The organism is Photobacterium lucens, assembly GCF_009873615.1.
Taxonomy (GTDB): domain Bacteria; phylum Pseudomonadota; class Gammaproteobacteria; order Enterobacterales; family Vibrionaceae; genus Photobacterium; species Photobacterium lucens.
In genome coordinates this window covers 1-57,671 of sequence record NZ_SSMG01000002.1, presented here as the reverse complement: position 1 = coordinate 57,671, position 57,671 = coordinate 1, and the positions used below count along the sequence as shown (strand labels likewise).

Annotated in this window: 61 protein-coding genes, 5 tRNA genes and 1 other RNA gene (1 of these 67 running past the window's edge); 32 read left to right on the top strand and 35 right to left on the bottom strand. The window is 43.0% G+C overall.

The genetic code is table 11. The features are described 5' to 3' along the window. The 4 genes from E5A76_RS00700 to rlmD all read right to left on the bottom strand — a co-directional run. Positions 1-47, bottom strand: the beginning of a protein-coding gene (locus E5A76_RS00700) for a CTP synthase (protein WP_053987315.1). The gene continues 1,594 nt to the left of window position 1, outside the view; 47 of the gene's 1,641 nt are visible here — the first part of the coding sequence; its start codon is at positions 45-47; the stop codon falls past the left edge of the window. Positions 48-268: 221 nt separating this feature from the next. Then, positions 269-1,078: a nucleoside triphosphate pyrophosphohydrolase gene (mazG, locus tag E5A76_RS00695; protein ID WP_161117807.1), complete on the bottom strand. Its 810-nt coding sequence runs from the start codon at positions 1,076-1,078 to the stop codon at positions 269-271. Positions 1,079-1,149: 71 nt separating this feature from the next. Beyond that, positions 1,150-3,384, bottom strand: coding sequence for a GTP diphosphokinase (gene relA / locus E5A76_RS00690; protein ID WP_053987313.1), 2,235 nt, complete (start codon positions 3,382-3,384; stop codon positions 1,150-1,152). Between the two features lie 71 nt (positions 3,385-3,455). After that, the gene (gene rlmD / locus E5A76_RS00685) at positions 3,456-4,775 is read right to left on the bottom strand and encodes a 23S rRNA (uracil(1939)-C(5))-methyltransferase RlmD (RefSeq protein ID WP_161117806.1); all 1,320 of its coding nucleotides are present in this window, start codon (positions 4,773-4,775) and stop codon (positions 3,456-3,458) included. A gap of 120 nt (positions 4,776-4,895) precedes the next feature. Between rlmD and barA the strand changes: the two genes are divergently transcribed. Continuing rightward, positions 4,896-7,691 (top strand): two-component sensor histidine kinase BarA, encoded by a 2,796-nt coding sequence (barA, locus tag E5A76_RS00680; protein ID WP_161117805.1) that lies wholly within the window; start codon positions 4,896-4,898, stop codon positions 7,689-7,691. A gap of 87 nt (positions 7,692-7,778) precedes the next feature. Here the strand turns inward: barA and acpS are convergent, their stop codons facing one another. From acpS to rpoE, 11 genes are all read right to left on the bottom strand, one after another. Beyond that, the gene (gene acpS, locus E5A76_RS00675; RefSeq protein WP_053987310.1) at positions 7,779-8,159 is read right to left on the bottom strand and encodes a holo-ACP synthase; all 381 of its coding nucleotides are present in this window, start codon (positions 8,157-8,159) and stop codon (positions 7,779-7,781) included. Next, positions 8,159-8,890 (bottom strand): pyridoxine 5'-phosphate synthase, encoded by a 732-nt coding sequence (gene pdxJ, locus E5A76_RS00670; protein ID WP_053987309.1) that lies wholly within the window; start codon positions 8,888-8,890, stop codon positions 8,159-8,161. The genes acpS and pdxJ overlap by 1 nt, the downstream gene beginning before the upstream one ends. Then, positions 8,887-9,597 (bottom strand): DNA repair protein RecO, encoded by a 711-nt coding sequence (gene recO, locus E5A76_RS00665; protein ID WP_053987308.1) that lies wholly within the window; start codon positions 9,595-9,597, stop codon positions 8,887-8,889. The genes pdxJ and recO overlap by 4 nt, the downstream gene beginning before the upstream one ends. Positions 9,598-9,605: 8 nt before the next feature. Further along, positions 9,606-10,511, bottom strand: a complete 906-nt coding sequence (gene era, locus E5A76_RS00660) for a GTPase Era (protein ID WP_008988005.1) — start codon at positions 10,509-10,511, stop codon at positions 9,606-9,608. Then, positions 10,508-11,182, bottom strand: a complete 675-nt coding sequence (gene rnc, locus E5A76_RS00655; protein WP_053987307.1) for a ribonuclease III — start codon at positions 11,180-11,182, stop codon at positions 10,508-10,510. The genes era and rnc overlap by 4 nt, the downstream gene beginning before the upstream one ends. Before the next feature lie 10 nt (positions 11,183-11,192). Continuing rightward, a complete protein-coding gene (gene lepB, locus E5A76_RS00650) occupies positions 11,193-12,092 on the bottom strand; it encodes a signal peptidase I (protein WP_161117804.1) in 900 nt (299 codons plus the stop codon). Between the two features lie 142 nt (positions 12,093-12,234). Further along, entirely contained in the window at positions 12,235-14,031 is a 1,797-nt protein-coding gene (lepA, locus tag E5A76_RS00645) for a translation elongation factor 4 (protein WP_053987306.1), read from the bottom strand. 77 nt (positions 14,032-14,108) lie between these two features. Next, a complete protein-coding gene (locus E5A76_RS00640) occupies positions 14,109-14,606 on the bottom strand; it encodes a SoxR reducing system RseC family protein (protein ID WP_008988001.1) in 498 nt (165 codons plus the stop codon). Beyond that, positions 14,606-15,601 carry a sigma-E factor regulatory protein RseB gene (gene rseB, locus E5A76_RS00635; protein ID WP_053987305.1) on the bottom strand — a complete coding sequence of 332 codons (996 nt, stop codon included), beginning with the start codon at positions 15,599-15,601 and terminating at the stop codon, positions 14,606-14,608. The genes E5A76_RS00640 and rseB overlap by 1 nt, the downstream gene beginning before the upstream one ends. Then, positions 15,601-16,257: a sigma-E factor negative regulatory protein gene (locus tag E5A76_RS00630; RefSeq protein WP_181319900.1), complete on the bottom strand. Its 657-nt coding sequence runs from the start codon at positions 16,255-16,257 to the stop codon at positions 15,601-15,603. The genes rseB and E5A76_RS00630 overlap by 1 nt, the downstream gene beginning before the upstream one ends. 23 nt (positions 16,258-16,280) lie before the next feature. Further along, the gene (gene rpoE / locus E5A76_RS00625; protein WP_008987998.1) at positions 16,281-16,859 is read right to left on the bottom strand and encodes an RNA polymerase sigma factor RpoE; all 579 of its coding nucleotides are present in this window, start codon (positions 16,857-16,859) and stop codon (positions 16,281-16,283) included. A gap of 567 nt (positions 16,860-17,426) precedes the next feature. On the opposite strand from rpoE, the gene nadB reads away from it, so the two are divergent. After that, positions 17,427-19,043 (top strand): L-aspartate oxidase, encoded by a 1,617-nt coding sequence (gene nadB, locus E5A76_RS00620; RefSeq protein WP_161117803.1) that lies wholly within the window; start codon positions 17,427-17,429, stop codon positions 19,041-19,043. Positions 19,044-19,294: 251 nt separating this feature from the next. Here nadB and E5A76_RS00615 read toward each other — a convergent pair whose 3' ends face one another. Beyond that, positions 19,295-19,708, bottom strand: coding sequence for a protein YgfX (locus E5A76_RS00615; RefSeq protein ID WP_161117813.1), 414 nt, complete (start codon positions 19,706-19,708; stop codon positions 19,295-19,297). Further along, positions 19,680-19,940 carry an FAD assembly factor SdhE gene (locus E5A76_RS00610; RefSeq protein ID WP_023933531.1) on the bottom strand — a complete coding sequence of 87 codons (261 nt, stop codon included), beginning with the start codon at positions 19,938-19,940 and terminating at the stop codon, positions 19,680-19,682. Before E5A76_RS00610 ends, E5A76_RS00615 begins: the two co-directional genes overlap by 29 nt. A 249-nt stretch (positions 19,941-20,189) precedes the next feature. Here E5A76_RS00610 and ygfZ point away from each other — a divergent pair, with 249 nt between their 5' ends. Together ygfZ and E5A76_RS00600 are read left to right on the top strand one after the other, a co-directional pair. Further along, complete coding sequence (ygfZ, locus tag E5A76_RS00605; protein ID WP_161117802.1) at positions 20,190-21,173, top strand: tRNA-modifying protein YgfZ; 984 nt, start codon at positions 20,190-20,192, stop codon at positions 21,171-21,173. Further along, positions 21,163-21,642: an aminoacyl-tRNA deacylase gene (locus E5A76_RS00600; protein WP_181319901.1), complete on the top strand. Its 480-nt coding sequence runs from the start codon at positions 21,163-21,165 to the stop codon at positions 21,640-21,642. Before ygfZ ends, E5A76_RS00600 begins: the two co-directional genes overlap by 11 nt. A gap of 80 nt (positions 21,643-21,722) precedes the next feature. Here E5A76_RS00600 and E5A76_RS00595 read toward each other — a convergent pair whose 3' ends face one another. Continuing rightward, a complete protein-coding gene (locus tag E5A76_RS00595; protein ID WP_107167258.1) occupies positions 21,723-22,853 on the bottom strand; it encodes a patatin-like phospholipase family protein in 1,131 nt (376 codons plus the stop codon). 236 nt (positions 22,854-23,089) lie between these two features. Between E5A76_RS00595 and E5A76_RS00590 the strand changes: the two genes are divergently transcribed. Continuing rightward, positions 23,090-24,046, top strand: a complete 957-nt coding sequence (locus E5A76_RS00590) for a LysR family transcriptional regulator (protein ID WP_161117801.1) — start codon at positions 23,090-23,092, stop codon at positions 24,044-24,046. A 44-nt stretch (positions 24,047-24,090) separates the two neighbouring features. Here E5A76_RS00590 and nqrM read toward each other — a convergent pair whose 3' ends face one another. The 3 genes from nqrM to E5A76_RS00575 all read right to left on the bottom strand — a co-directional run bounded on the left by nqrM (position 24,091) and on the right by E5A76_RS00575 (position 25,129). After that, on the bottom strand, positions 24,091-24,294 hold the full coding sequence (gene nqrM / locus E5A76_RS00585) for a (Na+)-NQR maturation NqrM (protein ID WP_008987989.1): 204 nt from the start codon (positions 24,292-24,294) through the stop codon (positions 24,091-24,093). Further along, a complete protein-coding gene (locus tag E5A76_RS00580; RefSeq protein WP_161117800.1) occupies positions 24,291-24,761 on the bottom strand; it encodes a NifB/NifX family molybdenum-iron cluster-binding protein in 471 nt (156 codons plus the stop codon). The genes nqrM and E5A76_RS00580 overlap by 4 nt, the downstream gene beginning before the upstream one ends. A 77-nt stretch (positions 24,762-24,838) precedes the next feature. Next, positions 24,839-25,129, bottom strand: coding sequence for a DUF134 domain-containing protein (locus tag E5A76_RS00575; protein ID WP_045069258.1), 291 nt, complete (start codon positions 25,127-25,129; stop codon positions 24,839-24,841). A 356-nt stretch (positions 25,130-25,485) separates the two neighbouring features. Between E5A76_RS00575 and E5A76_RS00570 the strand changes: the two genes are divergently transcribed. Continuing rightward, entirely contained in the window at positions 25,486-25,695 is a 210-nt protein-coding gene (locus E5A76_RS00570) for a DUF1107 domain-containing protein (RefSeq protein ID WP_053987296.1), read from the top strand. A 51-nt stretch (positions 25,696-25,746) separates the two neighbouring features. Here the strand turns inward: E5A76_RS00570 and gcvH are convergent, their stop codons facing one another. From gcvH to E5A76_RS00550, 4 genes are all read right to left on the bottom strand, one after another. After that, entirely contained in the window at positions 25,747-26,142 is a 396-nt protein-coding gene (gcvH, locus tag E5A76_RS00565) for a glycine cleavage system protein GcvH (protein ID WP_053987295.1), read from the bottom strand. 184 nt (positions 26,143-26,326) lie between these two features. Next, entirely contained in the window at positions 26,327-27,541 is a 1,215-nt protein-coding gene (locus E5A76_RS00560; protein WP_187695515.1) for an FAD-dependent 2-octaprenylphenol hydroxylase, read from the bottom strand. Positions 27,542-27,543: 2 nt separating this feature from the next. Then, positions 27,544-28,731 carry a 2-octaprenyl-6-methoxyphenyl hydroxylase gene (ubiH, locus tag E5A76_RS00555; RefSeq protein ID WP_161117799.1) on the bottom strand — a complete coding sequence of 396 codons (1,188 nt, stop codon included), beginning with the start codon at positions 28,729-28,731 and terminating at the stop codon, positions 27,544-27,546. Between the two features lie 25 nt (positions 28,732-28,756). Continuing rightward, complete coding sequence (locus tag E5A76_RS00550) at positions 28,757-29,335, bottom strand: YecA/YgfB family protein (RefSeq protein WP_161117798.1); 579 nt, start codon at positions 29,333-29,335, stop codon at positions 28,757-28,759. Between the two features lie 390 nt (positions 29,336-29,725). Between E5A76_RS00550 and zapA the strand changes: the two genes are divergently transcribed. The 5 genes from zapA (at position 29,726) to serA (ending at position 33,280) form a co-directional block, all read left to right on the top strand. Beyond that, positions 29,726-30,028, top strand: a complete 303-nt coding sequence (gene zapA, locus E5A76_RS00545; RefSeq protein WP_161117797.1) for a cell division protein ZapA — start codon at positions 29,726-29,728, stop codon at positions 30,026-30,028. Between the two features lie 7 nt (positions 30,029-30,035). Beyond that, positions 30,036-30,217, top strand: a non-coding RNA gene (ssrS, locus tag E5A76_RS00540) — 6S RNA. Between the two features lie 75 nt (positions 30,218-30,292). Next, positions 30,293-30,886, top strand: a complete 594-nt coding sequence (locus E5A76_RS00535; RefSeq protein ID WP_161117796.1) for a 5-formyltetrahydrofolate cyclo-ligase — start codon at positions 30,293-30,295, stop codon at positions 30,884-30,886. Between the two features lie 217 nt (positions 30,887-31,103). Then, positions 31,104-31,763, top strand: coding sequence for a ribose-5-phosphate isomerase RpiA (gene rpiA / locus E5A76_RS00530; RefSeq protein WP_023933552.1), 660 nt, complete (start codon positions 31,104-31,106; stop codon positions 31,761-31,763). A 287-nt stretch (positions 31,764-32,050) separates the two neighbouring features. After that, positions 32,051-33,280: a phosphoglycerate dehydrogenase gene (serA, locus tag E5A76_RS00525; protein ID WP_161117795.1), complete on the top strand. Its 1,230-nt coding sequence runs from the start codon at positions 32,051-32,053 to the stop codon at positions 33,278-33,280. Between the two features lie 75 nt (positions 33,281-33,355). On the opposite strand, the gene E5A76_RS00520 is transcribed toward serA, so the two are convergent. From E5A76_RS00520 to epd, 5 genes are all read right to left on the bottom strand, one after another. Next, positions 33,356-34,069 (bottom strand): oxidative stress defense protein, encoded by a 714-nt coding sequence (locus E5A76_RS00520; RefSeq protein WP_161117794.1) that lies wholly within the window; start codon positions 34,067-34,069, stop codon positions 33,356-33,358. Between the two features lie 207 nt (positions 34,070-34,276). After that, positions 34,277-35,161 (bottom strand): small-conductance mechanosensitive channel MscS, encoded by an 885-nt coding sequence (gene mscS / locus E5A76_RS00515; protein ID WP_161117793.1) that lies wholly within the window; start codon positions 35,159-35,161, stop codon positions 34,277-34,279. Between the two features lie 310 nt (positions 35,162-35,471). Further along, positions 35,472-36,548, bottom strand: coding sequence for a class II fructose-bisphosphate aldolase (gene fbaA / locus E5A76_RS00510; RefSeq protein WP_053987286.1), 1,077 nt, complete (start codon positions 36,546-36,548; stop codon positions 35,472-35,474). Between the two features lie 161 nt (positions 36,549-36,709). After that, complete coding sequence (locus tag E5A76_RS00505) at positions 36,710-37,873, bottom strand: phosphoglycerate kinase (RefSeq protein ID WP_053987285.1); 1,164 nt, start codon at positions 37,871-37,873, stop codon at positions 36,710-36,712. A 96-nt stretch (positions 37,874-37,969) separates the two neighbouring features. Then, entirely contained in the window at positions 37,970-39,016 is a 1,047-nt protein-coding gene (epd, locus tag E5A76_RS00500; RefSeq protein WP_053987284.1) for an erythrose-4-phosphate dehydrogenase, read from the bottom strand. A gap of 677 nt (positions 39,017-39,693) precedes the next feature. On the opposite strand from epd, the gene metK reads away from it, so the two are divergent. The 7 genes from metK to ruvX all read left to right on the top strand — a co-directional run bounded on the left by metK (position 39,694) and on the right by ruvX (position 45,346). Then, entirely contained in the window at positions 39,694-40,848 is a 1,155-nt protein-coding gene (gene metK / locus E5A76_RS00495; protein WP_053987283.1) for a methionine adenosyltransferase, read from the top strand. Positions 40,849-41,001: 153 nt separating this feature from the next. Then, positions 41,002-41,487 (top strand): SprT family zinc-dependent metalloprotease, encoded by a 486-nt coding sequence (locus E5A76_RS00490; RefSeq protein ID WP_161117792.1) that lies wholly within the window; start codon positions 41,002-41,004, stop codon positions 41,485-41,487. A gap of 126 nt (positions 41,488-41,613) precedes the next feature. Further along, positions 41,614-42,387, top strand: a complete 774-nt coding sequence (locus E5A76_RS00485) for an endonuclease (RefSeq protein ID WP_161117791.1) — start codon at positions 41,614-41,616, stop codon at positions 42,385-42,387. A gap of 146 nt (positions 42,388-42,533) precedes the next feature. Next, on the top strand, positions 42,534-43,265 hold the full coding sequence (gene rsmE / locus E5A76_RS00480) for a 16S rRNA (uracil(1498)-N(3))-methyltransferase (protein WP_045069248.1): 732 nt from the start codon (positions 42,534-42,536) through the stop codon (positions 43,263-43,265). Positions 43,266-43,283: 18 nt separating this feature from the next. Beyond that, entirely contained in the window at positions 43,284-44,234 is a 951-nt protein-coding gene (gene gshB / locus E5A76_RS00475) for a glutathione synthase (protein ID WP_006647266.1), read from the top strand. 123 nt (positions 44,235-44,357) lie between these two features. Beyond that, the gene (locus E5A76_RS00470; RefSeq protein ID WP_161117790.1) at positions 44,358-44,921 is read left to right on the top strand and encodes a YqgE/AlgH family protein; all 564 of its coding nucleotides are present in this window, start codon (positions 44,358-44,360) and stop codon (positions 44,919-44,921) included. After that, entirely contained in the window at positions 44,918-45,346 is a 429-nt protein-coding gene (ruvX, locus tag E5A76_RS00465) for a Holliday junction resolvase RuvX (protein WP_161117789.1), read from the top strand. Before E5A76_RS00470 ends, ruvX begins: the two co-directional genes overlap by 4 nt. Positions 45,347-45,693: 347 nt before the next feature. On the opposite strand, the gene E5A76_RS00460 is transcribed toward ruvX, so the two are convergent. Beyond that, complete coding sequence (locus E5A76_RS00460) at positions 45,694-46,797, bottom strand: PilT/PilU family type 4a pilus ATPase (RefSeq protein ID WP_008987965.1); 1,104 nt, start codon at positions 46,795-46,797, stop codon at positions 45,694-45,696. Positions 46,798-46,831: 34 nt separating this feature from the next. Next, the gene (locus E5A76_RS00455; RefSeq protein ID WP_008987964.1) at positions 46,832-47,869 is read right to left on the bottom strand and encodes a type IV pilus twitching motility protein PilT; all 1,038 of its coding nucleotides are present in this window, start codon (positions 47,867-47,869) and stop codon (positions 46,832-46,834) included. 22 nt (positions 47,870-47,891) lie between these two features. Between E5A76_RS00455 and E5A76_RS00450 the strand changes: the two genes are divergently transcribed. The 7 genes from E5A76_RS00450 to hemW all read left to right on the top strand — a co-directional run bounded on the left by E5A76_RS00450 (position 47,892) and on the right by hemW (position 52,808). Then, positions 47,892-48,602, top strand: coding sequence for a YggS family pyridoxal phosphate-dependent enzyme (locus E5A76_RS00450; protein WP_053987281.1), 711 nt, complete (start codon positions 47,892-47,894; stop codon positions 48,600-48,602). Positions 48,603-48,688: 86 nt separating this feature from the next. After that, positions 48,689-49,507 (top strand): pyrroline-5-carboxylate reductase, encoded by an 819-nt coding sequence (gene proC, locus E5A76_RS00445; protein ID WP_161117788.1) that lies wholly within the window; start codon positions 48,689-48,691, stop codon positions 49,505-49,507. Positions 49,508-49,516: 9 nt separating this feature from the next. After that, positions 49,517-50,071, top strand: a complete 555-nt coding sequence (locus tag E5A76_RS00440) for a YggT family protein (RefSeq protein WP_161117787.1) — start codon at positions 49,517-49,519, stop codon at positions 50,069-50,071. Further along, positions 50,068-50,361 (top strand): DUF167 family protein YggU, encoded by a 294-nt coding sequence (yggU, locus tag E5A76_RS00435; RefSeq protein ID WP_053987278.1) that lies wholly within the window; start codon positions 50,068-50,070, stop codon positions 50,359-50,361. Before E5A76_RS00440 ends, yggU begins: the two co-directional genes overlap by 4 nt. Before the next feature lie 145 nt (positions 50,362-50,506). Further along, entirely contained in the window at positions 50,507-50,932 is a 426-nt protein-coding gene (locus tag E5A76_RS00430; RefSeq protein ID WP_161117786.1) for a DUF4426 domain-containing protein, read from the top strand. Between the two features lie 118 nt (positions 50,933-51,050). Beyond that, positions 51,051-51,644 (top strand): XTP/dITP diphosphatase, encoded by a 594-nt coding sequence (locus E5A76_RS00425; RefSeq protein WP_161117785.1) that lies wholly within the window; start codon positions 51,051-51,053, stop codon positions 51,642-51,644. Continuing rightward, complete coding sequence (gene hemW / locus E5A76_RS00420; protein WP_161117784.1) at positions 51,645-52,808, top strand: radical SAM family heme chaperone HemW; 1,164 nt, start codon at positions 51,645-51,647, stop codon at positions 52,806-52,808. A gap of 63 nt (positions 52,809-52,871) precedes the next feature. Here hemW and E5A76_RS00415 read toward each other — a convergent pair whose 3' ends face one another. The 3 genes from E5A76_RS00415 to trmB form a co-directional block, all read right to left on the bottom strand. Then, a complete protein-coding gene (locus E5A76_RS00415; RefSeq protein ID WP_161117783.1) occupies positions 52,872-53,288 on the bottom strand; it encodes a YggN family protein in 417 nt (138 codons plus the stop codon). 48 nt (positions 53,289-53,336) lie between these two features. After that, positions 53,337-54,257 carry a glutaminase B gene (glsB, locus tag E5A76_RS00410; protein WP_053987273.1) on the bottom strand — a complete coding sequence of 307 codons (921 nt, stop codon included), beginning with the start codon at positions 54,255-54,257 and terminating at the stop codon, positions 53,337-53,339. A gap of 114 nt (positions 54,258-54,371) precedes the next feature. Continuing rightward, positions 54,372-55,109: a tRNA (guanosine(46)-N7)-methyltransferase TrmB gene (gene trmB, locus E5A76_RS00405; protein ID WP_161117782.1), complete on the bottom strand. Its 738-nt coding sequence runs from the start codon at positions 55,107-55,109 to the stop codon at positions 54,372-54,374. 286 nt (positions 55,110-55,395) lie between these two features. On the opposite strand from trmB, the gene mutY reads away from it, so the two are divergent. From mutY to E5A76_RS00370, 7 genes are all read left to right on the top strand, one after another. Beyond that, entirely contained in the window at positions 55,396-56,460 is a 1,065-nt protein-coding gene (gene mutY, locus E5A76_RS00400; RefSeq protein ID WP_161117781.1) for an A/G-specific adenine glycosylase, read from the top strand. 129 nt (positions 56,461-56,589) lie between these two features. After that, positions 56,590-56,862, top strand: coding sequence for an oxidative damage protection protein (locus E5A76_RS00395; RefSeq protein ID WP_053987270.1), 273 nt, complete (start codon positions 56,590-56,592; stop codon positions 56,860-56,862). A gap of 173 nt (positions 56,863-57,035) precedes the next feature. After that, positions 57,036-57,111, top strand: a tRNA-Phe gene (locus E5A76_RS00390). Positions 57,112-57,153: 42 nt separating this feature from the next. Further along, positions 57,154-57,229, top strand: a tRNA-Asn gene (locus E5A76_RS00385). Between the two features lie 51 nt (positions 57,230-57,280). Then, positions 57,281-57,356, top strand: a tRNA-Thr gene (locus tag E5A76_RS00380). Between the two features lie 54 nt (positions 57,357-57,410). Continuing rightward, positions 57,411-57,486: transfer RNA gene (locus tag E5A76_RS00375), tRNA-Phe, on the top strand. A gap of 43 nt (positions 57,487-57,529) precedes the next feature. Then, positions 57,530-57,605, top strand: a tRNA-Asn gene (locus tag E5A76_RS00370). The last annotated feature ends 66 nt before the right edge of the window (positions 57,606-57,671 follow it).

Sequence of the window (57,671 nt, the reverse complement as noted above, 5' to 3'; positions counted from 1 at the left end):
AGAGAGGAAACAACTCCGCCCGTAACAAAAATGTAATTCGTTGTCATGTTTAACCTGGAAGATTGGTGTAGAGGATAAAAAGTATCTGGACGGGAAATTAGTATACCAGACACCATTTATCGCCACAACGTGAAAACTATCACACCACCCTTTGATTTTTTTTGTCTCAAATCAAGTTAGTGATATGGCTTTGAAAAACTTACTTTTTTAAGGCTCAACTAACACTTACAGCGATAAAACCACACAAATACATTCTTTTAAGGAATGATTATTTATATTCTTGTTTCTCTTTTACCCGATTCCATTCTGCATCAAGTTCAGATAATGAACACTGACTGATCAGCTTTCCTTGTTCTAGCACATTTTTTTCAACTTGGCGAAAACGCTTCTCAAACTTTTTATTGGCTTTCTGTAGTGCAAGCTCTGGTTTCACATTGAGATGACGGCTTAAATTTACTACCGAAAATAGCAAATCCCCCAACTCTTCTTCAATTCTCTGTTGTTCAGGCACAGCTTGAATCACTTCATCCATGACTTCATCGAGCTCTTCTTTTACCTTATCAACTACTGGTGCTAATTCATCCCAATCAAAGCCAACATTTGCGCAGCGCTTTTGGATCTTATCTGCTCGCATCAAAGCAGGTAACGCATTGGGAATATTCGCCAGCAAACTTGAATCTTGCTCTTTCTCCGCACGCTCTTTGGCTTTCTCCGCTTCCCAATTTTGTTTGACTGCGGCTTCATCTGCAAAATCAGCATCACTAAAAACATGAGGATGACGGCGAACCAGCTTTTCATTAATTCCAGCTACGACATCATCAAACTCAAACAACCCTTGCTCTTTTGCCAGCTGGCTATAGAAGATAACTTGGAATAATAAGTCTCCTAGTTCTTCTTTTACATCGTTCCAATTTTTCTGCTCAATAGCATCTGCCACTTCGTAAGCTTCTTCAAGGGTGTAGGGAACGATTGAATCAAAGTTTTGTTTCAAATCCCATGGGCAACCACGGTTAGGGTCTCGCAGCTGAGACATAATCGTTAAAAGATCATCTATCTGTGATTTTGACTGCTGAGTCATATTATCTTTCTCCGTAAAAAAATAGGTAGCCAAAGCTACCTATTTCTCAATTTGATATTATCTATCAATAATTAACCATAAAGACGTTTGGCTTCTGCTACATCTTTAACTTGCTCAATACGATTTAGGACACGGCCTAATACTTCTAAGTCCGTAAGCTCAAGCTCAAAATCCATGATCGACATTTGTTTTTTATAATCGACACGGCTCTTCATACCCGCGACTTTCACTTTTTCATTCATCAACGTATTGGTTAACTCTTTTAGCAAGCCATTACGCTCAGATGCAGTTACTCGCACCGTGATGGTGTAATTACCAACAAAACCACCGCCCCAAACAGTATCAATGATACGCTCTGGCGCATGGTGACGCAGCTCTTCTAACTGCTCACAATCCATGCGGTGGACCGAAATACCTCGACCTTGAGTAACAAAGCCTTGAATATCATCCCCCGGAATTGGCTGACAACAACGAGCAAGATGGGTCATTAGGTTATCAACGCCCTCCACCACGACGGCATCGCGTTGTGGTTTCTTATGGGTTGCCGCTTGCTTGTTGCTCGCTTCCGCCAGTTTCTCTAATAGTTGCTGATCTTCTTCTTCCGCAGTTGGCTTATTCACTAACGCATTAATATGATTAATCACCTGATTAATACGTAAATCGCCGCTACCGATCCCTGCGTATAACTCTTCAGGAGAGTTCACATTAAAGCGTTTAGCCGCATACATTTGGGCATCTTTTAATGTTGCATGGATCTTAACTAGCTCTGCTTCTAAGATCTCTTTACCAGCGATAATATTCTTATCACGATCTTGCTTACGGAACCATGCATGGACCTTGGCACGAGCACGACTGGATGTCACAAAACCTAAGTTAGGATTCAGCCAATCTCGTGACGGGTTTGGCTCTTTTTGGGTGATGATTTCAACTTGATCACCCATTTGAAGATGGTAAGTAAACGGAACAATGCGCCCTTCTACTTTCGCACCAATACAACGGTGACCCACTTCAGAGTGAATATGATAAGCAAAATCTAGCGGTGTTGCATTTGATGGTAAATCAACCACATCCCCTTTTGGGGTGAAAGCATAGACACGATCATCAAATACTTGGCTGCGTAACTCATCCAGCATTTCGCCAGAATCTGACATTTCTTCTTGCCATGCCAGTAGCTTACGTAGCCAATTGATTTTCTCATCATACGCGGATTGCGCTCCGCCTGATGCTGTACCTTCTTTGTATTTCCAGTGTGCCGCAACACCTAATTCAGATTCTTCATGCATTTGCTTGGTACGGATCTGAATTTCAATGGTTTTACCTTCAGGCCCCAATACCACGGTATGGATAGACTGGTAACCATTAGGTTTTGGATTTGCTACATAATCATCAAACTCTTTCGGCAGGTGACGGTATTTAGTGTGCACCACCCCTAATGCGGCATAACAATCTTGCAATTGATCGGCAATAATACGTACAGCACGTACATCAAACAGCTCATCAAAGGCGAGATTTTTCTTCTGCATTTTGCGCCAAATACTGTAGATGTGCTTAGGTCGCCCTTGCACTTCTGCTTTGATGTTTGACGCTTTCATGGCCTCTGATAAATCATCGACAAAATGCGTGATGTAGTCTTCACGATCGATACGACGTTCAGATAACTGTTTGGCGATTTGTTTGTAAGTATCAGGATGCTGATAACGGAAGGCGTAATCTTCAATTTCCCATTTAAGCTGACCAATACCTAATCGGTTTGCTAATGGTGCATAAATATTGGCACACTCTTGAGCTGCAGCTCGGCGCACTTCATCGGGCTCATTTTTCACTTCACGCAGATTACAAATACGCTCAGCGAGTTTGATAACGACGCAACGGAAATCATCGACCATGGAAAGCAGCATGCGACGAATATTATCGACTTGTGCCGTTTGTGCCGCTTCTTCAGCGGTTGATTTAAGCTGGCTGATCGCACACATTTGCTCTACACCTTCAACCAAATGAAGGATAGTCCCGTTATATTCCTCTTTTGTTTGCTCATGGCTGTAGCAGCCCGCTTCCACAAGAGGATATAACATAGCAGCGATCAGCGTATCGGCATCCATACTTAAGGTAACAAGAATTTCAACCATTTCACGGCCACGCCATAACAATAACGCACCGTTTTCTTGCTCAGCGACTAGCTCAGTACAACGCTGATATGTTCCTTCAATACGACTCGATACTTTCGCATCTTGACGTAAGCTCTCTACCCATGAGGCAAGCTCAAATGTAGTATTTTCCTTTAAATGCGCACCGCGAACTGCGACCATGTTTCTATCCTGTTTTCTCTCTGAATACCGATGAATGTCTTACATCACATTACTATTTTTCTTTATTGTGATTAACACTTAACAAACAACGCCATTGATTCTAAATGTCCGGTATGAGGGAACATATCCATCATGCCTAAACGTGCCAACTTATAACCTTGCTGCAACAATATTTGGCTATCACGAGCTAATGTTGCAGGATTGCATGATACGTATACCACTTTGCTTGGCGCTAAATTCACAATATGTTGCATTACGCCAGCAGCACCCGCTCGTGCTGGATCTAACAAAATTTTATCAAATTGCTCTTGAGCCCACACTAATTTCGTTACATCTTCGTCTAAATTTGCTTGATAAAATGTAGCATTATCTAGACGATTTGCGACAGCATTTGCTGTTGCGCGTGTCACCATTTCATCCACACCTTCAACACCCACCACCGCTTTAGCACGGCGTGCCAATGGTAGACTGAAGTTACCTAGACCACAGAATAGATCTAACACCCTATCTTGTGGCTGAACATCAAGCCAATTGATCGCTTGCTCTACCATTTGTAAATTCACATCACGATTAACTTGAATAAAGTCTTTTGGTGAAAACGTTAAGCGCACATCATCAATGTCATAATAAGGTTGCTCACCCATTACTTGCTCAAGTTCATCTGAAGATGGGGCTAAAAACAGCATGAGCTGATGCTCAGTCGCAAAGGCTTTAATTGCAGCAAGATCTTTGTCATTAAAAGACTGTAAGTGACGGATTAACAATACCCGACCATTATCAGCATTCACCAATTCAACATGACCCAAATGTTTGCGCCCTTTTAAGCTAGATAACAAGGTGCGTAATGCGGGTAGTAAGCTGTCTAACTCCGTTGCAAGCACAGGGCATGCGCTCACATCGACAATGTCTTTACTCTGCTTTTTACGAAAGCCAAAGACCATCTGTCCATTCGGTAACATACGGATGCTAAAACGTGCGCAACGACGATAATGCTCGCTTTGTCCAACGATAGGTGCGACTTGGCTTGTTCCTTCTCCTGTGATGGCAAACTTTTCCATCAGTTCAGTTAATGCCTGCTGTTTGGCGATAACTTGACCTTGGTGGGATAAATGCTGCAAGTTACAGCCGCCACACTGGTCATAGATCGGACAATGAGGTTTAATACGCGCAGAGCTGTCTTTTAAACGTTTGATCACGCGAGCACGGGCATAATTCTTTTTATCTTCCGTCAATTGAACAACCACAGTTTCATCCGGTAATGCGCCGTCGATAAAGACAGGTTTATTGTTCAAATGGCCGATGCCAGCGCCGAGGTGATCTAAACGGCTAATTGTTATTTCTTTATGCTTGGTATCGGTTTTACGTTTTTGAGGCTTAAAAAAGCGTGCCATAAAATTTTGCTCACTGTTCAGACATTGAGTGTTTGTCGAAGAGCGCTAGATTCTTTAACCTAGTGCCACAGATGGGAGCTAATTCTCCCATAGATTTGTCTGCTTGTAATTAAGAGAACCATGACCAGATATGGACTTCGTGCCAGAGTCTTCACTCTGACATTAGCACCTACACTTATTATCGGCTTATTATTAAGCGCATTTTTTACCATGAGCCGTTATCAGGATCTGGAACATCAGCTTATTTCGACCGGTGCAAGTATCATTGAACCCCTCGCTATTTCTGCTGAATACGGCATGACGGAAAAGAACCGAGAAGCCATTCGTCGGCTAATTGGTTACACCCATAGAAAGCATTCTGACATTATTCGCAGCATCGCTGTTTTTGATAATCACAACCATATTTTCGCAACATCTAACTTTCACCGTAACTTTGAATCCTTCATGTATCCCGAAGGAAAGCCAATCCCTCGGCTACTCGATACCCAGCTAACCGACAATACTTTAATACTCCGTGCGCCTATTTTAACTGAAGGGCAGTTTGGCTCGAATGTCGGCAGTGATATGCGTGGTAAAGCCTTGGGTTACATTGCTATTGAATTAGATCTGAGCTCACTTCGCTTACAACAGTACCAAGAAGTCTTCACTGCCTTAATGGTATTGCTGTTAGGTTTAACCTTATCATCGCTTTTTGCCTATCGCTTAATGCAGGACGTAACGCAACCTATCTCGCATATGATCAGCGTCGTTGATAGGATCCGTCGCGGTCACCTCGATATCCGAATTGAAGGTCGCCTATTAGGTGAGCTTGATACGCTGAAAAATGGTATTAACGCCATGGCTATTTCCTTATCGGAATACCACATAGAGATGCAACAAAGTATCGACCAAGCCACCTCAGATTTGCGTGAAACTCTTGAGCAGCTTGAAATTCAAAACGTTGAGTTAGACATCGCTAAAAAACGAGCTCAAGAAGCGGCACGCGTGAAGTCAGAGTTTTTGGCTAATATGTCCCACGAATTACGTACACCACTAAACGGTGTGATTGGCTTTACCCGCCAGATGCTAAAAACCAAGCTCAATACCAGCCAGAAAGATTATCTGTTAACCATTGAGAACTCAGCCAATAACCTGCTTACCATCATCAATGACATTCTTGATTTCTCGAAACTGGAAGCAGGTAAGTTGTTACTGGAAAATATTCCATTCGACTTTACTGATTCTCTCGATGAAGTGATGCGTTTGCTTGCACCTAGTGCCCATGAAAAAGGTCTTGAGCTAACGCTGAAAATCGATAACCGCATTCCACCAGGCTTGATTGGTGATCCACTGCGTATTCAGCAAGTGGTGACTAACTTAATTGGTAATGCGGTGAAATTTACTGAACACGGTAACATTGATGTGTCAGTTGAACTGAAATCAGAGATCGATAACAACATCGAGCTGCAATTTATGGTGCGTGATACTGGTATCGGTATTTCTGAACGTCAACAAGCACAGTTATTCCAAGCCTTTAGCCAAGCTGATGCGAGTATTTCTCGTCGTTATGGCGGCACGGGGTTAGGTTTGGTGATCACCCAGAAACTGGTCAGCCAAATGGGCGGTGAAGTGAGCTTAACCAGTCGCTTACACCAAGGTTCGACCTTCTGGTTCACTATCAAGATGAACAAAACAGATCTGCCTGTATCCCAACCGATTGATACCACTTCGCTTGAAGGTAAGTCATTACTTCTGGTTGAAGCCAACATGCAAGCCGCATCCGTGATCCAGCAACGTCTCATGTTAGCTGGTGTGCATGTCACTTACCGCGCTTCGATGCCAGATGATCTGGATCGCCATGACTTTGCCCTATTGTGTTTATCACCGGGTGAGCAACCACCACTACCAGTCATACTCAATGATGTATTTAAAGCCGAACAAACCGCTGAAAAAGTCTTGGTTTGCTTACCGACAACAGAGCTTGCACTCTCAGAAAAACTAACCCAAACCGGTGTTTATGCTTGTCTTGGTAAACCACTGGCGCAGCGTAAATTGTTTGAAGCCTTATGTGATAATGATGATGAGCTCATCAGTGAGTTGGAAGTTCCATTATTACCAACCACCGCAGAAACGCTGCAACCACTAACGGTGATGGCCGTTGATGATAACCCTGCGAACTTGAAGCTAATCTCCGCCCTGCTCGGTGAGCGAGTGGAAACGGTTATTACCGCAACTGGTGGTAAAAAGGCTGTTGAGTACGCCCAGAATAAAGCTTTTGATTTGATCTTTATGGACATTCAAATGCCGGAAATGGACGGCGTTACAGCATGTCAGAAAATCCATGAAACAGCGCTGAATAAAAATACCCCAGTAATTGCCGTAACAGCCCATGCCATGGCTGGCGAGCGCGAGCGTTTAATTAATGCAGGTATGGATGATTATCTGACTAAGCCTCTGGAAGAGCACATTTTGCAACAGATCTTAGCTAAATGGATTGCACCAACAGCCTCACAAGCTAATACAGCTTTAAACAGTCGAGCACCTGTCACGCTTGAAGGGAAGATAGAAAACGTACCAGCAGTACCCGTGGTTGCTAATAATAATATCAGTTTTGACTGGGATTTAGCGCTTAAACAAGCCGCAGGTAAGCCAGATTTAGCCCATGACATGCTACAAATGCTGCTCGACTTTATGCCAGAAGTGGAAATGCTGGTTAATGAAGCATTAGACGGTAAAGATGTGGATCTATGGCCACCGATCCACAAACTCCACGGTAGCTGTGCTTACAGTGGTGTTCCTCGCTTGAAAAACCTCTGTTCAGAAATCGAAACCGCACTAAAAGCCGATGCGACCATTGATGATGTTGAGCCAGAGTTACTCGAGTTGATTGATGAAATGGATAATATCGTTAAAGCATCGAAAGATTATCGACACTAACAAGTGCTCATTTTAAGATCAAAAAAGCGGTAGCCAAAACTACCGCCTTTTTATTATATCTCGCTATGACCTATCAGAGCATGAACACTAGCTTTCTAGAATCACCGTTGCCACCGCATAACGACGCTCATCAGCTATCGTTAAATGGACATGATTCACCCCCATCATCTGCGCTAGCTCTTGCGCCTTACCTGATAATGTAAGCAAGGGTTTACCACGCTCATCATTGGTGACAGTAAAATCTTGAAAAGACACACCACAGGCAATACCAGTACCTAGTGCTTTCGATGCCGCTTCTTTAACTGCAAAACGCTTGGCGAGAAAACGGCCTTTCAGCTTAAGCTCTTGATAACGTTCAAGCTCAGAGTCAGACAAGATCTTATTAGCAAACGCCTCACCTGAACGAGTCAGTACCTTCTCTACTCGTTCAATTTCAGCAATGTCTGTCCCTAAACCTAAAATAGCCATTAACGACGTGCTTCCTGCATTAAGTCACGCATATCAGCAACGGCTTTTTCTAAACCATCAAACATGGCACGTCCCATAATTGAGTGGCCAATATTTAGCTCGTAAAGCTCCGGCAACGCTGCAATCGGTTTTACATTGTGATACGTCAGACCATGACCTGCATTCACTTTGATGCCTAAATCATGAGCGTAGCTCGCGCCTGCTGAAATTTTCTTCAACTCATCCAATTGCGCTTCTTCTGTTGCTGCCTCTGCATATTGACCCGTATGCAGCTCAATAAATGGCGCACCACAAGCATGTGCCGCATCAATTTGCGCGCGATCAGCATCGATAAACAGAGACACTTTGATCCCAGCTGCAGTGAGTTTTTCTGTTGCCGCTTTTACTTTCTCAAGCTGACCTGCCACATCCAAGCCACCTTCAGTGGTGAGCTCTTCACGCTTTTCTGGCACCAAGCAAACATATTCAGGTTTCACTTCCAAGGCGATAGCAAGCATTTCATCAGTGACAGCCATTTCTAAGTTCATACGGGTTTGAATCGTCTCACGTAGAATGCGCACGTCACGATCATTAATGTGTCGACGATCTTCTCGCAAATGGATAGTAATACCATCAGCGCCTGCACGCTCTGCCACTTCTGCTGCATGAACAGGATCCGGGTAACGTGTGCCACGGGCATTACGTAATGTGGCAATATGATCAATGTTCACGCCGAGTAGTATGTTGTTCATGTTCCGATTCTCCTTCCTCGCGGGATAAACAATTCCCGGCTTTTTAATGGCTTAGAACCAAGATACGGTTTTAATGCCATCCTTGTAAATCGTTTTGCTGCACGCAATTGCTCTGGGGTTTCAAATCGCCTAGCTGCAATGGCTTTAAGCTCATTACCTCTAAACGTCATTTGCCCAATCTTCATTGAAGCAATAAACCCTTGCTGTTCACGATAGTTATAGGTCATATCATCTTCAACACCTAATCCGCTACCAGCACAATGAAGAAAATCAATGCCATAGCCAAGGTGATGAAGCAGTGAAAGCTCGAAGCGACGCAAAGCAGGCTCTGGGTTATCCGCTTGTGCCAGCTCTCGCAGCACATTCAAATAATCCAGAAACAACTGAGGATACGGGGTGTGATTGCCTAAGACTCGCACTAGGATTTCGTTCACGTACATCGCTGAATATAAAATATAGCTACGCATCGGTAAACCAATACTAATGGGCTCAGCATGAGTGAGAACAGGCATCGCGCCTTTGCCACTCCACTTCATAAACAAGGGAGTAAAAGGTTGCAGTGTGCCTTTAAGATTAGAACGCTTACGACGAGCGCCTTTAGAGAGAAGAGTAAGACGGCCATGATCCTCACTGAATACGTCAAGGATCAGGCTCGTCTCACTATAGGGACGAGAATGAAGGACAAAACAACGCTGTAGCCCTTCCATTACTACCCTTATAAGTCGTCGATGTAACCAAGGCTACGCAGTGCACGTTCGTCATCTGCCCAACCTGATTTCACTTTAACCCATAGTTCAAGGTAAACCTTACGTTCAAACAAGTCTTCCATGTCTAAACGGGCTTCACGACCGATCACTTTGATCTTATCGCCGCCTTTACCAATCACCATTTTCTTCTGGCCTTTACGCTCAACCAGAATCAAACCGTTGATATCAAAACCATCAGTTTCTGGGTTATAGTCGAATCGTTCGATTTCAACCGTTACCGAATATGGCAATTCATCACCCGTAAAACGCATTAGCTTTTCACGAATAATTTCAGACGCCATAAAACGCTGAGAGCGATCGGTTACGTATTCTTCAGGGAAGTAGTACTCACATTCAGGTAAGTGCTCACGTACGATCTTCTCTACCGCATCAATGTTAGTGCCATGCTTTGCTGACACAGGAACCACATCAACAAATTCCATCTTGCTTGCAAGCTCTTGCAAGTGTGGGAATAGTTCATGCTTATCTTTAACATTATCAACCTTGTTAACCAATAACACTGTTGGTAACTGACTTTTCGCCAGCTTGTTTAATACCATCTCATCGTCATCAGTCCACATGGTGCCATCGACAAGGAACAATACTAATTCAACATCAGTTAATGAACTGCTTGCAGCACGGTTCATTAAACGGTTAATCGTACGTTTTTCTTCGATGTGTAATCCTGGGGTATCAACGTATACAGCTTGGTAGCCATCACGTGTGTCTACACCCATGATACGGTGGCGCGTAGTTTGTGGTTTACGAGAAGTAATAGATAGCTTCTGTCCCACTAAACGGTTTAGCAAGGTTGATTTACCGACATTCGGTCGACCAACAATGGCAATAAAGCCACAATGTTGTTTATCTGTCATGATTCCAACTGATTTAGTGCAAGTTCTGCTGCTGCCTGCTCTGCCTTGCGCCGACTGCCGCCTTTGCCGATCACAGGCTTATCCAAACCTGTTACGTCACATTGTACCGTGAACTCTTGGTTATGAGCTTCACCTTGTACCTTAATTACAGTATATGCAGGTAGCGGTAAACGGCGACCTTGTAAGCACTCTTGCAAGCGAGTCTTAGGGTCTTTTTGATTGATGCCTGGCTCAATCGTTTCAAGGCGTGTTTTATACCAAGTCAGTACGATTTGGCGTACTGTTTCGATATCGCTATCTAGGTAAATTGCGCCAATGATTGCTTCAACACAGTCCGCTAGAATTGAATCACGACGGAAACCGCCACTCTTTAATTCGCCTGGGCCAAGTAGCAGGTGATCGCCTAGTTCGAATTCACGACCTAGCTCTGCCAATGTTTTGCCACGAACCAATGTTGCACGCATTCGGCTCATATCACCTTCATCCACTGAAGGAAAACGGTGATATAAGTCATCAGCAACAACAAAGCTTAAAATAGAATCGCCAAGAAATTCTAAACGCTCATTGTGATTGCCATTAGCACTGCGATGTGTCAGTGCTAATGTCATCAACTCACTTTTATTAAATTGGTAGCCCAGCTTACGCTGAAGCCTATTCGCTGGAGTTGTCATTTTCTCTCGATTATTTAATGCTACCGATACGATTGAAACGTACGCCGGTAGGGATCCAAGATGGAAGTACACTATCTGCTTTTCGATCAAATTCAAAACTGATCCAAATAGCCACCGCCTTGCCAACTAAGTTCGCTTCTGGCACAAAGCCCCAGTAACGACTGTCAGCACTATTGTCACGGTTATCACCCATAACAAAATAGTTTCCTTCTGGCACAACCCACTCACCTATGCCTGGACGAGGCTCATAAGCCATACGACGATCACGACGTAATGGGTTGATCAGAATGTGATGATTCACATCACCTAATTGTTCGTTAAATTGCACTAAACGCGCCATGCCTTGAGTAAATTCGCTATCTGTCATATCAGTCAGTTTTACTGGCTTACATACAGATGTGCCTTTAGGCTGGATACACAATTGCTTGTCTTCACTGTAACGAACAGTATCGCCAGGTAGACCAACAACACGCTTAATGTAGTCAATCTTTGGTTGTGGCGGGAATTTAAATACCACCACGTCACCGCGCTTAGGCTCGCCCGTGCTTACGATTTTATCGTGGAAAACAGGATCACGTAGGCCATAAGCAAATTTTTCTACCAGAATAAAATCACCTACGTATAGCGTTGGAAGCATTGATTCTGATGGAATTTGAAAAGGTTCATAAATGAAAGAGCGGAATACCATGATCAATGCAATCACAGGGAACATTGAACTTGCAGATTCAACCCATGCAGGTTGTGGCGCAACACTTTCTAGCGTTTTTGCATCAACTTGACCACCAGATTGCTCAGCAGCTGCTGCGATTTTTAATTTGCGCTTTGGTGCCCATACAAACTTGTCGAGTGCCCAAATGATACCCGTCACTAGCGTGGCTAGTACGAGGATCAACGAAAATGTATTTGCCATGTTATTCCTTATGTTATTTCGATCAACAACGCATTTGTTGACCTGCTCTGCCCCATTTAGAGCGTCAGAGTAAAAGAAAGTGCCATTTAATTAATAAATAAGCACTTTCTTATCGTTTCGAACTCTTGCTAGCTAAAGATGATTACTTATCTTTACCCACATGAAGAATTGCAAGGAACGCTTCTTGAGGCAGTTCAACGTTACCGATCTGCTTCATACGTTTCTTACCTTCTTTCTGTTTCTGCAACAGTTTCTTCTTACGGCTCACGTCACCACCGTAACATTTCGCGATTACGTTCTTACGTAACTGCTTCACTGTTGAACGTGCAATGATGTGGTTACCGATAGCTGCCTGAATCGCGATATCGAACATTTGGCGAGGAATGAATTCTTTCATCTTCTCAACCAAGTCACGACCACGACCTTGAGAGTTATCTTTGTGCGTGATAATCGCTAGGGCATCAACACGATCGCCGTTTAGTAGAATATCAACACGAACCATGTCTGACTCTTCGTAACGCTGGAAGTTGTAATCCAGTGATGCATAACCACGAGAAGTCGACTTTAGACGGTCGAAGAAATCCAGTACCACTTCTGACATTGGAATGTCGTAAGTCAGTGCAACTTGGTTACCGTGGTAAACCATGTCTACCTGCGAGCCACGTTTTTCCACACACAATGTGATCACGTTACCTAGGTAATCACTTGGTACTAGGATATTACAACGTGCAATCGGCTCACCGATCACTTCAATATCGTTAACTGCTGGCAGCTTAGCTGGGCTATCAACGTACAGTGTTGTACCGTCAGTTTTCTTCACTTCATACACTACAGTCGGTGCTGTGGTGATGAGATCTAGGTTGTATTCACGCTCAAGACGTTCTTGGATGATCTCCATGTGCAGCATACCCAAGAAGCCACAACGGAAACCAAAACCTAGTGCTGATGAGCTTTCTGGCTCATAGAACAATGATGCATCGTTTAGGCTCAGTTTACCTAGTGCATCACGGAAGTTTTCATAATCGTCAGACGATACAGGGAATAGACCAGCGTAAACCTGTGGTTTCACTTTTTGGAAACCAGGTAGCGGTTTTTCACAGCCATTCTTTGCAAGTGTTAATGTATCACCTACAGGTGCGCCTAGGATGTCTTTAATACCACAAACAACCCAGCCCACTTCGCCTGTGTTTAATTCGGTTTTATCCACTTGTTTTGGTGTGAAGATACCTAAACGGTCAACACCCCAAACTTGACCTGTGGTCATTACTTTGATCTTGTCATTCTTCTTCAGTTTACCGTTCTTAATACGAACCAAAGAAACAACACCTAAGTAGTTATCGAACCATGAGTCAATAATCAGTGCTTGTAGTGGCGCTTCAGGATCACCTTCCGGTGCAGGAATTGCTTCTACAATTTTTTCAAGTACGTCATCAACGCCTAGGCCGGTTTTCGCTGAACAGCGAACCGCATCAATAGCATCGATACCAACAATTTCTTCAATTTCTTCTGATACACGCTCTGGTTCAGCAGCAGGTAAGTCAATCTTGTTTAGGATTGGCACTACTTCTAAGTCCATTTCGATAGCTGTATAACAGTTAGCTAGCGTCTGAGCTTCTACACCTTGACCAGCATCAACCACCAGCAATGCGCCTTCACAAGCTGCAAGTGAACGTGATACTTCGTATGAGAAGTCAACGTGTCCCGGTGTGTCGATAAAGTTTAATTGATAAGTCTCACCATCTTTAGCCGTGTAATCGAGCGTCACGCTCTGGGCTTTGATAGTAATACCGCGTTCGCGTTCAAGATCCATGGAATCCAAAACCTGCGCAGCCATTTCTCGATCAGAAAGGCCGCCACAAACTTGAATTAGACGGTCGGATAAGGTCGACTTACCATGGTCGATATGTGCGATAATCGAAAAGTTACGAATGTGCTTCATGAATTGGCGTGACTAGCTCGTGATTAAAATGAATGGGATCTTACGATCAAGTTGTCGGATTCTACCGAATTTAAACGCTACTCGCTATCTTTCGATGCGGCATTTATCAGCTTATCTGATGAAATCGGTGCGCCGAGAACTCGAATAAGGGTTGGCTTATAGGCAGAATTACCCTCTAAACGTTTGGCGTAGTATCGTGCAATAAGTAATCCAACAGTGGTAGCTATCGCTGCAGAGCCAATAACACCTAGCTCATTACTTCCCGCTAAATCAATAAATACCCATTGCCCTAGAGCACTACCCAAAACTAAAAATAGCAGTGGTAGCATATAAACTAATAGCGCGGAGCTTAACATACTTCGCTCGGATAAACCGATTTCTACCACTTGCCCAATAGTTAACGGGGATTTGGTCATGATTTTTATATCATGAACACGACCAGGTATTGCTTTACTCACAATACCCGTACCGCAACTCTCCCGTGATGCACAATGACCACAGCTGGTTTGTTGCTGGCAACTGACTGTTACCGCCCCTTTATCCACTGCCGTCACTGTTGCTAACGTGCGCATCATTACTGATTACCTACTCCAGCCTTTGCTTGTGTACCTTTAGTGTTATCGAAAGTCACACTTTCTGCAATTTGTCGTGCAGTGGACGGTGGAATATCCCCCACTACAGTAATTTCTTTATTGTCTTTAACAATATTGCTTAATGTACGACGACCTTGACGAACTAACTGACCACTTATTGCGTAACTATCAATATCTGACACATACACAGAGAAGCTAAACAAACCATCGCTGTACATACGACTTTCAACAGGACGCTCAGTAATCAATACACGATGGCGATCCCCTGAAATCAACTTAAAACCATCTGGTAACCATGACACTTTCCAGTCAAGGTTCGCTTTTTTCTGAATAAGTAGCTTCAGCACTTCAGGTAATTTCACTGCTTTCAGTTTACTTAGCATTTCAGCGACTTTAGGATTCACCGCGTAAGAGACTGCACGGAACTGCTCTAATAAGTCACCATTACGATCCAATAAATCAGCACGCATCACTAAATGGCTTAGTTGATCAATCCACACTAAATAAGAGTAACGAGCACCGTCTTTCGGCGCAATGCGTACTACATCGCAAGTCACGCCCGCTTCACGAGCACGCCCCATGGAAATAAAATCGTAGTAATGGGCTAAGTCTTTAATGTCGACTTTCATTAATGGCATTACAGGCGCGACCATTTTATTGCTGATCACTGTAAATGGATCAAGCCCTGGCTCGAAGTAACTCACTTCGTTACCACGCTGAATAACCTCTTGAGGAGGGCCACTTAAATACAATAAATGGCTATACCCTTGTCCATCTTCAAGCGCATGACGATAACGCAGGGTATCAATACTGTTCTTTTTTACTCTGATATAAGAGATTTCGTAACTCAGCGCTTGGCTTGCCTGCTCCATTTGAAGCAACAAAGCCTCTGCCGAAGGCTTTTCAGCTTCAGCAGAGGCTTGGAGTGGCAATAGCAGGCTGACCAATGCAACGGCACCGACCAGAATTTTTTTCATTAATCCGCCACAGAATGATTTTGTTGAAGTAAAGAGTGATCCAAACTGCCATCTTGGGCGTTGAAGCGCAATCGCAGTTCGTAATCTTGCAGCATAGCGTTAATACGACGGCGCTGCTCCATTAACTGAGCTTCAGTTGGTGCACGGTTCGTATCTGCTTCCATACTGGTATTTAAACTTACCGGTTCCGCTTTACCTGTAAACGGAATGGTTTGTAATACTGGGACGTCATTACCTGTTGAGCTTGATGCATTATCGCCACCGTCATACTGTTGAACGCCAACAATCACAGCTAAAGAGACACAAGCCGCAACGGCCACTTGGCCAAATTGGGTCAGCCATGCAGGTAAAGTGCGCTTGGCTTTAAATGGTGTCGGTTGCTCTTCAATTGTTTGTTGTGTTGATACAGAAACCACTTCAACTGGTGTTTCAATTGCACCAACAGAATGGGCAGGTTCATCGTCTAGCGCTAACGCGACATTCGCTGCAATATTCCATTCCTTGCATTGCGGAGCATCACCTCGCATGACGTCACCAATTAACGAGTAATCGCGCCATGTCAGCTCATCTTCTTTGTCAACAGTCAGCGCATTAATAATGCTCTGATCTAGCTCTTCGCCATCAAATAGTGCGGAGATCTTTTCTTTATCAGCCATTTTTTCCACCGTTGGGTGCAACATCATTGCTGCATGAGAGGACGGATACGTTTTTCAACCGCCTCACGTGCACGGAATATACGAGAACGAACTGTCCCTACAGGACATCCCATCACTTCAGCAATTTCCTCATAACTTAGACCATCCAGTTCACGTAATGAGATTGCGGTTTTGAGATCGTCAGGTAGCGCTTCAATCGTGCTAAAAACAACTCGCTTCAATTCATCTGACAACATTTGGTTCTCAGGGTTCGAAATTTCTTTCATCGCGCTACCACTTTCATAGTATTCCGCTTCTTCTGCATCTACGTCAGATGCAGGCGGTCGGCGTCCCTGAGCGACTAAATAGTTTTTTGCCGTATTTACTGCAATACGGTAGAGCCAAGTATAGAAGGCACTTTCACCACGGAATGTTGGCAATGCACGGTACGCTTTGATAAACGCTTCCTGTGCCACATCTGGCACATCACCAGAATTGCTGACATAGCGCGATACAAGGTTACAAACTTTATTCTGGTATTTAATAACCAGAAGGTTGAAAGCTTGCTTATCTCCCCGCTGTACTCGCTCGATTAATACCTGATCAGTTTGCTGCTCGCTCATTCGAGCGTGTACTCCTATATCTGTCTTTACTCAATATTGCATTAGCAAAATAGAGCCACCCATACTTGTGTAAAGTGCTCTACTAAAAATGCTATATCATGATTTATTTGGTGTGGTAGCCCTAACAAGCCAAGTGTCACCTTAAATAAATCATTGAGTTATGAAATATTTATGAGCATGAGCACTATTTATGACCGGAGGATAATGGCAAAGTTCCTACGCCCACAAAATAAATTCAGCTTATTATTAACTTTTTTCTATCACTGTGACTGATGTACAAAACACCACATTAGATGCATCTTACCCTAATTAATGATACTAACGGGCTTTTCACTACGAAAAAAGCAAAATTAATGACAACTTTAGGGATTATTGCTTGATATAACTTTTTTATCCCAGCCTCTACCTTAGCCGTATCAGTGATAAGAGTCATAAGTAGAAAGAAAATGAATAAAATATAGTAGTCCAATTAACAAACTACTCGATTATTTGTCATACAATAAATGTGCGGATACGACATTTTTTTGATAGGATACAAGCAGATAACAAAAGGATATGAGATCACATATGGATCAGACTCATCAACATCATTGCGATGTACTGGTTATTGGCAGCGGCGCTGCTGGACTATCATTAGCACTCCATCTTTCCTCTTCTGCCAATGTCACTGTATTGTGTAAAGGGCCTCTCAGTGAAGGCGCTACATATTACGCACAAGGCGGTATCGCGGCAGTCTTTGATGAAGCCGATAGTATTGACTCTCATGTCGAAGATACGCTAATTGCTGGCGCACATTTATGTGAGCAAGACGTAGTACGTTTTATTGCAGAAAACGCCAAAGAATGTGTTCAATGGCTCATTGATGGTGGTGTGCCTTTTGATCGTGAAGAATCCGATAACGATGAAAACCCACGTTTTCACTTAACCCGTGAAGGCGGTCATAGTCATCGTCGAATTTTGCATGCCGCTGATGCAACAGGTATGGCGATGCAAACCTCGCTACAAGAGCAAGCCCGTAATCACCCAAACATTACGATTTTAGAGCGCCACAACGCCCTTGATCTGATCACTGAGAAAAAACTAAACCCAGATGCAGATTCAAATCGTGTTTTAGGTGCTTATGTTTGGAACCGCGACAAAGAGATAGTAGAAACCCTATCCGCGAAATTCGTTATTCTCGCTACAGGCGGCGCATCAAAAGTCTACCAGTATACATCTAACCCAGATGTCTCTTCCGGTGATGGTATTGCCATGGCGTGGCGTGCTGGTTGTCGTGTGGCTAATCTTGAATTTAACCAATTTCATCCCACCTGCTTGTTCCACCCTGAAGCCCAAACCTTCTTATTAACCGAAGCACTTCGCGGTGAAGGCGCTTATTTACGTCGCCCTGATGGCACTCGTTTTATGCCTGACTTTGATGAGCGAGCCGAACTTGCACCGCGTGATATTGTTGCTCGTGCCATCGACTATGAAATGAAGCGTTTAGGTGCTGACTGCATGTACCTTGATATCAGCCATAAACCAGCAGATTTTGTCAAAAAGCATTTCCCTATGATTGATGAAAAGCTGCAAAGCTATGGGATTGATATCACCAAAGAGCCAATCCCTATTGTCCCTGCCGCCCACTATACCTGTGGTGGTGTGATGGTCGATAAAAAAGGTAAAACCGATATCGATGGTTTATACGCCATAGGTGAAGTCAGTTATACCGGCTTACATGGTGCTAACCGCATGGCCTCTAACTCACTATTAGAGTGTGTGGTTTATGCATGGTCTGCAGCGAAAGATATTCAAAGTAAGCTCAACAGTGTTGCCATTCCACCCGCCTTACCTACGTGGGATGAAAGCCAAGTTAGCAACTCTGATGAAGAGGTAGTTATCCAACATAACTGGCACGAATTGCGTCTCTTTATGTGGGATTACGTCGGTATTGTGCGCTCAACCAAACGTTTAGAGCGTGCTATGAACCGTATTGAATTACTCAAAAACGAAATCAACGAGTATTACAGTAACTTCCGCGTATCCAACAACTTATTGGAGTTACGAAACCTCGTATTAGTTGCCGAGTTAATCATTCGTTGTGCCATTGAGCGTAAAGAAAGCCGAGGTTTACATTACACCTTGGATTACCCCGAACTCGACAATAATGCGAAACCAACCGTATTAACGCCTGACAATCATTAATACTTCGCAATTCCAATCATGAAAAATCCCGACAGCGTGTCGGGATTTTTATTTCAATTAATAAGCTGATGAATGTCACTAAACGCGATAACCTGTTATTGCTTTATTTAACTCTTCAACTACTCTGCTAAGGTACTGAAACCAAAGTAAACGCAGAAATTGTACTAAGTCCCATTCGCTTCTTAACACGGAATAAAAAATCGGAATTCAGCTTACAATCGACTTTGGAGAATATTAACGAATGAAAAAAGCTAACGTGGTGAAAAGTGTAAATAAGTGAACATTTTTAAGGTTCGATAACTCGCATCAGTGCAACTGTCTCGCCACACTAACAACCACTGGTGATCTAAGCCTTGTACTCGTAAAACAATCAACCAACGGGTTAAGGGGCGCAGATAAACAATCTTGCCCTGTTGATGACGATAATACACATCACCTTGTGAGGAGATCCGAACTGAGCCTTGCAATTGATAAGCATAAGCTGCGCTTTGTAACCCTTCATCAAGCAGTAACTCACACAGTAATAAGGCGATAGGAAGCCAGAAAAGAGGCGTAATAATAAAAAGGAAAGTAGCCACACTCAGATAACCAAAACAGAGTGTAGCTAGATGTAATTTGGAGGGTGTTAAATAAAAATCAGCGTAGTTTACTGTTGTTGTGAGCAACAATCATATCCACCATATTTGCATACGCTTCATTGTCACTGCGACCATGCTGCATCATCCACGTAAACAGATCAGGATCGTCACACGTTAGCAGATCAATAAAGTCTTGCTGCTGCTGCTCTGATAAACCATCAAAGCGCTCTTCAAAAAACGGCATAATAATCACATCAAGCTCTAGCATTCCACGGCGACATGCCCATTTAACTCGTGCTTTATCTTCTGCGCTTAACATACTTAACCTCAATAACCATAACTACAGGCTGCTGTAGTTTTAAAACAAAGATAAACAGTTATTTATAGTAGCAGTGCCATCCCCCACCGACCATGAGCTTAAACAAGCAATCGTCAAAGATGAGACCTATGATCAGTAAATATTACTTTATCGAGAGTAGCCCACATCACCACAATCGTGCGATGGTTAATTATTTTATTCACTTGGTATACCATGTCGTAATAATGACAACATTCTGTGGACAGAGATATGAGTACTTGGTCAACTAACCTCACTTTTGCGCCGCTTGCGCTATCATCGCAAGATCCTCTTCCAGCCTTAGCATTAAGTAAGCTTGATGACTGGGGTATGGTCACTTTAATTGGCCCTGACAGTAAAGCGTATTTACAAGGTCAGTTAACCTGCGACGTTGTATCACTAGAAGCAGGCAAATCAACGCTGGCAGCCCATTGTGACGCTAAGGGTAAAATGCGCACTGTCATGCACCTTTTTCACATCGAAAATGGCTATGGCTACCTGCAACGTCAAAGCGTAATGGCAACCCAAATTCCTGAGTTGAAAAAGTACGCGGTCTTCTCTAAAACAGACATCACGCCATCTGATAACATCGTGTTAGGTTTAAGTGGTGAACAAGCGCAAGCTGCAATTGATGCATACTTCACTGAAGGTGACGATGTACGCCACAATGACATCGCAACAGCAGTCAAAGTGGATGCACAACGTTGGTTTATCATCGCATCGCCAGAGCACGCAGAAACCATCGCACAGCACTTTGCTGCTAACGCGACGCTTTCTGATTCAACACTTTGGGATCTCTACGATATTAACGCGGCCCTACCGCGTGTTGATAGCGCGACAGAGCTTGAATTCATCCCTCAAGCAATGAACCTACAAGCCGTCAATGGTATTAGCTTCAAAAAAGGTTGTTACACAGGCCAAGAGACTGTCGCTCGTGCTAAATACCGTGGAATTAATAAACGTGCAATGTACATCGTGACAGGTGAAGCGACACAATGCCCGCAAGCTGGTGATGCACTTGAACGTAGCGTCGGTGAAAACTGGCGCAAAGGCGGTAGCGTGATCGCAGGATTCCAATTTAATGACAATCAAGCAATGGCGCTGGTTGTATTACCAAATGATCTCGACGAAGACACGCAATTTCGTTTTGAAGCACAACCTGAAGCGATTTGGGAAAAACAATCACTGCCTTATGCTTTAGATGATGACGCATAATTCTATCGATACTGCGGTTACCCGTTTTTTAGATGAAGAAGGTGTTGATTATCGCCTGCTTCCTCATAGCAAACCGGCAAAAACCATTGAAGAAGCAGCGCAAGAGCGTGGAGTTGATCCCAAGCAAATGGTGAAATCTATTTTGCTTAAAGACATGGCAGGCTTTCATGTACTAGCTTGTGTTCCAGGGCCAAATGCAGTTGATCCGAAAAAGGTACGTGAATTATTTGGCTGTCGCCGTATGACCTGTGCCGATGCTGCTGATGTTGAAAAGATCACTGGATTAGTGATCGGCACCGTGGCGCCATTAGGGTTAAAACGCCCACTGCCTGTTATTTTCGATCATCAAATTGAGCAACATACTAAGGTCAACATTAGCAGTGGTGATCGTATGGCTGGGCTAGAGTTAGCTACCGACGATTTAGTGATCTTATGTGATCCTATGTTTGGTGATATCAGCCGAGACTGAGCCATATAAAAATATGCACTTTCAATAATAAAGCCCCTATCAAACAGGGGCTTTTGTTTATCTATTTGCAACTTATTGGCTTAACTCGCTTTATCAATTTTTTGCTCTTCAATCCAACTACCGTGACTGTGACGACGATGGAAGTGTGCTGGTAATTTAGCACTGCGTTGTGTCCAAGGTGACTCTTGGATCGCCTGTACCATATCTTCATATCCCGCTTCTCGACGAAGACGAATTGAACGACGAGAAAACTCTGCATCACTCAATGGAATATGTCCTTTCAACGGATTAAAGGTGATATGCACGATATCAATCTTCTTACCCGCTTTTAGCGAAGTGACATCCGGTACTTGCTCACTGTCGACCACTTCTGGTGACTTACCCATAATATGATCAAGATTACGTTTCGCTACTAATGCTTCTACATGCTCGCATGAGCGACTTGCATATTGGATCTCTTTTTCACGCCACAGCACTTCACTCATGGTTTGCGGTAACTCGCCTTTGGCATTCCAAAGATCGACCATGAAGATCAATAAATCTTCATCTTCTTCTGCCAGATCTAAAATACCATTAATTGGCGAATTCGATACACAACCACCATCCCAATAATAATCTTCACCAATTTTCGTTGCCGGGAAACCCGGAGGTAATGAACCACTTGCCACAGCGTGCGCAGCCTGTAGTGGTTGGCGTTGGCTATCAAAGAACACTAAATTACCATCAGTAACACATGTTGCGCCCACTGTTAAACGGGCTTTTTGCTGATTGATCAATGAAAAATCAGCCAATTCATTAAGGGTTGTAAATAGTGGACTTGTGTCATAGAAGCTGGTTGCAGCTTCCCCAGGCAGTGCTAACCAAGGGTTAATCAATCGAGGAGTGAAAAAGTCAGGTTGTCCGATCATTAGTGCTTGTGATGCACTAAACATATTGAACATCGGTGCCATTTCTAACGGTAGATCGACATCCGTTTCAGGTCTTGAAATGCGTTGCCAAAATTCGGTTAGCTTCTCTAAACGATCTTCTGGTTTATTACCTGCAAGGATAGCGCTATTCAGCGCACCAATAGAAATGCCTGCAAACCAATCTGGAATATACCCAGCTTCTTCTAATGCTTGATACGCACCGATATGATAAGCACCAAGTGCGCCGCCACCTTGTAGTACAAGGCAAACCTTTGGTTTTTTCTTTGTACGTGTTCTAGCCATCTTTATCCCTTTTATCAGATGAGTCCAATCACTACTCTACAGATTAAAAAACCATCGGCTTGCTAAAAAAACGGATAATAGATATAAAACAAAGCAGATTCACAAGCTGTAATTTATCAATTGCAAATAATTGCATATCAAATCGTTGTAACCAACACTCCTTGTGCTACAAGTGCACTGCTTTAAGGCTTTCTCTCATACCATTGGCAGCATTTTTATTTTAGGTATTCCTCACTATGGCTTCATCATCTTCACATAAAAAAGACATCAACTGGCGCGGTGTAGATCTCAACCTTATCATTGCCTTTTCTGCTTTAATGGAAACCCAAAGTGTAACGAAAGCTGCCAATAAGCTTGCTATTGGTCAATCGGCAATGAGCCATAATTTATCTCGCTTACGCCAATTGCTAAACGATCCTTTATTTGAGCGTCAAGGGCATCATATGCTCCCGACTCAAAAGGCATTAGAGCTCTCTGTTACCGTCGAGAATATCCTTAACCTTGTAACTAACGAGCTATTACAGCCAAGTAGTTTCGAGCCGAAATGCTTTAACGGCACCTTTAAGGTTGGCTTAACGGATTATGCAGAATTACTATTTGCACCAGCCATTTTCGATGCTGTTCATGACCTTGCACCTAACAGCCATCTCAGCTTTTTTAATGTTGATCGCCATAACTATCAAACCGTCTTTAGTGAGCAACAATTAGATGTCGTGATTGGCTCTATGACCAATATGGGAAAAGAGATCAGCAGCGAATATCTGTACACCGAAGATCATGTTTGTTTATTTGATAGCAAAGCCACAGGGCTTCAAGCACCAATAACATTAGCGCAATATAGCCAGCATCCGCATGCTTTAGTCTCACCGGATGGACAGTTGATCACTCAGGTAGATAACCAACTCAAACATCATGCGCTGGAACGCCAAGTGGCGGTAGGATCACGTAACTTTCTGACCATACGTCACTTGTTAAAAGGTAGAGACTTACTCTGTGTGGTATCTCGACTAATGGCACAATTAGATTTGTTTCACGATGATTTGACTCAATGCCCAGCACCTGTCGACATTGCTGATTTTGATATTCGCTTGCTATGGCTGCACCGCAATGCGACTCACCCACGTAATGAATGGTTACGTCAACTGGTAGCAAAAACGGTGATAGAGCAAGTTAAGCAGCTAAAACAAAAGTAAGTAGCAATAAACAAGCAGAGTATGACAACACTCTGCTGATTGAGTTATTTATGTCCGGCGCTTGGTTCTTGAATTTGGTATAGCTTGTGTTCATCACACGGCTCGTCGCAGTTACATTCTTTATCTACCCCGACATTAGCTAAACCACCACAGCTACCACTGATAGTCCGTTGTTTTAAAAACCAGCCAATCGCCATTGCTAGGATCACAATAAAGAAGATCCCTAGTGTTAATAAAAATGTGGTCATAGTTTAAAGCCACCAATTTTCGCTAAACTACTCATTGGGGCGAGTGATGACATACCTACTTTAGCAACAGGTGCTTTTTTCTTACTGCCACACCCGCAACCACAAGCGCCTTTTTCACGCTTACAATCACGACCTTGCTCCGCAGACGTTAACGCTTCTTTATTTACAGAGCCATTAAGAACATCACTCAATGCAGTACGAGGAGCAACGCGGCTCACATTAAAGCCAGCATTTAATAATCGAGCCAGTGAACGTTGACCAATGTTGCCTAATACAATTTCAGATACACCATATTCAGCCAGCTGACGTTGGATCACTTTCTTATGTTTACATCCAAGCTCACGACTACCCGCATTCTCAATTTTCGTCACGAACAGCCCATACTGATCATAAACAGCGAAAGCCGCGGCTTTACCAAAGTGTCCTGCAACTTGATCACGTGGCGTTAATGCAATTGCCATTGACATAACTATTCCTCACTAACTGAAACAAGCAATCACCATTAAATGATTACCCGATATATAACGGAGATAAAATGGAAAATTCACGAACGATGATGATAGCCATCGAGCTCTAGAGCCCATCCTTGAACTAAGGCTTGCGCCACTTTATTACGTCCAGATGCCACTATATTACCTAAGGTTTGACGAGAAACCCCAAGCTGCTTTGCCGCTTCTATTTGCTGCATACCAAGCATATCAACTAGGCGTAATGCTTCTAACTCATCACTTTCTAATACCAATGAAGGCAGTTGTTTCATCGGTACCCCATTAGGTTTAAAGCAACTGTACGCAGGTCGACACCCGATCTGGCGTTCAATTTTTGGCCTCGCCATGATTCACCTTTCTCTCTTTCATCTGCACTTATTATTGGCATATGCCAAAAACAACGCTTTGATCTAGATTCGGATAATAGTGATTTAATGATCAAAACCTGAACAGCATAAAATTTATAAAACATCAAAATAAAACACTAATTAACCTTCNTGTAAATATGGTCATTTATTTTATGTGAAAAGAGAAAAAAGAATAAAATCAGAATAATTATCTAACCTTTACGTTCATTGTTAATTAATAAATTAGATAGTTACATTTAAGAAACAGAACCTGCTAATTATGTCACAGAAGTGTCATACACAAACTGTTATACTTGCCGCCGTCAATAACCAGGAAGGTTGGAGTTAGCAGTATTATGCGGATGTTCAAACGCTACTTACCAAAATTAATCGCCAAGCATATCAGTCGCTTATTTAGCGGTCGCCTCTATATTGACGGACGTGGTGGATACCATTTTGAAAATGGTTTACTACTCGTACCGGTTAAAGCAGAGAAGCGTCATTACGATACTGTGAATGAGGTGAATTTAGAGGTGAAGCGTTTACGCGAGTCCTACGAAGCTTAATCGCCCTTGTTACCGTTAAAGCCCATTATTCGATGGGCTTTTTTGATCGTTCTATTCTTCATCTTCCACAATAATTGTCAGATAGTCATCAGCCATCAATAAATCATTAAGCTCATTATCATCATTAACTCTTAGCTGAAATAACCATCCATCACCATAAGGGTCGCTATTTACCAACTCAGGTGATGATTCCAAATCTTCATTAACCGCAATCACTATCCCAGATAGCGGCGCATAAATATCTGAAGTGGCTTTGACTGATTCTGCCACCGCACACTCTTCCCCAACATCCGTTGCAGAATCTATATCGGGCAGATCAATATAGACCATGTCACCTAATAAAGACTGAGCATGATCGCTAATACCAACGGTGTAGATACCATTACCTTCCGAGCGAATCCATTCGTGGCTATGGGTATATTGTAATTCAGAGGGAACGTAACTCATTTTCATATCCTTATCAAAGCAGCCATGACAATGACTTTCACTATCTGTTAATCCAACACAAACGATCGCAACAACGTCTTTCTACTTCTGATATTTAATGTAGGTGAAAAAATTCATTTTGTTAGTCGAGAAAAACAAAAAAAGTCATCCGAAGATGACTTTTTAATCATGAGTAATGGGCAGTTTACGATGAATGTCGAGCCAGCTCTGGCAATTCACCACTTAAGCCTAATGCTTTACGCATAAATTCATCTTTTACCCCTGGCGCTTTATCTGCCACCAGCATGCCAATATCACGCAGCAATTTTTTCGCTGGGTTAGAGCCGGAGAACAGCTCTTTAAAACCTTGCATCGCAGTGATCATTTTCGCGGCTTCTGTTTTACGCCAACGCTCGTATTGACGTAAGTTTGCTTGCTTACCTATGTCTTTATCCGCCAGCCATAATGCTTTTAGCTCTTGCGCTAACGCCGCAGCATCGAGCAAACCAAGGTTAACCCCCTGTCCTGCTAAGGGATGTATTGTATGAGCAGCATCACCGACTAAAGCGACACGTTCACGAACAAAATCACGGGCATAACGCATCTTTAATGGGAACGCTTGGCGATCGCCTTCAACACGGCATAAACCCAACTGGTTATCAAAGGCCGTTGTTAAATGCTGATCAAACGCTTCATTCGACATTGCGCACAATTGCTCAGCATCTTCTGGCGGTACTGACCACACAATCGAGCACAAATCAGGCTCAGACAATGGCAAGAAAGCCAGTGGGCCTTGTGGACGGAAGATTTGGCGCGCGGTTTGCTCATGAGCTTCTTTGCAACGAATATTCGCCACAATCGCACTATGACCATAATCCCAGTGCGTTAATGGAATATCTAATTGCTGACGTACCCAAGAATTAGCGCCATCAGCACCTACCACTAACTTTGCTGTTAGATGTTTACCTGACGCTAAAGTTAGCCATGCTTCTGACTCACCAAAGGCAATATTTTCACAACGCTCTGGTGCTAATAACGTGACATTACTTTGCTGCTTAATGCGATCTAATAAAGCTAATTGAATAACACGGTTTTCAACAATATGGCCGAGATCAGGTTGCGATAAACGCTCTGCATCAAAGTCGATTTTGGCAAAGCTGTCTTGCTCCCACACCGTCATTTTTGAATAGGGGCTAATACGACGACTAGCAATACCTTCCCATACCCCAAGGCGACGGAAAATACGTTCACTAGCACGACTTAAGGCTGATACACGTAAATCAGGCAAGGGTTGCAATTCAGGATCAGGTAAATGACCTTCAATCACGGCAATGCGTAATTCTGTATCAGCTAATGCAGCAGCTAACGTTAACCCCACCATGCCACCACCAATAATGGCGATATCAACACTTTGCATCATAACTATCGTTCTACCTGTCCCATAGCACGACGCAATAGCGGTGCTTTTAATGTTTTTGAAAGACTCATGGCTGCTAAACCGACATTGCGTCCTGCAGTAAACAAGAAATTATCATTCGCAAAAATACTTACTAACCCCGCTGTCATCATGATCGTATTTTGACGATCAAGGGTGCGACGTTCACGATAGCGACCCAACACTTCAGGCAAACCAATATCTTTACCTTGCAAAGCGCCTGCAACAATTTCTTCTGCTAGCGTCATCACATCACGAATACCGAGGTTAAAACCTTGTCCGGCAATCGGATGTAACGTTTGAGCAGCATTACCAACAACAGCCACACGGTGTGACACTAATGCATTTGACTGGCGTAATAACAATGGATAACACGCCCTTTGACCTGCTTGTGTTAACTCACCTAAACGCCAACCAAACGCTTGCTGTAACTTGGCAAGAAACTCGGTATCAGACAGCGCCATGATCGCTTGTTGTTGCTCTGGCGGTACACACCAAACCAGTGAACTACGCCCTTGTGACATAGGTAATAACGCCACGGGACCATGCTCAGTGAAACGTTCAAAAGCTTGGTTTTGATGAGGCTCAGCAGTCGTGATATTGGCAATAATGGCCGTTTGCTCAAAATCATATTCAGAGCGACCAATATTGACCAATTGGCAGCAGTGAGAAATAGCACCATCAGCGGCAACCAATAACGAGGTTGACAGTGATTCACCATTATCAAGTGTGATCGTGGCCTTTTCTTGGCTACGCTCAACTTGCTGAACGCTAGCTGGGCAATACATCTCTATGTTATCAATTTGCTGGATCTTTTTATGGAAGATCTCTCCCGCATCAGCCAGTTCAATCACATAGCCTAAAGCATCGACAGCTTGCTCTTGTGCCGAAATACGCACCATCCCAGCATGTCCACGATCAGAGACATGAATATCTTCAATCGACGTCGATACTTGTTTCAATGCTGACCACATACCAATGTTATCAAGCAAACGTGTGGTGCCATAAGACAGGGCAATACTTCTCGAATCGTAACCTGGATGAGTACCAAATTCCGGCATTACCGCTTCTACGACCGCAATGCGTAATGACTGACGGCTTAACACATCTAACGCAATAGCAAGGCTCGCTCCCGCCATTGCACCACCGGCAATAACAACATCATAGTGCTTCACTTTTGATCCCTTCACTCAACAACGCTTAGTGCAGCGTTGGCTTCTCTTCTGGCGCTTCATCAGTAGGACGCTGACCTAACTCAGAGTGGCAACTCAATACACACATACGAACATGTTCAACCACTTGTTCAAATAGTGCGGCTTGCTCTTCCATATCGTCATCTTCATCAATGCCCAATTGTGCAATATCTTGAAGATCTGCCAATGCTTCTGTTACCGCTTCTGATAATTGGTTCTTTTGCAGATCCATTAAACCAAGACCTGAAATAAAACTGTTTACCCACTCAGTTAATGCTTCAGCACGTACTGTTAGCGATTCATCATCATCTGGCATTAATAGCGAAAACTCAAAACCACCACCAAAAAGTTCATTCGCCGTGGTTGAAAATAGAGTACGCACCATCATTTTTGCGCCATCCGTTAATGGCTCACCTTCATTGGCATAGTCACAAACAGGACCAACCCAGCTGTCATCATCAACCGATAAGCCACCGCAAATCATGCCGCTTAATAAACCATGTAATTCAGCAGGTGCGGACGCTAAGCCCTGCTCTTTTAATGCTGATTCCACCGCTTGGTAAGTTGGTAGGGTTATTTCACTCATGGTTTATTTACCTATATATTCATTCAAACAATAAACACGGATGCTATTGTTACTTTCACATTGTGATTTCCACTGCAACGGATGTAAAAAATCAAGTGAACATCAATAATTACATTTTTACTCAAATTCTTAAGCAGAAATAACAATGGGTCAGTAACCGCCTGTGTTATGCTAACACTTAAGCTCTGTTCGGCAAATGATAACACCGAGCATAACGTTCAATAGTTAACCAACAACCAATTTGGTGTGATTAATATCTGTTTACTTAGAACCTATTGAGCACAAAGTGAAGTATAGCCGCTTGCATGTTGTAACCTGTTTTCCTATGATTTGGCGATAAGCAAAGGCGGAATGAATACCCATTAAAGGCATGGAGCAAACCGAAGATTTATGAGTACTCAGGCTGTAGAAATTCAAGTGTTTGGCAGACATTTAAAAGTTAACTGCCCAACTGGTCAAGAAGATGCGCTTCGTGCTGCCGCAGCTGATTTCGACCAACGCTTGAAAGATATGTCAGAGCGCACTAAAGTATCCAATGTAGAGCAACTGTTAATCTTTACAGGGCTAAACATCTGCAACGAGTTACATGCAGAGCGACTAGAACATAACGGAAACGCTGGAGATTTATCCATTAAGATCAATGCACTAGAAGAAAAACTAGATAAAGCATTGCAAAATTATCCAAAGCGTTGATAATGAATTTACCCTGGGGTGTGCGTCAGTGAATGAACGTCCCCGAGCCGATAAGCAAATACCCAGGATCTGCTTTTATTAGCTACTGAGCATGCTCAGCCCGACTGAGAAGCCTACGGTTAATGTTGCCGATCCACCTTGAACGTCTGGTTCAAGGGCCAACATTTACAACGGCACCTTGGGGCACCTCCTCCTTATATCTCTTTCATTCTGAATATCATCCTCTTACAATCAAGCTAAATCCCTATACTCAAGGATTGAGCCATGACTGTAGCATTATCACCACGACAAGCGATTCGCCAACACATCCGCGAGCGTCGGCAACAACTCACCACAGAACAACAACAACAAGCCAGCCAGCAATTACTACAACAAGTGCAGCAATGCAGTAAAATCACCCAAGTACAACATATCGCGTTATACCTAACCAATGATGGTGAAATTAGCACTCAGCCAATCATCGACTGGTTATGGCACATGGGTAAATCTGTTTACCTACCTGTATTGCATCCTTTTAGTAAAGGGCACTTACTGTTTCTTCACTACACACCCAATACCCGAATGGGTAAAAATCGCTATCAAATATCAGAACCGATACTTGATGTTCGCGCTGTGAAACCCGTTCGAGAGCTCGATGTTATTTGTACACCATTAGTCGCTTTTGATCGGACAGGTCAACGATTAGGTATGGGCGGTGGTTATTACGATCGTACCCTTAGCCAATGGCACCATCATCAGCAAGGTCCTTACCCTCTTGGTTTAGCCCATGATTGCCAATTGATCGAGCAACTTCCCAGTGAGCATTGGGACGTGCCACTACCTCAAATTATTACCCCATCAACCACTTATCATTGGTGATCTCATCGGAAATAACGTAAAAGACGAACAATTAAGCAAACGTTTACTTACGTTTAAGAAAAAACAAACAACCTAACTAACTGTTATTAATAACCTTCTGTTTTTATTTCTTATTTTGCATTAGGTTTACTCATGTTCGCACTGACGAACTATTTCCAATTCGTTATAATTATCGCCAACGCTTAATGGGCGTAGTAGTCATAATGAGGAGAATGACATGACACAAGATGAAATGAAAAAAGCAGCCGGTTGGGCAGCGCTAGAGTACGTAAAAAAAGGAACCATTGTTGGTGTGGGTACTGGCTCTACGGTTAATCACTTCATCGATGCATTAGAGACTCGTAAAGAAGAGATCAAAGGAGCGGTTTCAAGCTCTATCGCTTCTACTGAGCGCCTTGAGCAACTTGGCATTAAAGTCTTCGATGCTAACGAAGTGTCTTCTCTTGATATCTATGTTGATGGTGCTGATGAAATCAACGCAGATTACGACATGATCAAAGGTGGCGGTGCAGCATTAACTCGTGAAAAGATTGTCGCTGCTATTGCAAAAACGTTCGTTTGTATTGTTGATGATACCAAGCAAGTCGATGTTCTTGGTCAGTTCCCACTACCTGTGGAAGTGATCCCTATGGCACGTTCATATATTGGTCGAGAGCTAGTTAAATTAGGTGGTGATCCGGTTTACCGTCAAGGTGTTGTCACCGATAACGGCAATATCATCCTTGATGTTTACAACATGCAAATCACTAACCCGAAAGAGATGGAAGATAAGATCAACGCACTACCAGGTGTAGTTACCGTTGGTCTATTTGCTCACCGTGGTGCAGATGTACTGCTTGTTGGTGCACCTGATGGCGTGAAAAAATTCGAGAAATAATGTAAGTCTGTAGCGACTTAATGGGATGATAAAACGCTATTAATCTCGTTATAAATGTTATTTCCTTTCAAAACGGCATAGCTTAGTGGTTCTCATTCTAGCTTATGCCGTTTTTTATTATCTTTTTTGTAATATTCTTACCCATAGTGGCTATTTTTTGATACTTTATTAATCAGCTTTTAGCAAACGTTTAACCATACCGCTACGGTTACTGTAATAAAGATATCTCACTCCCTGACATTTCTTTCATTTACATTCAGTTAGCAGCGTTTTTAAGGATGAGAACCATGGCCAAAGTTTCACTGAATAAAGATAAGATCAAAATTCTATTGTTAGAAGGTCTTCACCCTTCATCAGTAGAAGTACTAGAACAAGCAGGTTACACCAATATTGAATACCACAAGGGCTCGCTCGCTGGCGAAGAGCTACTTGAAGCAGTGAAAGACGCACACTTTATTGGTATTCGCTCACGTACTCAATTAACACCTGAAGTATTTGCAGCTGCGAAAAAACTGACTGCGGTAGGTTGTTTCTGTATTGGTACCAACCAAGTTGATCTTGAAGAAGCCATGCGTCGCGGTATCCCCGTTTTTAACGCACCATTTTCAAATACGCGTAGTGTGGCTGAATTGGTTCTTGGTGAACTGCTACTACTGCTTCGTGGTATTCCAGAAAAGAACGCCAAAGCGCACCGCGGTGAATGGTTTAAATCAGCAGATAACTCGTTTGAAGCTCGCGGTAAAACACTGGGTATTATTGGCTATGGCCACATTGGTACTCAGCTAGGTATTTTGGCTGAAAACCTCGGTATGCGCGTTTGTTTCTACGATATCGAAAATAAACTCACCCTCGGTAATGCCACTCAAGTTGCTTCATTGAGTGAGCTATTAAATAAATCAGATGTGGTTTCTCTTCACGTACCTGAAACACCAGATACCCAAAACATGATGGGCGCAGAAGAATTTGCACGCATGAAACCTGGTGCTATTTTCATTAATGCAGCTCGTGGCACAGTGGTAGATATTGATGCGCTATGTAGTGCACTTGAAAGCAAGCACATTGCAGGTGCTGCGATTGATGTATTCCCTGTAGAGCCAAAGACCAATAACGACCCATTCGAGTCACCATTATTGCGTTTCGACAATGTACTGCTCACACCACACATCGGTGGTTCAACCCAAGAAGCTCAAGAAAATATCGGTGTTGAAGTTGCTGGTAAGCTGGTGAAATACTCAGATAACGGGTCAACCTTATCAGCAGTGGGTTTCCCTGAAGTATCTCTGCCTGAGCACCGTGGTTGTTCTCGTCTACTCCATATTCACGAAAACCGCCCAGGGATCTTAAATCAAATCACCACTATCTTTGCATCTGAAGGCATTAACATTGCCGCTCAGTTCCTACAAACAGGGGCTGAAATTGGTTATGTGGTGATTGATGTCGAAACAGAACGATCTCAAGAAGCATTAGCGAAACTGAAATCGATCGAAGGCACGATTCGTGCGCGTATTCTTCACTAATTACAGTGCGAATAAATAGTCAAAAGGAGAGCATCAGCTCTCCTTTTTTATTCTACCAACTAAGAACAATTTTGATTACTTCGCTAGCTTGAAAACCACATTCACACTATCAGAGATAACAATGTTGTTCTCACTGTAGCTTTGGTTAATCGCAGCAGAGTCTTGCATCGCATCACCTGCATAATTAGCCATACGATACGGCATTGGACGAGAAGCCGTGTTGTAATCAATCTGCCATACACCTTCAACTTTATCACCGAAGCCTTTTGCTAACGATGCTGCTACTTCTTTCGCATTAGCAATCGCCGCTTGACGTGCTTCTTCTTGATATTTCTTCTGATCTTTCACTTTCAAGGTGATGTTGTTGATCTGATTAATACCATCGCCTAATGCACCATCAAGGTAAGTGTTTAGATTCTCTAATTTGTATACCGTTACAACCACATTACGGGTTGCTTTAAAACCTGTAAATTCTGGCGCTTGATCTTTAGGGTAGCGATACTGCGCAGATAGCGAGATATTAGCACTGCTAATATTCTTACGCTCAACCCCCGCTTTGGTTAGACGTTCAATGAATTTAGTGACCGCATCATCAGCCGCTTGCTTCGCATCCGATGCTGTTGGCTTGGTTGCGACAACATCAACCGAGAATACTGCCATATCAGGCTTCACTACGACTTCGCCACGGCCTGTGGTTTCCAAATGAGGAAATGGCAGATCAGCAGCCATTGCGCCCGTTGACATCAATGCACTGGTAGTTAATAAAAAAGCTAGTAGTTGTTTCTTCATTGGAAATCCTCATTGGCAACAACATTCATGTCTTTATCTTAGTTCTGAGATAAATCACTTACGAATGTTTGACCACTAGAAAATGAATTCTATCCCTTATGACCATTTATTTTGAACATTGTTCCTTTGTGTTTATTCTCTTATAATTTTAGTGATAAAAAAATGGAGCCCAGAGGCTCCATCTTCTTCATCGTGATACTTTAAAAATTAAGCATCAACTTTGTTTAGGTGAACATCCATTTGTGGAAATGGGATTTCGATACCTTCTTTATCAAGCTCTTCTTTGATCGCTTGGTTAAGATCGAAGTATACAGCCCAGTAATCAGGCGTGTTAACCCATGGACGTACCACGAAGTTCACAGAAGAATCTGCTAGTGCAACAACACCGATTGTTGGCTCTGGATCTTTAAGAACGCGAGAATCTGCATTAACCACACGAGCAAGCACTTCTTTGGTCTTCTGAAGATCAGCTTTGTAAGAAACACCGATCACAAGATCAATACGACGTGTCGCATTACGTGAGTAGTTAGTGATTGGGTTACCAATAATAGATGAGTTTGGTACAACTACTGTTTTATTGTCAGGAGTACGTAGCTCTGTAGAGAAGATTTGGATAGATTCTACAGCACCAGACACACCCGCAACTTCTACGAAGTCGCCAGATTTGAATGGACGGAACGCAACGATCAAAACACCTGCAGCAAAGTTAGATAGTGAACCTTGAAGAGCAAGACCAACAGCAAGACCAGCAGCACCGATAACAGCAACTACAGATGCGGTTTGTACACCGATACGACTTAGTGCAGCAATTAGTACGATAACAAATAGTAGGTAACGAACTAGGCCGTGAATAAATTCAACAACCGCGTTATCCATATCTTTCTTACGTAATACTTTAGCAACTGCGCCAGCAACTGCTTTTACGATCATATTACCGATAAATAGAATTAGCAGGGCTGATACAAGATTTACTGCATATTGAATGAGTAGATCTTGATTATCACTTAACCAGTTACCAGCGTGCAGTACACTGTCAGTTAACGAGTTATCTGAAATTTTTTCGACAACCTTGTCAGTAACGCTCTCAGTCATTGAAGTGCTCTCTCTTATAATTTACTTAAAATATAAATTCATAGAGCAAGTCGTAGGTCATCGCACTACGACTTACACCATTGAATAAACTTCCTATAAAACACGTAAAACGGTCGCCTTACGCATATCAGAATTCTGGACGCTAATTATTCCTGCTTTTGATATTAAATAGCTACTAAAAAAAGAAGATATTTACATAAATTAACTTAAATATCACTAAAGAACCATTTAAGTACAAGCAATTAGCAAATACAAAAAAAAAGTCCGCCGAAGCGGACTTTTTCACATTTTACTTTGCTAAGTCGTTCGATTATAGAACGTCGATAGCGTTAAGGTCAGCAAATGCTTTCTCAAGACGAGTAACCATTGAAGCTTGACCAGCACGTAGCCATACGCGTGGATCGTAGTACTTCTTGTTTGGTGCATCAGGACCAGTTGGGTTACCGATTTGACCTTGTAGGTAGTCGTGGTTCTCAGCTTCGAACTGACGGATACCATCCCAACATGCCCACTGAGTATCAGTATCGATGTTCATTTTGATAACACCGTAGCCGATTGACTCTTGGATTTCAGCTTCAGTAGAACCTGAACCGCCGTGGAATACGAAGTTTAGAGAGTTAGCTGGTAGGCCAAATTTCTCTGAAACGTACGCTTGAGAATCACGTAGGATAGTTGGAGTTAGAACAACGTTACCTGGCTTGTAAACACCGTGTACGTTACCGAAAGATGCTGCGATAGTGAAACGTGGGCTGATTGCGCTTAGTTTCTCGTATGCGTATGCAACGTCTTCTGGAGAAGTGTAAAGCTCAGAAGCGTCCATGTGAGAGTTATCAACACCGTCTTCTTCACCACCAGTACAACCTAGTTCGATTTCTAGTGTCATGTTCATTTTAGACATGCGCTCTAGGTACTTAGCAGAGATTTCGATGTTCTCTTCTAGAGACTCTTCAGAAAGGTCGATCATGTGAGAAGAGAATAGAGGCTTACCAGTTTGAGCGAAGAACTCTTCACCTGCGTCTAGTAGACCGTCGATCCATGGAAGAAGCTTCTTAGCAGCGTGGTCAGTGTGAAGAATTACAGGCACACCGTAAGACTCAGCTACAGCGTGAACGTATTTAGCACCAGCGATTGCACCAAGGATTTGTGTGCCTTGACCGTCTAGTTTAAGACCTTTACCAGCGAAGAAACCAGCACCACCGTTAGAGAACTGAACGATTACTGGAGACTTAACTTTAGCCGCAGCTTCAAGTACTGCGTTAACAGAGTCAGTACCGATACAGTTAACTGCAGGTAGAGCAAAGTTGTTTTCTTTAGCTACAGCAAAAACTTTCTGTACGTCGTCGCCAGAAATAACACCAGGTTTTACAAAATCAAAGATCTTAGACATAACAATAGTCCTATTATTTACTTTGTTGTCTGTGAAAAAAATTCTTATGCAAACGTTTGCGATAGCTACGTATTTTACTTAAACAATCGTGCTATCACAAACATTTAAACGTGGAAGAATGGCTATATTTCAGAATAAATCAGACTTCCACGTGAAATAAATTATGCTTTAGCGCGAGTCTCTAGCATTTCAACTGCAGGAAGTTTCTTGCCTTCAACGAACTCAAGGAACGCACCGCCACCAGTAGAGATGTAAGATACTTTATCTTTAATGCCGTACTTGTCGATAGCGGCTAGTGTGTCACCACCACCAGCTACAGAGAAACCAGCAGATTCTGCGATTGCGTTTGCAACAACTTCAGTACCTTTACCGAATTGCTCGATTTCGAATACGCCTACAGGGCCGTTCCAAAGGATCGTTTTTGCGTTCATGATGATGTCAGCAAGTGCTTGAGCAGAATCAGGACCGATATCTAGTACCATGTCGTCTGCAGCGATATCAGAAGCTGACTTGATTGTCGCTTCAGCTGACTCAGAGAACTCTTTCGCACAAACAACGTCAGTTGCTACTGGGATGTTAGTGTTCGCCATTAGCTCTTTAGCTGTTGGGATTAGGTCTGCTTCGTATAGAGACTTACCTACATCGTTACCTTCAGCAGCGATGAATGTGTTAGCAATACCACCACCAACAACGATTTGGTCAGCAATCTTAGATAGTGACTCAAGAACAGTTAGCTTAGTTGATACTTTAGAACCACCAACGATAGCAACCATTGGACGCGCTGGGTTGTCCATTGCTTTGCCTAGTGCTTCAAGCTCACCTGCTAGTAGAGGACCAGCACATGCTACTGGAGCAAACATACCAACACCGTAAGTCGATGCTTGTGCACGGTGAGCCGTACCGAATGCATCCATTACGAATACGTCACAAAGTGCAGCGTATTTCTTAGATAGTTCGTCTTCGTTTTTCTTCTCGCCCTTGTTGAAACGTACGTTTTCAAGAACAACAAGCTCGCCTGCGTTTAGCTCAAGACCGTCTAGGTAATCTTTTGCTAATTTAACGTCACAATCTAGAACGTCGTTTAGGTAGTTAACTACAGGCTGTAGAGAGAATTCTTCTGCGTATTCGCCTTCCGTTGGACGACCTAGGTGAGAAGTAACCATTACTTTAGCGCCAGCTTCTAGGCAACGCTTAATTGTAGGAAGAGATGCAATGATACGTGCATCTGAAGTTACTTTACCGTCTTTTACTGGCACGTTTAGGTCAGCACGAATAAATACACGCTTACCAGCTAGGTCCAGATCAGTCATCTTGATTACAGACATGTTTTGTCCTCTCAACATTATTAAGAATAAAAGTTCATAAAATTGACAGCCCGGCGTTGTCAATGTTCAACGCCAAACCCAGTAATTCTTACTATTTTACTTTTCAGCATCCGTGTTTTCGGTTGCATGCATTGCTAACGCTGTATCCAACATGCGATTAGCAAAGCCCCATTCATTATCACACCACACCAACAACTTAATTAAATGCTGGTTGCTTACCCTTGTTTGGCTACCATCGACAATCGCACTATGGGGATCATGATTGAAGTCGATTGATACTAAAGGTGCTTCGGTGTAATCCACAATACCACTTAATGTACAACGAGACGCATTTTTTAATGATTGATTTATGTCATTAACTTTCACATTTGTTTTAACTGTGACACTCAAATCCATAGCAGTGACATTAATTGTGGGCACCCTCACAGAAATGGCCTCAAATTTGTCAGAAAACTTCGGAAATATACGACCGATTCCAAGATGTAGTTTGGTATCAACAGGAATAATAGACTGGCTTGCAGCGCGAGTTCGGCGTAAATCAGAGTGGTAGGCGTCGATCACTTGTTGATCATTCATCGCGGAATGAATCGTCGTGATGGTCCCAGATTCAATACCAAAGTTGTCATCAAGCACTTTGATAATAGGGACGATACAGTTAGTTGTACAAGAGCCGTTGGAAACAATGCGGTGTTGGGATGTTAATTGCTGGTGATTAACACCATAAATAACAGTGCAGTCGATATCTTTGCTAGCAGGATGGGAAAATAACACTTTTTTAGCGCCCGATGCGATATGCGCTAAACCGTCATCACGAGAACCATATTTACCGGTACAATCTAAAACAATATCAACATCGAGGTCGTGCCAAGGCAGTAATTTTAGATCCGGTTGATGAAGAATACGGATTTGATCTTGATGACCATTTTCGTGAGCAATAAAAAGGTGCTCCTGATCATGGCTGACAGGATTACGAAAACGTCCATGGCTAGAATCGAACTGAAGTAAGTGCGCCATTGCTTCTGGCTCAGCTAACTCGTTAACTGCCACGACGTTAATGTGATGATATTTGCCGCTTTCATACAATGCGCGAAGCACACTGCGACCAATGCGACCGAATCCATTTATTGCGACTTTTAGTGTCATATCCGTGCTACAAAAATACTAAGCGGCGTTAGTGTATACCAAGCCCGTTAGAGAATCACCATAATTGTGATATCTCTCACCGACCAGCTATAAAAACCAATATAACCAAACACATAAAGATTATTCGTCATGCAAATATAGTTATAAGCTATAGCTTAACCAAGCTACCACTATGCTATTTTCGCTTTATGTCGATATAAAAATTTCACTCAATTGTCACTCAACTATCGCTGTTAAAAAGTACGAATCCTTCAAGATGTGATTCATTTTTATCTTAATTTTCCCTGTTATCGCTTTTTCGCAATCTAAACATTAAACACCTGTAATATGCTCACCTTCCATGTAGATATCGAAATCGCAATTTTTTATTACATTTTTATCTTATTTACTGTTTTCTTATGCTCACCCCAGCCCTATAAAAACAATAACCAACTGTTATAAAACAAAATAAAACTTATTTATCCATCTTAAATATCATCAATTTCAACGCTGCTATAGCACCATCATCATGAATTAAAGCAAAAACCCTAATATCACTAATGTTGATTTTTTCCGCTTTAACGCTATTATGGACGTCTAGACGGAAGTAGCTCTATACATGTAAACGTACATACAGCTATATAACTGCGTTATAAACGCGACCGTGCGACTAAATTCAAAGATAAGTGAGACTACCGATGGCAAAACATTTATTCACTTCTGAGTCGGTATCAGAAGGTCATCCCGATAAAATTGCAGATCAGATTTCAGATGCAGTATTGGATGCAATTCTTGAACAAGATCCTAAAGCGCGCGTAGCTTGTGAAACTTACGTAAAAACCGGCATGGTAATGGTTGGTGGTGAGATCACAACGTCAGCTTGGGTAGACATCGAAGAGCTAACACGTGAAACAGTACGTGAGATTGGCTACGTTCATTCAGATATGGGCTTTGATGCTAACTCTTGTGCAGTAATGAATACCATCGGTAAACAGTCTCCAGATATCAACCAAGGTGTTGATAAAACAGATCCTAAAGAGCAAGGTGCTGGTGACCAAGGTATTATGTTCGGTTACGCAACTAACGAAACTGAAGTATTCATGCCTGCGCCAATCACTTACTCTCACCGTTTAGTTCAACGCCAAGCGGAAGTTCGTAAGAACGGCACACTACCTTGGTTACGCCCTGATGCAAAATCTCAGGTAACGTTCGCTTATGATCAAGGCAAGATTGTAGGTATTGATGCAGTTGTACTTTCAACTCAGCACAGCGATTCAATCTCAACGCCAGATCTACGTGAAGCGGTAATGGAAGAGATCATCAAGCCGGTACTTCCTGCTGAGTGGTTAAACAAAGAGACAAAATTCTTCATTAACCCAACCGGTCGTTTCGTTATCGGTGGTCCAATGGGTGACTGTGGTCTAACAGGTCGTAAGATCATCGTTGATACCTACGGCGGTGCAGCACGTCACGGTGGTGGTGCTTTCTCTGGTAAAGATCCATCAAAAGTTGACCGCTCTGCAGCATACGCAGCACGTTATGTAGCGAAAAACATCGTTGCAGCAGGCATGGCGGATCGTTGTGAAATCCAACTTTCTTACGCTATCGGTGTTGCCGATCCAACATCTATTATGGTGGAAACATTTGGTACTGAGAAAGTAGCACATGAGATCATCATTGAAGCAGTACGTCAGCACTTCGACCTACGTCCATACGGCCTACAAGAAATGCTAGATCTTCTACAGCCTATCTATAAGAAGACAGCAGCTTACGGTCACTTTGGTCGTGAAGAATTCCCTTGGGAAAAAACAGACAAAGTGGCTGCACTTCGCGATTTCGCAAACATTAAGTAATACACTTAATACTGCACAAAAAAGGGCGCTTAGGCGTCCTTTTTTATTGCCTATGTTCTGTCGAGTCTCGGTCAAATGCTAGAGTTTCAAGCTCTCGCCAGCTCTTTTTGTTCGGTGTATAGTGCAGCTCTATATAGTAAAGAACGAGTAACAATGAATTCACTGCAACAACAAGTTATCAAGCGTGTCGAGCATGCTATTAAAACCGCAAATCAACGCTTAAATAAACGGTTAAAAATGCCAACCGTCACTTTCACCCAACGAGGAAAAATTGCCGGTAGCGCACGTCTACAAAGCTGGGAAGTACGCTTTAATCCTATTTTATTAAAAGAAAATACCGATGCTTTTCTCAATGAGGTGGTACCACATGAAGTGGCACATTTAATTGTGTTTAAACTGTTTGGACGAGTAAAACCGCACGGTCGAGAATGGCAATTGATCATGCGAGAAGTATTTCAAGTTGCACCTAGAACCACTCATAGCTTTGATGTCAGCTCTGTTGCCGGTGAGACTTATCTTTATAAATGCAGCTGTAGCGAATACCCATTAACCATCCGTCGCCATAACCGTATTTTACGTGGTCAAGCCACCTATCACTGTCGTCGATGTCGTGAAGTCTTAGTTTATTCGCCACAGTAAAGTGCTATTTACTATTAAACTTTCAGCTAAATAACCACGACATAGTTACAAATATCTGCGACACACTTCTCAAAGAGAAAAATATCAGTAAGCTAGTGATACGATACTTTTCTATTGAGCACACTGATGAAGCGTGTATTTACCAGCTTAGCCATTGCGCTGTTATTTCCTGCTGTCGCACAGGCAACCCCTTATAATGCCAATCCTTTAGGCAATAACAGCAACGACTCTTTCAGCAAAGCAAAAAAAATTATGCAGAAAGAGATCTATATTGCGCCCCAAGATATGAAGACCATTTATTGTGGTGCCGATTTTAACAATCAAAAGTATGTGACATTACCGTCTGGGTTTAGCACTGAAGTCTATAAAAAACGAGTTAAACGTTGGGAAGCTGAGCACGTCGTGCCTGCGGAAAACTTTGGTCGAGCATTCAGTGAATGGCGTGATGGTGCAGCCGTTTGTGTTGATAGTAAAGGCAAAGCATTTAAAGGCCGTAAATGTGCAGAAAAAGCGAATAAAGAATATCGCTTTATGCAATCCGATCTTTACAACTTATATCCAGCAGTCGGTGCTGTAAACGCGGCGCGTCAAAACTACAACTTCGTTATGCTACCGAGTACCAGCAGCAAAAATTACCGTTCTTTCGGTAGCTGCGACATGATCATTGATAAAAAAGATCATGATGCTCAACCACCAGAGCGCGCGCGTGGTGTGATTGCCCGTACTTACATGTACTTTGAAGCGGTCTACCCTAAATACAAGATGAGTAAACAACAACGCCGATTAATGGATGCTTGGGATAAGCAATACCCAGTCACCAAATGGGAATGTCAACGCGCTGCTAAGATTGAAAAAATCCAAGGTAACGTTAACCCTATTCTTGCGAGCCGTTGTTCATAACAGCATCTTTTACTTAAACGCACTTTAGCGTTCAAAACGCGTTATGTGTAAATAACGCGTTTTATTTCACCTCGAATAATTGGCGAACAGAGCATCCATGTTAAGATTCGTCATTACTCTTTTTTTATTGCATAGATGACCGCATTATGAGAATTCCACGTATTTATCATCCAGAATCTTTACCTTCTCAAGGCAAGGTAATGCTCAGTGACGATGCAGCTAACCATGTTGGCCGCGTTATGCGTATGCAAGCAGGTCAAGAACTTCTAATGTTCGATGGCAGTGATGCAGAGTTTCCTGCTGTGATCACTAACGCCAGCAAAAAAAGCGTTGAAGTTGAAATTCAATCTCGTGTGGAGCATAGCGTTGAGTCACCACTGAATATCCATTTAGGTCAGGTGATTTCACGTGGTGATAAAATGGAATTCACCATTCAAAAATCAGTGGAATTAGGTGTAAGCACCATTACCCCACTGATTTCTGAACGTTGTGGCGTTAAATTAAATGCTGAGCGTTTTGAAAAGAAACTCGACCAATGGCAAAAGATCGCCATTGCTGCCTGTGAGCAATGTGGTCGTAACGTTGTGCCAACCATTCGCCCAGTGATGAAACTGGAACAATGGTGTGCTGAGGAATATGATGGATTAAAGCTCAACTTACATCCTCGCGCTAAATATTCCATTAATACTCTGCCGACACCTGTGACTAATGTACGTTTACTGATTGGTCCTGAAGGCGGTTTATCAGCTGAAGAAATCGGCATGACGGAAGAATATAAATTTGATGAAATTTTGCTGGGCCCTCGTGTACTACGTACTGAAACCACAGCAATGACAGCCATCACCGCACTACAAGTACGTTTTGGTGATTTAGGCTAATTAGATTAGGAGAACACAATGATCAAACTGGGTATCGTGATGGACCCTATCGAGTCTATCAATATCAAGAAAGATTCAAGCTTTGCCATGATGTTAGAAGCTCAGCGTCGTGGTTGGGAAATTCATTACATGGAAATGAATGATCTTTCGTTAGAGCAAGGTAAAGCCATTGCTCGTACTCGAGTGGTAACAGTACAACAAGATCCTGAACACTGGTTTGATTTCCACAGCGAGCAAGAGATTGAATTATCAGATCTTGATGCTGTGCTAATGCGTAAAGATCCTCCGTTTGATACTGAGTACATCTACGCGACTTACATCCTTGAGCGTGCAGAAGATAACGGTGCGCTGATCGTAAATAAGCCACAAAGCTTACGTGACTGTAATGAAAAGCTATTTACGGCATGGTTCCCAGAGCTAACGCCAACCACTATCGTGACGCGCCGCGCAGAGAAACTAAAAGCGTTCCACCAAGAGCACGGTGATGTGATCTTAAAACCACTTGATGGCATGGGCGGCTCTTCAATTTTCCGCGTAATGAAAGGCGATCCTAACGTTTCAGTGATCATCGAAACCCTAACTAACATGGGTCAAAACTACTGTATGGCACAAACCTTCGTGCCTGATATTAGTAATGGTGATAAGCGAATTTTAGTGGTCGATGGCGAACCAATGCCTTACTGCCTAGCACGTATTCCTGCCAAAGGTGAAACTCGCGGTAACCTAGCAGCAGGTGGTCGTGGTGAAGCTCGCCCTATTAGCGAAACAGATCGTAAGATCGCAGAAACAGTTGCACCCGTACTAAAAGAAAAAGGTCTGATTTTCGTTGGCCTTGATGTCATTGGCGATAAGCTTACTGAGATCAACGTAACCAGCCCTACCTGTATTCGTGAAATTGAAGCTGCGTTTGATATTTCAATTACAGGCAAATTAATGGATGCGATCGAGCGCCGAGTAAACGCGAAGTAATATCGCTTTACCGACAATCATCAGCCATACTCAAAACAAGAATGCAGCGGCCATGTCGCTGCTTTTTTGCTTATCAGCAACGTATTATCCCTTGCTGGTTTGTACTAAATTCTGGTGTTGTACATGAATCTAACCAACCACTTTTTAGTGGCCATGCCCACTATGCAAGATCCTCAATTTAAGCAAAGTGTTATTTATCTTTGTGAGCATAATGATGAAGGTGCTATGGGGATCATTATCAATCACCCTATCGATATCTCCATCGCTAATATGCTGGAGCAAATTGAAGTCGATAGAACACTCCCGATCGCCGATCCTGTCAGCCTAGAGTCTCCAGTGCTCAATGGCGGTCCAGTATCTGAAGATCGTGGTTTTGTACTTCACACCACCAAAAGGCAATACAGCTCAAGCCTACCTGTAAACAGTGAACTGGCCGTCACCACTTCACTCGATATTTTATCTGAGCTAGGTACAACACTGGCACCAGAGCAATTTATTGTTGCGCTAGGTTATGCAGGCTGGGATGCGGGTCAATTAGAGCAAGAGTTAGTTGATAATAATTGGCTTACTATTGAAGCTGATGACAACATTATTTTTTCCACACCAGTGGGTGAACGCTGGCATAAAGCCATTGAAAAATTAGGCTTTAACTTAGCAAATCTTTCTTTAGATATAGGTCACGCATGAGTCAATCACGCACAGTTTTAGGCTTTGATTACGGCACCAGAAGTATTGGTGTGGCGATCGGACAAGAACTTACAGGTACAGCAACCCCACTTGCTGCGATTAAAGCCAATGATGGTGTACCCAACTGGGATAACATTGAAAAGCTTTTAAAAGAGTGGCAACCGGATTTAGTGGTTGTAGGCTTACCTTTAGATTTGGAAGGCAAAGAGCTAGAAACCATCACACCACGAGCAAAGAAATTTGCTAACCGTGTGCATGGTCGTTTTGGCTGCCAAGTTGAATTACACGATGAGCGCTTAAGCACCGTAGAAGCACGGGCAGAACTGTTTGAGCGTGGCGGTTATCGCTCACTCAGTAAAGGCAATATTGATTCACAATCTGCCGTTGTGATTTTAGAAAGCTGGTTTGAGCGCCAATACGGTTAATCGCAATATCCCCTTCTATTAACGAAAAAGACAAGCATTGCGCTTGTCTTTTTTATTGCCGCTTTAAAAAAATGCGTTTAATCCTTGTACAGCTTTTTCTAGATTGATCATGATAAAGGTTAGCAAGATCATCTACAGAGCATTCGATCATCTCGCTATCCCTTATTGTTTCTCGTCTGTACAGCTTGTACAGCTTTTGAACCATTTGAACTCAAAAGCCCCACAAGCTGATCACTTTTCATCATTCAAAGTATTAATAGCTATGATTCAAGTAGTTAACACTTGACCGTTTTAACACGGCTATTGACCTATAATGTGACTAAAGCAAAGTGATCATTATAGGCTTATTACAAATCTAATTTAACGCCGGATAACGAGCTCGCCGTTTTATTGTTTGGATCGCCCATTTTTATCATCAAACGCAGATCATTTGGTGAGTCAGCATGGTGCAGTGCATCTTGCTCTGTGATCTTTCCGTCACGGAACAAGGCATACAGTGATTGGTCAAATGTCACCATGCCCGCTTGGTTTGATTTCGCCATGACATCTTTAATTTCATGTAGCTCACCACGACGGATCAAATCAGCAACACGTGGTGTATTGAGTAATAGCTCATACACACCATGACGCCCAATACCATTCGCATCAGGGATCAACTGCTGCGCTAAGATACATTTGAGATTCAATGACAGATCAAATAAGAATTGATCTCGACGCTCTTTAGGTACTAAATGCAAAATACGCTCAAGGGCTTGGTTAGCATTGTTGGCGTGTAGCGTTGCCATACACAAGTGGCCTGTTTCAGCAAAGGTCATTGCGTATTCCATGGTTTCACGGGTACGGATCTCACCGATCAAAATCATGTCTGGTGCTTGGCGCAGCGAGTTTTTCAGTGCAACTTCATAACTTTCCGTATCAAGTCCCACTTCACGTTGAGTAATGATGCATTTGTTATGTTCGTGAATAAACTCAATCGGATCTTCTACCGTTAGAATATGGCCACTACGGTTTTGGTTTCGATACCCCGTCATTGCTGCCATCGACGTTGATTTACCCGACCCCGTAGCCCCCACCACCAGCACTAAACCACGTTTAGATAGCGCTAAACGCTCCATATCAATCGGTAGGTGAAGATCATGAATATTCGGGATCTTGGTTTCAATTCGACGGATCACCACACCCGGTAATTCACGTTGCCAAAATGCACTTAAACGAAAACGACAACCATTACGCACGATCGCAAAGTTTGCCTCACGACTGGTGACAAACACCTTGCGCTGCTCATCATCCATCGCTTCATCAAACAAGGCATCGACCGCTTCACGATCTAGTAACTCACCTAAATTATGTAAATTTCCATCAACTTTAAGCAAACAAGGCGAGCCGACCGTGATATATAAATCAGATGCTTTACGCTCAACCATCTGCGCTAAGATATAATCTAAATTCATTATTTTTCCTACTTATTGCAGCTGCTCAACGCAATTAGAAGCCTCGCTGACTACTATCAACAATACGACGCCCTTCTTCAGCTTCGACTAAACCTTGTGCCACCAGCATCTTGACGCTTTGCTCCATCGTCTGCATACCCATTGCTGAGCCGGTTTGGATCATCGAGTACATTTGCGCGATCTTGTCTTCACGGATCAAGTTACGGATCGCAGGCGTTGCCATCATGATTTCATGAGAAGCAACACGACCACCTTCGACACGCTTTAATAGACTTTGAGAAATTACCGCACGCAGTGATTCAGACAGCATTGAACGCACCATCGATTTATCCGCACCTGGGAATACGTCAATAATACGGTCGACCGTTTTCGCCGCCGAACTGGTGTGTAGCGTACCCAATACTAAGTGACCTGTTTCTGCTGCGGTGAGTGCTAAGCTAATGGTTTCTTGGTCACGTAATTCCCCGACCAAAATAACGTCTGGATCTTCACGCAGTGCCGAGCGTAATGCATTCTGGAAACCTAACGTATCACGGTGTACTTCACGCTGGTTGATCAAACAACGCTTGCTTTGGTGAACAAATTCGATCGGATCTTCAATCGTCAAAATATGACGGTTATAGTTGCTATTGATATAATCAACCAAAGCAGCAATCGTGGTCGATTTACCTGAACCTGTAGCACCCGTTACTAGCACTAAGCCACGCTTAAGCTGAGCAATGTCGTAGAACACGTCAGGTACATTTAACGATTCCAATGTAGGAATATGAATTGGGATCGTACGTAATACAGCCGAACAACCTCGAGATTGATGGAAAGCGTTCACCCTGAAGCGACCAATGTCTGGAATTTCAAATGAAAAATCGACTTCTAAGTTTTCTTCATACTCACGACGTTGGGCATCGTTCATAATGTCAAACACTAAGCGATGCACTTCACTATGATCCAACGCTGGCATGCTTAATTTTCTCACATCGCCATCAACACGGATCATGGGAGGAACACCTGCAGAAAGATGTAGATCCGATGCGTTATGCTTTACACTAAAATCCAGTAGTTCGGTGATATCCATAAATTTTCCCCAAGAATCAATTATGACTAGTATCAAACAAAATATTGCAGAGGTCATCAATCAGATCACCTTAGCAACTGAAAAATGCGGCAGGGCTGCAGATTCCGTGCAATTATTGGCGGTAAGTAAAACCAAGCCAGTCGAGGCGATCGAAGAAGCCATCGCCGCAGGCCAGTATGCATTTGGCGAAAACTATGTACAGGAAGGTGTTGATAAGGTAAATCACTTTTCAACCCATAGCGCTAAAAACTTGCTTGTATGGCATTTTATTGGCCCAATTCAATCAAATAAAACGCGCCTTGTTGCAGAGCACTTTGATTGGGTACATTCGATTGATCGTGTAAAAACAGCTAAACGTTTAAGCGATCAACGTCCTGCTGATATGGCACCATTACAAGTGCTATTGCAAGTTAACAGCAATGATGAAGAGACTAAATCGGGCGTATCTCTCGCAGAGCTTCCTGCACTAGCAGCAGAAATTGCAGCGATGCCCAATATTGAATTGCGTGGCTTGATGTCTATTCCTCAGCCAGCAACCGATTTTGATAGCCAATTTGCAACATTTAAAGCGCTATCCGATGCACTCGAGCAGTTAAAAACCACATACCCACAAGTTGATACGCTATCCATGGGTATGAGTGATGACATGGAAGCAGCGATTGCTGCCGGTAGCACCATCGTTCGCATTGGTACTGCTATTTTTGGTGCGCGTGATTACAGCCAAAAAGCATAATAAAAAAACACTCGTACTGTTCATTTAAATGACAGCTCAATTAAGGTAAAAAACATTAAGTTTGTACCTATTTATAAGGATTTGACATGGAACAACGCTCAATCGCCTTTATTGGGGCAGGAAATATGGCGCGCTCGATCATCGCAGGTCTTGTTGCCAGCGGTTACGATGCGAAAAAAATCACAGCGACAGCGCCAAGTGACGCGCGTCGTGAGCCTTTAGCGCGTGATTTTGCTATTCATACCACCAGCGATAATCTACAAGCAGCTAAAGAAGCAGATGTCGTAGTACTTGCGGTTAAACCTCAATTAATGGAGGAAGTCTGTCTGCCACTACAGAGCATTAACTTTGAAGGCAAACTGGTGATCTCGATTGCAGCAGGTATTAACTGTCAGCGTCTTTGTGAAATGTTAGGGCAAGATGTTGAATTAGTGCGAGTGATGCCAAATACCCCGTCTTTGATTGGTAAAGGGATGAGCGGCTTATACACTAAACCACAGTTAGCACAGGCTGATCGTGAGTTTGCGACCCAATTATTACAAGCCGTAGGTGAAATTTGCTGGGTAGAAGAAGAATCAGGCATTAATGGCATTATTGCTGCTGCTGGTAGTGCACCAGCTTATTTCTTCCTATTTATGGAAGCAATGCAGCAAGAAGCGATCAAACAAGGTTTTGATGCCGATACTGCACGTTTATTGATCCAACAAACCGCATTGGGCGCCGCTGAAATGGTGAAAGCAAATCCAGAAACATCGCTTTCAACATTACGTGAGCAAGTCACCTCAAAAGGTGGTACAACAGCAGAAGCTATCAGCACATTCAATCAACACCAATTGTCAGATATTGTTGCTAAAGCAATGCAAGCTGCAGTATCTCGCGCAAAAGAAATGGAACAATTGTTTTAAGGTTTATCTATGAATCCATTCGTTTATTTAGTTCAAACCGCCTTTGATTTATACATTATGGTGGTGTTATTACGAGTTTGGTTACAATGGTCACGCGCTGACTTCTATAACCCATTCTCACAATTTATTGTTAAAGCAACCCAGCCGATTGTTGCACCGCTTCGTCGCGTGATCCCATCAATTGGTTCATTAGATATGGCAACTGTATTGTTTGCTTACGTACTCTGTGTTGCCAAGTTCCTCATCATTATTTCCATCAGTAGCGGTGGCATTATTTTTGAGCCAAGCTTCCTATTCTTAGGCTTGCTAGCACTATTAAAAGCTGCGGGTAGCTTACTGTTCTGGGTACTATTGATCCGTGCAATTCTAAGTTGGGTAAGCCAAGGTCGTAGCCCAATGGAATATGTCATGTATCAGCTGACAGAGCCACTAATGGCACCTGTGCGTCGTATTCTTCCTGCGATGGGCGGCTTAGATTTAAGTATCTTAGTGATCTTCATTGCGCTGCAGTTTGCCAACTACGCAATGGGCTCTGTTGTAGGTAACGTTTGGTACATGCTGTGACAGAAAAAGCGATCCATCAGGATGGTGACGATCTCATCGTTCGACTTTATATCCAACCCAAAGCAAGCCGTGATCAGATCGTTGGTTTGCACGGTGACGAAATTAAAATTGCCATCACAGCGCCACCTGTCGATGGCAAAGCCAACGCCCATTTAGTGAAATACCTATCGAAACAATTCAAGGTTGCTAAAGGGCTGATCCATGTCGAAAAAGGCTTACAAGGACGTCACAAACAGGTACGGATTGAAGCGCCGAAAGCGATACCCAATGAGATAGAAACCCTGATGTAATTTGATCAGCACAACAAAGCGAATATCTAATTTAGGTATTCGCTTTTTTTATGCCGTAACACTTCGCTACAATCAAAACAGCTAGCGGTAAACGCTACACTTAAAGGAAGTATTCAGTGAAATACTGAACAGAAAGGATACAACGATGAAAGCCTTATTGAGTCTACTTTTGCTCGCCTTCAGCCTACCGAGTACTGCAGAGCAACTAAAACGTTTTGGCGATTTAGAAGTCCATTATTCTAGCTTCGCCTCAACCTTTTTAACCCCAGACATTGCCAGTCACTATAAAATTCAACGTAGCCGTTATGGCGCACTGGTTAATATTTCCGTTTTCGATACCAGCAAAGAAGGCAAACCCGCCGTTTCTGCTCAGCTTACAGGCTCAGCTCGTAACGTATTAGGCCAACAGAAAACCTTAACCTTTAGGGAAATCAAAGAAGGGAAAGCGATTTATTCCATTGCACAATTTAAGCATACCAACGACGAAACCCTCGATTTTAAGATCAATATTTTCTACAACGGCAAAAAAGAAACCCTAACCTTTAAACAAACCTTCTTTGTCGATAAATAAACAGAATTTGCTTAATCATAGCTACACTCACTAGGCGCATCTGCGCCTTTTTTATTGGCTAAACAACCGCTATTATAGCCGCCATTATTAGAGAGCTTGACGATCAAAAGGCATCAAAATGAGTAAACTTGTACTAGCAACAGGCAACCAAGGCAAAGTAAAAGAAATGGCCGATTTACTGGCTGATTTTGGTTTTGATGTAGTCGCTCAAAGTGATTATAACGTCTCTTCTGTGGCAGAAACCGGCACAACATTTATCGAAAATGCCATTATCAAAGCTCGCCATGCGGCAAAAGAAACCGGTCTTCCAGCCATTGCGGATGATTCAGGTTTAGAAGTGGACTTTCTTAAAGGTGCACCGGGTATTTACTCAGCACGTTTTGCAGGTGAAGGCGCATCTGATGCTGACAACATTGATAAGCTATTAGCTGAAATGAAAGACGTACCAGAAGAACAACGCACGGCACGTTTTCATTGTGTACTTGTGATGATGCGCCACGAAAACGATCCAACACCACTGGTTTGTCACGGCTCTTGGGAAGGCAGCATTTTAACTGAACGTCATGGCGAAAACGGTTTTGGTTACGATCCAGTATTCTGGGTACCAGAAGATCAATGTGCATCAGCAGAGCTTGCTCCTGCTCGTAAAAAACAACTATCACACCGTGGTAAAGCCCTACAGCAACTGTTTAGCGCACTAAAGGCACAATAAATGTTGGTACCTCCACCGCTCAGCTTATATGTTCATATTCCTTGGTGTGTGCAGAAATGCCCTTACTGCGATTTCAACTCACACGCACTAAAGACGGAACTCCCTGAGCTCGATTACATTGATGCATTAATTGACGATCTTGAAACCGATCTCAGCGCTTATCAACTCGTAAACGGTGTACGTCCACTACACTCTATTTTTATTGGTGGCGGCACACCAAGCCTGATCTCGCCAAGTGAGATTGGTCGTTTATTAAAAGCCATTGAGCAGCGTATTCCCTTTAGTGATGACATTGAAATCACCATGGAAGCCAACCCAGGCACAGTGGAAGCGGGACGTTTTGATGCTTATCGCCAAGCAGGCGTAAACCGTATTTCAATTGGTATTCAAAGCTTTCAAAATGAAAAACTTGAACGTCTTGGCCGTATTCACGGTTGTGATGAAGCGATCCGAGCAGCAGGGCTTGCAAAACAAGCTGGATTAAACAGCTTTAATGTCGATCTTATGCATGGTCTGCCAGATCAAAGTATTGAAGATGCGATCAGCGACCTAAAGCAAGCGATCGCACTCGATCCACCGCATCTGTCTTGGTATCAACTGACGATTGAGCCAAATACCCTGTATTACTCAAAGCCACCCACGCTACCTGACGATGACGATCTTTGGGATATTTTCGAACAAGGTCATCAACTACTTACAGAAGCCGGTTATCAACAGTATGAAATTTCTGGCTACAGCAAGCCGGGAAAACAATGTCAGCATAACCTGAACTACTGGCGTTTTGGTGATTACTTAGGAATAGGTTGTGGAGCTCACGGTAAGATCAGTTTTGAAGACGGTCGTATTATCCGTACCGTTAAAGTAAAACATCCTCGTGGCTATTTACAGGCTGATAAGCCTTATCTGACGCAAGAAACCAATGTGGCTGACTGCGAGCGTCCATTCGAGTTCTTCATGAACCGTTTCCGTTTGCTAGAAGCCTGTCCAAAGCAGGATTACCCAACTCGTACAGGTTTACCGCTATCAAGCATTGAGCCAGCCATTGATTGGGCGATTGGACAAAATTATCTGCAAGACACAGGTGAGCATTGGCAAATTACCGAGCATGGTAAATTGTTCTTAAATGATTTATTAGCCGCTTTTGTCGAAGATGACGACGAATAACAATCAATAAAAAAGCGAGCATTGAGAGATCACTCATGCTCGCTTTTTCTTTTCAAACGCTGACTAGTTTAATGTTACGCTGCGCCAATTTTTTAATGCTGGGATCGCATCTTGTAGGCGTTGTTCTTGTTCTATTCGAAGCGTAACAAACTCACACACTTGCTTATCGATACGCTGAGAATGCGACAATAAATAAGGCAAATCATTATCTAAAATCTCATAGTAATCAGATAATAACTCGGTTTGCTTGGAGCTGAGTTCAATTTTATGAACATCAAAGTACATCTGCCCTTTAGCATCAATACTAAACTCTTGTTCACCTTGTACCAAGGTTAATCGCCCTTCATTCAAGCTAAGTGAATTATGCCACTGCGGATCACATTCATTGGCAAATACCGTTGAACTGATAAATCCCACAGAAGCCAATAAAGCCCCTTGTATCGCTGTTCTTAATCCGTGAATCCCTTTATTCATTAACATACGATCCTCCCCTAATGTGAGTCTCGTAACGTCAACTACACGGACTCACTAAAAAATAGAACGCCCAATACGCTCTGATAATTTTTCTAATGCTGCAGTCCCTGCAACAGAATTACCGGATTGATCAAGCTCTGGCGACCAAACCGCAATCGTCATTTCACCCGGTACAATCGCAACAATACCGCCACCGACACCAGATTTACCCGGCATCCCTACACGGTAAGCAAATTCACCTGCGCCATCGTATAAACCACAAGTCGCAAGCAATGCATTTATGTGCTTACTTTTAGTCTGGCTGATAATTCTTTTTTTCGCGCCTAAAGGAAGCCCTTTATTTGCTAAATAGCTAAACGTTCTTGCTAAATCCACACAGCTCATCTTCAGTGCACAGTAACTAAAATAGTTAGTTAGCACTGGCATGACTTCATTTTCAAAGTTACCAAATGAACGCATCAAATAAGCAATCGATGCATTACGATCGCTATGCTGCATCTCTGAGCTTGCTACCACCTTGTCGTAAACAATATGTGGGTTGCACGATAGCTCTCGTACTAACTCAAGCATGCGGTATTGTGGCGCACATAAGCGGCTATGCAGCATGTCTGAGACAACGATCGCACCAGGGTTAATGAACGGGTTACGTGGAATACCTTTTTCTAGCTCTAGCTGGATCATTGAGTTAAAGGCTTGGCCTGATGGCTCTTTACCCACGCGTGACCATAGCTCCTCTGGCTCATATAGCGTCATGGCTAAGGTTAGCGATAACACCTTGGAGATCGATTGAATAGAAAAGCCTTCTTGACTATCACCAGCTTGGATAATTTCACCATCGTTGTAACACACAGCGATACCCAATTTTTCAGCCGGAACAGTGGCTAAAGCAGGAATATAATCAGCAACTTTTCCCTGACCAATCAGAGGTCTCACTTCTTCTAACACTTCATTTAGCAATGCTGCGGTAGGCTTCATATTTCTTTCTCCAAGGGCAAAAAAGCCAACACGAGGTTGGCTTTTTAATCAATTCTATACTGCTTGCTAAGATCGATAAAATCTCTCTAATAAGCAAAGCATGCTGAATGGCGATTACTCAGTACGCTCGTACTTCATATCCCAAACACCGTGACCTAAGCGGTGACCACGCGCTTCGAACTTGGTTAATGGACGATCTTCTGGACGTGCAATGTAAGGACCATCAGTTGCCGTGTTACGGTAACCTGGTGCTGCATCCATCACTTCAACCATGTGCTCTGCGTAGTTTTCCCAGTCTGTTGCCATATGGAAAATACCACCAATTTTAAGCTTCTTACGTAGCATTTCAGCAAATTCAGGCTGAACGATACGACGCTTATGGTGACGCGCTTTGTGCCAAGGATCTGGGAAGAATAGTTGTACTGTGTCTAGGCTACCGTCTGGGATCATGTGCTCAAACACTTCCACACCGTCGTGACACATTACACGTAGGTTAGTTAAACCAGCGTCTTCAGCCCCCATTAGACATGCACCTACACCTGGGCTATGTACTTCGATACCGATGAAGTTTTTCTCAGGGGCATTTTTCGCCATTTCAACTAATGATGCGCCCATACCAAAACCGATTTCAAGAACAACTGGTGCTTCACGGTTGTATACTTCTTTCCAGTCCAGCATTTGCTTGGCGAAATCAATACCCATAGTTGGCCAGTTGTTTTCCATCGCATTTTCTTGGCCTTTAGTTAAACGGCCTTCACGACGAACAAAGCTACGGATCTTACGAACCAGCTTGCCATCTTCGGTAAATTCAGTCAGGGTCACTTCGCCTGACTTCTTTGAAACTTCGCTCATGCTAACTATCCAAACAAAAAAGAAACGGAACGGCATTATCCAAAGTTATAGACTCAATTCAAGTCTATCGATTGCGACAATAGCCAGTTTATGGTGCAATCTTGTCCAAAAAAGACAATAAATAACGCTGCACCTCCGCTTGCAGTATAAGTGATTGCACTGGCGGACACCAATTTTCACCTCGCAGCAAAAAATAACAAAATCGTTGCTTGTCATTAAACAAAGTACCGAATTTCTTCGTACTGCCAGTGATAAGTCACACCCCAACCGTAAAGTGAGCACAACATTGAGTACGTCATTTTCCGATGCCATCTTAGCGTGGTACGACAAATTCGGCCGTAAAACCCTACCTTGGCAACAAAATAAAACCCCATACAAAGTTTGGTTATCTGAAATCATGCTGCAACAAACCCAAGTTGCCACGGTGATCCCTTACTTTGAACGTTTTATGGCACGTTTCCCAACGGTGCAAGACTTGGCAGCCGCCGAACAAGACGAAGTGCTACACCTATGGACAGGACTGGGCTACTACGCCCGTGCCCGTAACTTACACAAAGCGGCAAAAATGATCGTTAGCGATCATAACGGTGTTTTCCCAACGGATATCGATCAAGTACAAGCCCTACCGGGCATTGGGCGATCAACAGCAGGAGCGGTGTTATCGCTGTCATTGGGTCAGCATCATCCAATTTTAGATGGGAACGTTAAACGCACACTTTCACGCTGTTACGCCGTTGAAGGTTGGCCGGGCAAGAAAACCGTTGAAAATACCTTATGGGAGATTGCTGAAACCAACACCCCAGCAGAAGGGGTTGAGCGTTATAACCAAGCCATGATGGACATGGGGGCGATGATTTGTACTCGCAGTAAACCCAAGTGTGAATTATGCCCGGTAAGCAACCAATGTCTCGCTTTAGCCCAACAACGACAAATGGATTTTCCTGGCAAAAAACCGAAAAAGACCATGCCAGAGAAACAAACATGGTTCGCTATCTTGCAACATGGCAACAAGGTTTGGTTAGAACAACGCCCACAAGTAGGGATTTGGGGAGGCTTATGGTGTTTTCCACAACACGACAATGATGATTTAGTGCCGCTACTTGAAAAACAGCTAGGTCAACAGCAAGACTTAATCCAAAGTAATCAGCAATTAACCGCATTTCGCCATACATTTAGCCATTATCACCTTGATATTGTGCCTATGCTGTATGAGTTATCTGCCGAGCCTAACCTCATCAATGACAATGCTGGGCAATGGTATGATCTCGAAAATCCAGCAAAAATCGGTTTGGCAGCGCCAGTACAAAAAATATTAGAAAGCTTGGCATATCAGCTAGACAACACAAAATAGCCCTAATTTTTAGCCGTTTTATTCCTGTCAGTGACGCTAGATGCCCGTCACTGACTCTGGTATAACTAGATAATCATCACTCATTTTCGCTGGGCGTGACATTCAGCGAGCAAAAGTAAGGAATATTTCATGAGTCGTACTGTTTTTTGTGCTCGACTAAAACAAGAAGCTGAAGGTTTAGATTTTCAACTATACCCAGGTGAGCTAGGCCAACGTATTTTTGACAATATTTCTAAGCAAGCATGGGCTGAGTGGCAAGGTAAGCAAACCATGTTAATCAACGAGAAAAAGTTGAACATGATGAACCCAGAACACCGCCAATTGCTTGAAACTGAAATGGTGAAGTTTTTATTTGAAGGTCAAGACGTGGTAATCGACGGTTACACACCACCAGAAAAGTAAAAATTCGTTACTGAGATTTCATCACGAATTAGCTTTAAATTGATGAAATCTCACAAATGAATATCAAAACAACATCACAACGAACAAAAAGCCAACAAACAACAACATTTATCATTTTTTCTTGAAAAAAGTGTTGACGAAAAGGCTGAAAACCCTTTTAATAGCGCCCCGTTGCCTCGATAGCTCAGTCGGTAGAGCAGAGGATTGAAAATCCTCGTGTCGGTGGTTCGATTCCGCCTCGAGGCACCATCACTTCCCTTTCGAAGTTTGGTGCAAGCAACCACAATCTGTTCCTCCTTAGTTCAGTCGGTAGAACGGCGGACTGTTAATCCGTATGTCGCTGGTTCAAGTCCAGCAGGAGGAGCCACTATTTAGATTCTTGGCTCATTGAGCGGAGAAATAAAAAAGAATATAGTGTGCCGACTTAGCTCAGTAGGTAGAGCAACTGACTTGTAATCAGTAGGTCACCAGTTCGACTCCGGTAGTCGGCACCATTTATTCTCTTACTCACGTAAGAAATGCAAAACAACGATTAACTTCGTGTTTTTGCCTCGATAGCTCAGTCGGTAGAGCAGAGGATTGAAAATCCTCGTGTCGGTGGTTCGATTCCGCCTCGAGGCACCATATCAATCTCACTTGATTTGATCGAGTAAGATAAAAGTACAATTCCTCCTTAGTTCAGTCGGTAGAACGGCGGACTGTTAATCCGTATGTCGCTGGTTCAAGTCCAGCAGGAGGAGCCAAATAAAGTGTGCCGACTTAGCTCAGTAGGTAGAGCAACTGACTTGTAATCAGTAGGTCACCAGTTC

Coding starts and splice junctions, on each gene's coding strand:
- E5A76_RS00570 (WP_053987296.1), top strand. CDS start 25,486: ATGCGGATGTTCAAACGCTACTTACCAAAATTAATCGCCAAGCATATC.
- E5A76_RS00505 (WP_053987285.1), bottom strand. CDS start 37,873: ATGTCTGTAATCAAGATGACTGATCTGGACCTAGCTGGTAAGCGTGTA.
- E5A76_RS00395 (WP_053987270.1), top strand. CDS start 56,590: ATGAGTCGTACTGTTTTTTGTGCTCGACTAAAACAAGAAGCTGAAGGT.
- ruvX (WP_161117789.1), top strand. CDS start 44,918: ATGAGTCAATCACGCACAGTTTTAGGCTTTGATTACGGCACCAGAAGT.
- E5A76_RS00490 (WP_161117792.1), top strand. CDS start 41,002: ATGAATTCACTGCAACAACAAGTTATCAAGCGTGTCGAGCATGCTATT.
- rnc (WP_053987307.1), bottom strand. CDS start 11,182: ATGACAACTCCAGCGAATAGGCTTCAGCGTAAGCTGGGCTACCAATTT.
- E5A76_RS00595 (WP_107167258.1), bottom strand. CDS start 22,853: ATGGCTAGAACACGTACAAAGAAAAAACCAAAGGTTTGCCTTGTACTA.
- mazG (WP_161117807.1), bottom strand. CDS start 1,078: ATGACTCAGCAGTCAAAATCACAGATAGATGATCTTTTAACGATTATG.
- serA (WP_161117795.1), top strand. CDS start 32,051: ATGGCCAAAGTTTCACTGAATAAAGATAAGATCAAAATTCTATTGTTA.
- E5A76_RS00455 (WP_008987964.1), bottom strand. CDS start 47,869: ATGGATATCACCGAACTACTGGATTTTAGTGTAAAGCATAACGCATCG.
- E5A76_RS00440 (WP_161117787.1), top strand. CDS start 49,517: ATGAATCCATTCGTTTATTTAGTTCAAACCGCCTTTGATTTATACATT.
- barA (WP_161117805.1), top strand. CDS start 4,896: ATGACCAGATATGGACTTCGTGCCAGAGTCTTCACTCTGACATTAGCA.
- E5A76_RS00610 (WP_023933531.1), bottom strand. CDS start 19,940: ATGTTAAGCGCAGAAGATAAAGCACGAGTTAAATGGGCATGTCGCCGT.
- trmB (WP_161117782.1), bottom strand. CDS start 55,109: ATGAGCGAAGTTTCAAAGAAGTCAGGCGAAGTGACCCTGACTGAATTT.
- rpoE (WP_008987998.1), bottom strand. CDS start 16,859: ATGAGCGAGCAGCAAACTGATCAGGTATTAATCGAGCGAGTACAGCGG.
- E5A76_RS00640 (WP_008988001.1), bottom strand. CDS start 14,606: ATGATGCGCACGTTAGCAACAGTGACGGCAGTGGATAAAGGGGCGGTA.
- E5A76_RS00450 (WP_053987281.1), top strand. CDS start 47,892: ATGACTAGTATCAAACAAAATATTGCAGAGGTCATCAATCAGATCACC.
- rpiA (WP_023933552.1), top strand. CDS start 31,104: ATGACACAAGATGAAATGAAAAAAGCAGCCGGTTGGGCAGCGCTAGAG.
- nqrM (WP_008987989.1), bottom strand. CDS start 24,294: ATGACCACATTTTTATTAACACTAGGGATCTTCTTTATTGTGATCCTA.
- rsmE (WP_045069248.1), top strand. CDS start 42,534: ATGAGAATTCCACGTATTTATCATCCAGAATCTTTACCTTCTCAAGGC.
- lepA (WP_053987306.1), bottom strand. CDS start 14,031: ATGAAGCACATTCGTAACTTTTCGATTATCGCACATATCGACCATGGT.
- pdxJ (WP_053987309.1), bottom strand. CDS start 8,890: ATGAACAACATACTACTCGGCGTGAACATTGATCATATTGCCACATTA.
- E5A76_RS00415 (WP_161117783.1), bottom strand. CDS start 53,288: ATGTTAATGAATAAAGGGATTCACGGATTAAGAACAGCGATACAAGGG.
- E5A76_RS00575 (WP_045069258.1), bottom strand. CDS start 25,129: ATGGCGAGGCCAAAAATTGAACGCCAGATCGGGTGTCGACCTGCGTAC.
- epd (WP_053987284.1), bottom strand. CDS start 39,016: ATGACACTAAAAGTCGCAATAAATGGATTCGGTCGCATTGGTCGCAGT.
- E5A76_RS00560 (WP_187695515.1), bottom strand. CDS start 27,541: ATGATGCAAAGTGTTGATATCGCCATTATTGGTGGTGGCATGGTGGGG.
- mscS (WP_161117793.1), bottom strand. CDS start 35,161: ATGACTGAGAGCGTTACTGACAAGGTTGTCGAAAAAATTTCAGATAAC.
- rseB (WP_053987305.1), bottom strand. CDS start 15,601: ATGAAAAAAATTCTGGTCGGTGCCGTTGCATTGGTCAGCCTGCTATTG.
- zapA (WP_161117797.1), top strand. CDS start 29,726: ATGAGTACTCAGGCTGTAGAAATTCAAGTGTTTGGCAGACATTTAAAA.
- rlmD (WP_161117806.1), bottom strand. CDS start 4,775: ATGGCACGCTTTTTTAAGCCTCAAAAACGTAAAACCGATACCAAGCAT.
- proC (WP_161117788.1), top strand. CDS start 48,689: ATGGAACAACGCTCAATCGCCTTTATTGGGGCAGGAAATATGGCGCGC.
- E5A76_RS00425 (WP_161117785.1), top strand. CDS start 51,051: ATGAGTAAACTTGTACTAGCAACAGGCAACCAAGGCAAAGTAAAAGAA.
- E5A76_RS00580 (WP_161117800.1), bottom strand. CDS start 24,761: ATGTCAATGGCAATTGCATTAACGCCACGTGATCAAGTTGCAGGACAC.
- E5A76_RS00460 (WP_008987965.1), bottom strand. CDS start 46,797: ATGAATTTAGATTATATCTTAGCGCAGATGGTTGAGCGTAAAGCATCT.
- nadB (WP_161117803.1), top strand. CDS start 17,427: ATGGATCAGACTCATCAACATCATTGCGATGTACTGGTTATTGGCAGC.
- relA (WP_053987313.1), bottom strand. CDS start 3,384: ATGGTCGCAGTTCGCGGTGCGCATTTAAAGGAAAATACTACATTTGAG.
- hemW (WP_161117784.1), top strand. CDS start 51,645: ATGTTGGTACCTCCACCGCTCAGCTTATATGTTCATATTCCTTGGTGT.
- era (WP_008988005.1), bottom strand. CDS start 10,511: ATGACAGATAAACAACATTGTGGCTTTATTGCCATTGTTGGTCGACCG.
- lepB (WP_161117804.1), bottom strand. CDS start 12,092: ATGGCAAATACATTTTCGTTGATCCTCGTACTAGCCACGCTAGTGACG.
- E5A76_RS00590 (WP_161117801.1), top strand. CDS start 23,090: ATGGCTTCATCATCTTCACATAAAAAAGACATCAACTGGCGCGGTGTA.
- gcvH (WP_053987295.1), bottom strand. CDS start 26,142: ATGAGTTACGTTCCCTCTGAATTACAATATACCCATAGCCACGAATGG.
- E5A76_RS00535 (WP_161117796.1), top strand. CDS start 30,293: ATGACTGTAGCATTATCACCACGACAAGCGATTCGCCAACACATCCGC.
- gshB (WP_006647266.1), top strand. CDS start 43,284: ATGATCAAACTGGGTATCGTGATGGACCCTATCGAGTCTATCAATATC.
- E5A76_RS00600 (WP_181319901.1), top strand. CDS start 21,163: ATGACGCATAATTCTATCGATACTGCGGTTACCCGTTTTTTAGATGAA.
- E5A76_RS00485 (WP_161117791.1), top strand. CDS start 41,614: ATGAAGCGTGTATTTACCAGCTTAGCCATTGCGCTGTTATTTCCTGCT.
- E5A76_RS00630 (WP_181319900.1), bottom strand. CDS start 16,257: ATGGCTGATAAAGAAAAGATCTCCGCACTATTTGATGGCGAAGAGCTA.
- E5A76_RS00430 (WP_161117786.1), top strand. CDS start 50,507: ATGAAAGCCTTATTGAGTCTACTTTTGCTCGCCTTCAGCCTACCGAGT.
- metK (WP_053987283.1), top strand. CDS start 39,694: ATGGCAAAACATTTATTCACTTCTGAGTCGGTATCAGAAGGTCATCCC.
- E5A76_RS00550 (WP_161117798.1), bottom strand. CDS start 29,335: ATGAGTGAAATAACCCTACCAACTTACCAAGCGGTGGAATCAGCATTA.
- E5A76_RS00470 (WP_161117790.1), top strand. CDS start 44,358: ATGAATCTAACCAACCACTTTTTAGTGGCCATGCCCACTATGCAAGAT.
- glsB (WP_053987273.1), bottom strand. CDS start 54,257: ATGAAGCCTACCGCAGCATTGCTAAATGAAGTGTTAGAAGAAGTGAGA.
- fbaA (WP_053987286.1), bottom strand. CDS start 36,548: ATGTCTAAGATCTTTGATTTTGTAAAACCTGGTGTTATTTCTGGCGAC.
- acpS (WP_053987310.1), bottom strand. CDS start 8,159: ATGGCTATTTTAGGTTTAGGGACAGACATTGCTGAAATTGAACGAGTA.
- ygfZ (WP_161117802.1), top strand. CDS start 20,190: ATGAGTACTTGGTCAACTAACCTCACTTTTGCGCCGCTTGCGCTATCA.
- recO (WP_053987308.1), bottom strand. CDS start 9,597: ATGGAAGGGCTACAGCGTTGTTTTGTCCTTCATTCTCGTCCCTATAGT.
- E5A76_RS00520 (WP_161117794.1), bottom strand. CDS start 34,069: ATGAAGAAACAACTACTAGCTTTTTTATTAACTACCAGTGCATTGATG.